We start from the raw sequence: 57,671 nt of genomic DNA on the forward strand, positions 1-57,671 counted from the left end.
ATTTTTACTCATCCCATATTCCCCCTATAATGTCTGATATGACGTATTTTTATTATATCCTATTGTCCATTATAAGGGGGTTAAGCACTGGCACTTCCCGAGTTTTGTCGATATTTGCGGTTTAGCTGTTAAGGAATGCGTTTATCCAGTCTTGAATCACTCTAAAATACCTAGAGGTTCAAATAGAATGGCTTACTAAGCTTATCTCCCTAAGATATATCATCCTATTTCCAACTCATCTCAGGATTCTTTACTTAATAACTTATTTATTTTGTTTATAAAATTGCATTTTAGGTTATAAAGATAATATACACAAAAAAGGAGAGAACAAACATGGGATTTTTATGGAGTTTAATTATTGGTGGAATATTAGGATGGATCGGTAGTCTAATTGCTGGAAAGGATATACCAGGTGGCATTATAGGTAATATTATTGCTGGGTTTATCGGCGCTTGGATTGGCTCATCACTACTTGGAAACTGGGGACCTGAGATTGGCGGGTTTTATATTATTCCGGCGTTGATTGGCGCAATTGTACTTATTTTTGTCGTAAGTCTAATTATGAGAGCAATGAGAAAAAATTGATTTGATATTAAAAAGACAGCCCGTTTACATGAAACACAGAGAGCCATTTCCGTTTTTTCGAAATGGCTCTTTATTTGGATTAATAATATTTCTCAGGTTATTATTTTGACAAAACTAAAACTGGAACTAGTCTAATATTAAGACTGTGCCTTTCTAGCTTCTAACTCATCGTACATATCATCTGTTTTTTTATCCAGATCAAATATTAACCACACACCAATGATGATTAACACAAAAGCAACAATCGGCATTCTTGTATATAATCGCAGAACCGATTTCCTGCTCGCTATCGTTAGATCGGCTGAAAAGCTTTCTAAAATGCAAGACACTGCACAAAAATATTTAAAAATGCACTCCGAACGATTATATGGTTTTGAATTTAAAACAGTAAATGATGGGTTAAGGTATGTCGTCTTTTATCGATACATTTAATAAAATTGAAAATAAATCATAATTCCCCAGGAAATATTTAGCAAAATTAATCAATTATTGTCATCCAAGCCCTATTCTTTCTCCATGAAACTTCCAATGGAGTATCAAAGAAATGCGAAAGATTTTCGCTTGTTAAAACATCCTTGCTTCTTCCTTGATTAAATACAGTCCCATTACGAAGCAATAAGGTGTTCGTAAAGATTGGGAGAATTTCTTCAATATGATGGGTGACCAAAATGATGGTCGGTGCATCTTCTTGGGTGACTAGCTGTTGGATTTCAGCTAATAATCCTTCTCTAGAAATAAAATCCAATCCATTTGTTGGTTCGTCTAATATGAGTAATTCTGGTGATGCCATTAAACCTCTAGCAATTAGTAACTTTTGCTTCTCCCCTTGTGAGCATGTTTGATACATTCTTTCCATTAGGTGGCTGCATCCAAGCTGTTCCATCAATTGCCCTGCACGCTTGAAATCCTCTGCTTTAGGCTCATCATACAGGCCGATTGAGGCATACTTTCCACTGACAACAATATTCGAGCCATACTCTCGTCCATTGATTTTTTCCTGTAATGAAGAACTTACCCAGCCAATCGATTTACGCAATTCACGAATATCGGTTTTACCAAAGGGCTGATCCAATATACATACATGCCCCGTCGTTGGCCAAATATAGCCATTAATCATATTTAGCAGTGTCGTCTTACCGGAACCATTTAGACCAAGTACAGCCCAATGCTCCCCTCGCTTAACCTGCCAATTAATATCAGAAAGAATCATTTTTCCATCTCTCTGCCAATCCACATTCTGTATATTAATTACTTTATCCAATCTACTCACCTCTTAATCTGTATCGACTAAACATATTAATCTTATTATTTCATCTATTTTAACAGTTTGTGAAAGAATTGGAAATGATGTGTTTTGTAACTTTTCAATAATAGCAAAGAACAAAAGCTTAAAGCTAGTTTGAGCTGTGTACGGAGGTGAGGGAAGTCTCGCTACAGCTTTAGCGCTGGAGCTGGACGTGGCTTCTATTGTCTAGAGAATTAAAACAGGAATTTTTTTGTACTTTCCTGTTCCATGAGAAAAAACTTCGCAATATCAATATGCAGCAAAATTAATCTTTCACATGTTGCATAAATTCCCAATAATTTAGAAGAATGCCTCTATTCCCCCGAGTGTTTAATATGAATCACTAAGGAAAAGTAGAGGCATATCTAATTCTTCAATCAGTGGAGGTTCTTGTTTGTAATTGATGCTTAGGCATGTAAATTTGATAAGCTTCGGGGAGTGACAGAGAACAACCCTAAGCTAAAATCTACACCAACTTACCTGGATTCAATCGATTATCTGGGTCGATTGCATTTTTTACTTTTCGCATTAAGTCTAGTTCAACTGGGTCGATCATTTTTTCAAGATAAGCTTTTTTAACAATACCAATCCCATGTTCTGCCGATGGTAAGCCACCGAGTGCCGCAACTTTTTTATATAAATCAGCTAAAAACGCTTCCCTTCTAACAAGCCATGCTGCGTGATCCAAATCCTCCTTCATCAGAACCGTATGGATATTTCCGTCCCCAGCATGACCGAAGTTTATGACGCGAATGCCATGCTTTTCTTCGAGTTCTTTCGTGTAACCTATCATTTCTGCAAAACGGTTAATTGGCACAACTTCATCAAGCATCTCAAATTCGGTAAATTCCATTAGAGCAACTAAAATCGTATCACGCAATTTCCATGCTTGTTTTTCCTGCTCCGCATTTAAAGACAGCGTCGCGATTGCCTTGTCTTGCAAAAGCTGTTTCACAGCCTGGACGCTTTTTGTAATCGATTCCATTTCATTGCCATCTAATGTCGTTAAAATATATGCATCACCAGATTGAATCGGCAGATTTTGTTTCATGAATTTTTCACTATATGCAATTGTTCCTCTTTCAAAAAGCTCTAATGCTGTCGGTTCGATTCCATTAGCTAAAATCGTTAAAACACCATCCGTGGCATTTGTTACAGAATCAAATGCCAGTAGGACGGACTTCTTGTATTTCGGTAGTGGCAGGACTTTTAGCTTAATCTTCGTGATAATCCCAAGCGTCCCTTCTGAGCCAATGAGGAGATTTTTCAAATCATAGCCAGAGCTGCTTTTTATATTTAAGCTTCCTAATTCAACGGTTTCTCCGGTTGGCAGGACAACCTCGATTGCCCGGACATAGTCACGTGTTGTTCCATATTTCACAGCGCGCATTCCGCCTGCATTTGTTGCAACATTTCCACCAATTGTCGAATGCTTCGAACCTGGATCTGGCGGATAAAAATACCCACGGCTCTCAACATATTCCTGAATCTCAGATAGAGGGACACCTGGTTCGACGGTAAGCGTCATCGTCGCCTCATCTAAACCAATAATCTGCTTCATTTGACTGACATCAATTATCAGTTCATCGCCATGAATTGGAACCTGTGCACCTGCAACTCCTGTCCCTGCACCACGAGCAATGATTTTCAAATCCTGTTCGATTGCATAGTTCACTAGCATCACGACCTCATCTGTCGTTTTTGCCAATGCAACTGCCTGCACCTCAGCTACATCTGCAACATACGTATCCTTTTTATACACATCTGAAATCTGGTCGCCTTGGAGTAATCTTTCAGGATCGTTGATGATTGTTTGTAAAGACATGATCATTCCTCCCCCATATTTTGTGAAAACGGAATCATACCCTTATTATATATCTTCAACTAAAATTTGCATCATAGATAGCAGTTCTACCTTCAATCCTTCTCCACAAGCTCATAAGCATGTAGCCAATACCCTATCAGCTTTACCCATTCATAGAAAATCGTCTGAAGTTCCCACTTTTTCATGAAAAAGCCGCTTCTCAAGTATGGTGCAGCAACAAATGTAAGCTCAATCCCTGTATTTTTATATACTTGACTGAAAATATATTTCGTTCTTCGCATATGAAAATCAGATGAAACGATGATTGCCGATGTTAATTGCCTTTCTTTCATTAGCTCTAGTGTATAGAGCGCATTCGTATGTGTTGTCGTTGCTCTTTTCTCAGGAATTAATTTGTCCTCTGGTATGCCGAACGCCACCGCTTCCCGAATTGTTGTCCTTCCATCATTGGAATTGGAAAGCATCATCTGATCTGCATCGCCTCTATTAAATAATGCAACACCTTTTGCTAACCTTCCCGGACCACCACTTAAAATAATTACCACATCTGCCTTTTTCGGCTTTTCATTCACGATTAGAAATTTCTTGGCTAACACCAGCAAAAGCAGAATGCCAAATAATATGGAAATGGTGTAGCTTAATCTTTTTATCATACTCAAGTGAAACAACGCTCCCTGTTACTTTAAAATTCATTGATGATTATGCCAATCATACCATAGGATAGGAACAAAAACTTAAAGCTAGTTTGAGCTGTGTACGGACTGCGCTCCACAGGATGTGGGGTGGGGTGGTTCAGTGTTGCGACAGGTCGTCGTGTCTTTAACTGAACTTCCTCTTAAATCTCATGTTGACTTATCGTACGGAGGTGAGGGAAGTCTCGCTACAGCTTTAGCGCTGGAGTTGGACGTGGCTATTCTCAGTAATTAAGCTATCTACAGCAACCAATTTTATAGTTTCCTAAGCAATGAAAAAATAGAAAGGATTGAATCAAATAATAATCAGATTCCCTTCAAATTAATTGTTCCCGTAACCTATCATTCATTTTCACCCTTTTTATTAAATGAGCTTTGTTATGATGGTATTCAGACTTTACCGTAACACCATTCTTACAACCAACCCCAACGATATCCCAAACAACATCGACAGCAACGTTCCTAACAGAAAATACTCGGCAAAATCTCGATCCTCCATCTGTTTAAATCTAGCAATCGATTTGGCTGTTATGATAAATGCAATCGCAGGATAAGCGGAATAATAGGTTAAGATCAACACTAGTAATCTTTCAATATAGCCGATGGTCCTGCCACGATTATATCGATTATTAAGAAGCAAATAATGATATTCCTCGTTTACCCCTCTAGCTAGTTCTGGGAGTTTACCTGACCTATCATCAAGCGATTCAGATTTGAATGTAATTTTCCCTTCAAAAGTAGTAATGTTAATCAAAGGATTACCTAGCATTTTCGCAATAATATGACCACTAATGGAAGTAGCAGCTATGATGATCACAGCTAAAAACAATAGATTATTCGTTAGGCTTAGTGAAACTCCTGTCTGGAATGATGTAATTACATTTTCAAATACCAAATGAAACGGTAGATTGAAAAACAAATGACAGGTAATCATCAGCACAATAATATGGAGGATCTGATCAAATAGGAATAATTTAAGGTCATGATAGCTCCCCAAGAAATCCTTTACTCGCTGTGACTTCCCCATTTTTATTTTCATTAAATCAATAAGGTAATGCGTCATTAATATGATGATAAGCGGGAAAAATACATGCTTGAAGACTCCTTGATATTGATAATTTCTCCCCCAAATAAATAGCAACGCAATTAGAAGACAAATTACATGATGCATCATGTGTAAGCGTAAGTACTTTTCTTTATTATTTACCATTCGATCCTTTTGTAGGTAAAAATCTGCGATGAAGTGAGCAAGCATTAAGCTTAGTAATGCCATGATTGTCCTCCATTCTAAAAATACTGTCTTTACTAATTCTTTTCCGAAAGCAATGTATCGATATGATGATTTAGGTACTTTCGAATACTTGTCTCAAGCTGTTCATGAATTTTACTTGGATTCTGATGTGTCGTCGATTGAAAAGTAAACATTTGAATGGAATTTATTGCTTCATATATCCGTTTAAAGTTCTTAATTATTTCCTTTCCATTTCCACGATTAATGTGACTGGATATTGTCGCACTTGTTTTATCTAAATAAACCGCAATTTTCTTTTGCTGCATAAAGATAAGGTATAAATCTGTAATTAATTCCTGTAATCTAGTTTGTTTCATGAAAAAGATATGTTGGTTTTCTAGCAATGTGTTAATTAGGGATTCAATCGTTGATAGAGGCTGATTTTTAGGATTCATTATGGTCGCGTGGATCGATCTTGAGTTTTGGGCCGGGCTCAATAAATGCTCATTTTGGTTTGAATTGTCTAGTTTGAATTTAAATTTCTCCCGATTGTCTGTTGCTAGTTTCAATTCATTATTTGCCATCCTAGCTTGCTTTACTAAAGGATGGATCCACGTTTCAATCTCAATATCCATCACTCGCTTGTTGATGTTGCCAAATGTTAAGCCAAAATAAGGCTTATGCTCGCTAAATTTCCAAATTCTGCTTATGTAAAATGCGATCGTGTATGCGGTTGAAAAGTTCTCACTAATAAGGAAGAGTTCATCTCCCTGGCGATGGGAAATTTTAAGATTTACTACATCTTCCGACCAGATTTTCACCATATTCACGACTTCTTTTAAATATAATTCTAATTCCTCTCCGACCTTGCCGTCTGTTGAGCTGCTTGTTATATCCATAATAAAAATCGATATCGGATTTTCCACTTTATTCCCCCTGGCTAATTTTTTGCATCTTTAATATGGAGTATAGCATAAAAGTTCGATGAAAGTGTCTAACATATACGAAATTAGATGAATTAATCTAATTTAATATATGTTAGACAAAATGACCAAACTATCATCCAGATATATTTAAGGAGTGCCAGGCACCGTATAAAGTGAGACTTCATTAAGTGGGGGGCTTACAGCAAATTAATTCGGGATAAATTACAGCACCTTATCGAATACATTGCTCTTCTTCACTCCTACCGATTCCACAAATCGGCCGATCCGGTTCATTGCTTCCTGAAGTTGCTCAATGGAAGCAGCATAGGAGCATCTGATATATCCTTCTCCAGAATCTCCAAAGGCATTTCCCGGTACGACAGCCACTTTCTCCTGTAATAACAGTCCTTCGGCGAACGCATCTGAGCTCAGTCCTGTCTTCTGTATCGAGGGAAACACATAGAACGCTCCACCAGGTGTATGGCAGTCCAAACCAATATTATTCAATGATTGGACAATAAAGTTTCTTCTTCTCCGATAACTCCTTTGCATCTTTTCTACATGCTCAGAACTATTGCGTAACGCTTCGATCGCACCACGCTGTAACATATGTGGTGCACACATTGTTGTATATTGATAAATTTTGATCATAACTTCTACAAGCTCGCTTGGGGCTGCTAGAAATCCTAAACGCCAGCCTGTCATTGCGAATCCCTTCGAAAAACCATTAATCAAAATCGTTCTTTCGTACATTCCCGGAATCGAGGCAATGCTTGTATATTCTTCGTCATACGTTAATTCTGCATAAATTTCATCTGAAACAACAAGTAAGTCATGTTTTTGGACGATCTTTGCAATGTCCATGAGTTCGTCCTTGTTCAAGTAAGTACCGGTTGGATTATTTGGTGAGCATAATAAAATCGCTTTTGTTCGATCCGTTATCGCGGCTTCGATTTGTTCCGGTGTCACTTTAAAGCCATTTTCGACTTTTGCGGCAATTCTAATTGGAGTGCCCCCAGCCATTGTCACCAGCGCTGCATAGGAAACGAAGGCCGGTTCAATAATAAGGACTTCATCCCCTTGATTAAGCAACGCTCGAAAAGCTAAATCAAGTGACTGACTGGCACCCACAGTAACAATCACTTGATCTTCTGGCCGGTAATTAACGTAAAACTTTCGATTTAAATAAGCAGAAATCTCTTGACGCAGTTCTAATAATCCAGCATTTGCCGTATAGGAAGTATATCCATCCTTCAATGCTTCTATTGAAGATTCGCGAATATTCCATGGGGTAATAAAATCAGGTTCCCCAACCCCTAAGGAAATAACGCCTTCCATACTAGCTGCTAAGTCAAAAAACTTTCGGATGCCAGAAGGTGCGAGATCGATTGCAGTCTTAGAAAGGTATTGTTGATAGTCTAGACTCATGGAGATACCACCATTCTGCGATCTTTACCTTCATTTCCTTCAATAATAACGCCATCATGCTTATATTTTTTCAACATAAAATGGGTTGTTGTTGAAATAACATTTTCTATCGTAGCTAATTTATTGGACACGAATAATGCAATTTCTTTTAGCGTTTTTCCTTCGACCGTTACAGATAAATCATATGTGCCAGACATAAGATACAGTGATCTAACCTCATCGTAAAGATAAATTCGTTCCGCTAGCTCATCAAATCCAACCCCACGCTGTGGTGTCACTTTCACATCAATCATTGCTACTATCGTTTCTTTTCCTGCTATTTTATTCCAATCAATTAGGGTAGGATAGCTTACAATCACGTTTTCCTTTTCCAATTTATCCAGCAGCTGTTGGACATGTTTCACACTTGTTCCAAGCTGCATGGCAATCGATTCATTCGATACTTTATGATTTTCTTCAAGGATTGCTAATAATTCTAATTCTTCATTCGTCAGTTTCATCATTGTCCTCCAATCGGGTCGCCTGAACTTCAGTTTATTACGTTTACAAGATTTCGTATAGCCATTTTTTTCGGAATGGAAGCACTGCAGTTATGGCTAACAGGACATCTGGTCAGAAGACTTCTCCCAGCACGTTGCTGTTTATTTAGAAATCAAGTATTTTAACCATTATACTACTAGTTTTGCCATTTTTTAAGTTAATAAAGTTCAGCTTGTAGTAAAAATTCCTATATTTTGATTTTTGGACATGATGCACTGCCAGATTGGCACTCCCCTAGGCACCTAAACAAGCAATACTACTTTGCCTTGCAGATGTTCTTCATCAAAATAGCGGTATGCATCTGGTGCTTCGCTTAGTTTAAAAATTTTATCAATAATGGCCTTGACTTTTCCGTCCTCAATTAGTTCCCTTACTACTTCAAGATCTTTTTTATTAGGACTTTGCATAAAGGAGCTTATTTTCTTATTACCACAGATTTCAAACAATGGTCCAAGCAACATTGTTTGAAATAATTGCGAACCTCCGCCGCCAATGTTTACAAAGATGCCTTCATTATTCAATTTTCGTTTATACGTTAAAATAGACCGCGATCCATTTACACCGATTATGAGATCATAATTCTGTTCCTGTTCTGCAAAATCTTCCTTCGTATAATCAATCGTATGGTCAGCACCTAAAGATTGAGCAAGGTTTACATTCCTTGTACTGACAACCGCAGTTACTTCAGCGCCGAGTGCTTTGGCGATTTGCACTGCAAATGTTCCTACTCCACCCGATGCACCATGTATCAACACCTTTTGCCCTGCCTTTAATTTCCCCTTATCCCGAATCGCCTGCAATGCCGTAACAGCTGCCATCGGTACTGCGGCAGCCTCCTCAAAAGATAGGTTCAGTGGTTTTCGAGCGATTGCCTTTTCCGGGACAGCTGCATATTCTGCAAATGCACCCCATCCAGAGCTCGATAGATCACCAAATACCTCATCACCAGGTTGAAATTGGCTTATATTTCTCCCAACTGCTTCCACTGTCCCTGCTATATCTCCACCCGGTATTGTATATTTCGGTTTTCGAATACCATACACGAGTCGGGCTAATAATGGATTACCTTTCAATAGAACCAGATTTCCATAATTAATGGATGCAGCTTGAACTTTTACCAGTACTTCATTATCCTCGGGTTTTGGGTTTTCAATCTCATTAAATTGAAGCGTATCTGGTGAACCATACTCACTTGAAATAATCGCTTTCATACGTATCCCCCTAAATTAATATTGAATATGATAGCTTCATTGTAATCGGGAAATATTAGTGCGGCATTGACTTAAGTTAAGAATGGCAACTAAACTCTTCGTTTATCTTGATTCATCCGTTTCTTAATTCTGCTTAATGACTCTGGTGTGATGCCCAAATAGCTTGCCAATTGATGCTGGGGAACGCGGGTGACTAAATCTGGCCGTTTACTCATAATAGACTTGTAGCGCTCTTCGGGGGTGGAACTAATGAATGCAGTGAATTCATTTTGAGCTTGGCCGAGGTAGATTTCCATCATTTGACGTGTCATCGTTTCCAGTTCAGAATACTGGTTATACATTTCCTTTTCCGTATCAAAATCTCCGACAACCATGATGGAATCCTCAAGACAGGTCAACGCATATTTCGATGATTGGCTAAGATCCTGAAAGGTAAAAGTTAAGATTGCCTGTTCCTCCGTATAGAAATTTGCTGTAACCTCTTTTCCAGATTCATCAATCGTATATTGTCTGACACAGCCCTGCAATACGAAATAGCATTTAATAGTAGGATCGTCGCCCTGCCTAATTAAATGGGTACCTTTTTTGTACTCCTCAATTAGAATTCCCTCAGAAATCTCCTGCTGTTGTTCTTCACTAAGCGTCGTAAAATTAGTCATGTACTTCAACAGTTTTTCCCTCACGCTATACCCCTTCCATCATTATCAATCAAGAAAACTTACTTTCATTCTACCTTGTTTAGTCTTCAATCAATTTCATCGTCTCTACAAGCTTATCAAATCGATCAATACGATATTCATAATCTGTTACTTCGCCGAATCCATATGCTGCGAAGATAAAAGGAATTCCTGCTTCTCTTGCAGCCTGCTGATCCCCAGCCGTATCACCAACGTAGACAGGATTTACTAGCTTATTCCTTTCTATTACTAGCTTAATATTTTCTCCCTTAGAAAGTCCGGTTCTGCCCGGGTTTTCATAATCAATAAAATACTTCTCCAAACCATGATAATGATAAAAAGCTTCAATATATCCATCCTGGCAATTGCTTACGATAAAAAGTTTATAGTGTCTGGATAGGATTTCTAATGTTAGCTCCACATTTTCATACAAAATTCCACCCTGTTTAATCAAGTAGCTATTTTCTAAATCACAACATGCATCAATAATCTCTGCTCGCATGCCCTTCTCCAATTCAGGTAAAAGCTTCTCACCTAATTTGTCAAAGGGAAGCCCCATCACCTGACGTAAATCATCTTTTGTAATTCTCTTACTGGTTTGTTTATTTTCGCTTATGACGTTGTTCCATGCATCTGCGATTGTATCTATTGAATCCCATAATGTTCCATCCAAGTCAAGAATAATACTATCCATATATATGCTCCTTAATTAAAAATCTGAATCCAAACGAAATAGTTTTGCATTTTATTTCGATGCCAGCTGCTCCTATATTCAATTAATCTACCATTTTTCGACAAAACTCGGGAAGTGCCAGGCACCGTACTCGATCTACAAGTGAAATTTCCTTGCAATTTTCTGTTTGATGCGCTCGGGCATGCCGTATTTAACATAAATCATGACTAATAATACTGGTAATAGTTGCAGTATCGTGACAATGAGCCAATTTAGAGGGTTTGTTTTATTTTGGTAATTATGAATAAAGAAGTTGATCCACATTGAAAGAATCACAATCGCCATAAAGAAATATCCGATCATATTAAAGCCTCTTACAGATAGTGCGCGAATAACACTCCAGTAACTGACACTTATCACCGTTGCCCCGGCAATAATTGGAAATGCTAATGGAAAAAACCACTCAAGCCTGCCATTGAAAATGTCCAGACCAAATAATAATACGAATGCATCCAGGCCGATGCCGATAATTACTTTATAAAAGCTTTGAACATAACCGAATGAAAAGTATAAAACGACCCAGCCAGCAAGAATACTTAAGTTACTATATCTTGACCATGTAAACATATCATTTAGCGAATAATCAATATAGAACACTAGACAAACAGCCACGAGTACTAATAAGGATAGGAAAATAAAAATTCGGTTTAGCACCCTTCTTAGATAAGCTGGATAAGGGTTCGCCGTTTTGGGGAATTTGCGGACGCTTACAATAGCTTCCCTTTCTTCATTTACTTTTGGAATGTGGAAACTGCATAGTGGGCATGGCTGGTTATCTCCCTCCACTTTTATTCCACACTTTGGACAATAGGCCATCTTAACTCTCCTCATCATTTGTTTCAATGGTCACTTCAATTCCAAGCTCACGAATATTGCGAAAAAACTCCCGCTCAAGCATTCGATCTTTCGATAAATTGCCAAAAGAAATATAGACATGCTGCTTATAGCTAATTAGCATTGCTTTCACTTTATTCCCGATACTTGGAGGTGGATAGCACTCTACTCTTTCGATAAACGGTTCCATTTCGCTTGGCACGCTTACAATGCCCAGATTGGACAAGCCACTTGTATATTGCCCCTCCCCAAAAAAGGAATAAATAGATGGAGCAACAATATCCTTAATCGGAGATGGCATCAATCGTAGGACCAAGAATTTCTCGCTGATGACACTTCGCTTAATATACTGTTTTAATTTTTTCGGTGTAAGTAAACGGCTGAATTCAATTTTTACCTCTTGAATAATTTCCTCAAATTCGTATTCACCAAGCCTAGCATCAATCGTTGGCGTTATACTTACGAAGAAATTCCGCATTGTATTCGTTTCAAAAAAGGAACGCATATTAACTGGGACGTTGATTACAATCGGCCGCTTTCGTCTCGAAGTCCTTTCTTGAATTTTTAACAGACTCTGGATATATACAGCGGTAAGCAAAATTGTAATCGAAACATCATATTCCTTTGCTCTTTTCTTTAACTCTTCCACACTAATAATACCAGTAACGATATGATAATACCCCTTTTTATCTAATTGAATTGGAAGTTTAAAGACATTACCAGACCGGGATCTCGGTGCTGGAATACTTTTATTATAAAACTTTCGGAAGGAATTTTCTGTTTCTAGTCGAAGCTGAGTATTACTGATTGTCTCTCGTTTTAGTGGCACCGACTCCTTCAAATGAAGGTATTGCTTCACGAGTTCATATAAAAACTTCAGCCCACCTGTACCATCCGTCATACTATGTGATAATTCCAATGAAATTCGGTTGTTAAAATAATAAACACGATACGGGAAAGAACCACGCTTCTTTATGGATAAACTCATACATGGATAATAAATTTCTTCTTCCACTTTTGGTATTTGCTTCGTTCCTTCAAAATAATACCAAAAGAACCCCTGCTTCAATTGAACCTTAAAAAATGGGAAACGTTCCAATGCAGATTCCAGTGCGCTTTGTAGCAGGACTGGGTCAATTGGAGTGGTGAGTGTTGCGGATAATCTAAATAAAGTGGTTGCCCTGGAGGAGATAATGGATGAATATAGTTTTCCAGCATTATCTAGTCGATACCACAGTTTGTCATCATTCATTATTCTCACCTCGTCCTCTCATTATTGAAAGGTAATTGTACCATATCGAAGGGGCAAAAAAATAGGCTGGTGCCACACTGATGCTTGTCAGATCAATTGTCGTTTTGTAACCGTTGATCTGTCACATTATGAGGTGGAGCTTTAACGAGGATGGAAATATAATTTCGCTGTTGTATCCGATCGGTTATTTCTCAATTATATCAAGCCATACAGACTGCGCCCATAGATCATAGGTTGTTTAGTGACGCCCTTAATTGAACCTCTTTGCAGTTGAGGGAAGATAAATAACGCGGGATAAATTTTATAGTTTTGTAAAACAAACAGGAGAAGTGCCGTAAACACTTCTCCTGTTAGGTTGACAGCTTGAGAGCCGCCCCTTTCCATATTTTATCTACATTATTCGACAAGACTCGGAAGTGACAGGCACCTAAAAGAACGCTGGCACCTTATCTTCCACAGCATTTTTTGTATTTTTTTCCGCTGCCGCATGGGCATGGGTCGTTTCTGCCTATTTTTATCTTTTTCTTTCCTGCTTCATGATTATGGTCTGATGCCGAATTTGGCAATGCTTGGTTACGATTTGAGCTTAACTCCATTGATGTATGGCCTTTAAGAATCCATTTCCTTGTATTATTCAACAAATGAACAAGCTGATCCATTAACACCTGAACCGTTTCCAATGACTGTAATTCAAGCACGCTTCCTAAATATTGCAAGATCTCATTTGAATTTTGATCATTCTTTACAGCATATTCGCATGCTTCCGCATAGGTTTCTGCCTGTTCCCGTTCAATATCATAATGGCTCATGATGAAGGAAACGAATTGTAAATAACTCTCATTCCGATCAACAAATTCCGGCTCACCAGCTGTAAGAAGCTCATTTTTAGTAAATGGATAATATGGCACATTGGCTCTGGACTGGTGTTCTTCTATTACTTTTTTAGAATCAGATACTCTACTATTTGAGTAGACTCCATTTTCAAACTGGAGGTCCACACGATAAGAGACGGCATCATAAATCACTTCAATATAATTAAGTGTGCTTAATGCCTCATTCGTATGTTTCTCCACCATTTCTTCCAACTGTGAAAGATCTAATGCCCCATAATAATACAATAAACCTCTTGTAAGCTTAATCCAATTGGTATTTCGTTTTATCGCTGAACGTACGCGTACATCTGTACCTATTAATAGTATTGATTCGACCAAGTCCATAGGTACTGCCAAAATATTTTTTTCATTAAATGTACCAGTAAAGACTAACCCACTGGCACGAAGATAATTGATTTGTTGAGAATCTAAATCCGGGGATTCGATATAGCCACCGTTCCGAGCGATTTTTAATAATAAATTGAAACGCTCGTAATCTAGTTGAAGGAAAAACGTCTTCATTAAACCAGGGATTTTTTCTTCTAGTAATGCACTTAATTCAGCCTTTTTCAAACTACTTGCATTCTTAATTCCCAAATATTTCCTTATATCATCTAATTCGGATTTTGTATATGTACGTAATCCTGCATGCAATGTAAGTGGAACACTGATTGGACTCCAATGTTTCTTATACTCCTTTTCATCGATATCACGTTGCATATCTTTTAGCCCCTCTTGCACACTGCTTGTTAATCCTTTATCTATTTTGTAACTCATAATATATTTCACTACCTTCCAACCATCTATTATACCAAACTTATGCCAGATACTTAAGTACGGATTTTATCCCGAATTAACTGGCTGTAAGACCCCCACTTCAAAAATTCGAGAAAAATCAAGAATTGTGAGTGGAGGATCAACAGAAAGTCAAAGTCCCGATTCTGTTCAACTAACATTAAGTGGGGGATGAAGAAAACCCCAAAATAATGAAGTTTCACTTTATTGATGATATCGTAGCGCCTGACAGCGATAATCCCAAGCACTTCTTAATTACATTATGATAAGATAGAGTATATTTATGGATCGTAAACTATTAATAATCCATATTAATCTCAAACGAACCAGTGGGCAAAATAAAGGAGGATTTGTAATGGATTTAGAGAATACATCAAAGCAAGAAAATAAGTTATATCAATTTCTATTAATCACTGGAATTATCGTGATTGTATTCAATTTGCGAGCTGCAATCACATCTGTCGGCCCTCTCCTCCGCTTCATTCGGGATGATGTTGGTTTATTCAATTGGAGTGCAGCACTTGTGACTAGTTTGCCGCTTATTGTATTTGCGATTATGTCACCAATTGCACCGAAAATTGGAAATCGCCTTTCGTATGAACGAACAATGCTATATGGATTAGTCGTCTTGTTCATCGGAATTAGTATTCGGTCTATAACAAATGTTAGCTTGCTTTTTGCTGGAACAATACTAGTCGGAGTTGGGATAGCAATATTAAATGTATTGCTTCCAGGTCTGATTAAGAATAAATTCCCATTAAAAGTAGGGCTGATGACAAGTGTTTATTCTACCTCAATGGGAATGTTTGCCGCTGCTGCTTCTGGACTAAGTATTCCATTAGCTAGTGGACTGAATCTTGGATAGCAACTTGCATTGCTTGCATGGACAATACCTGCGATCATCGGAATCATTATCTGGATCTACCTATCTAGTAAAAATCGAATAAGCAATCAAACAGATCTAAGATCTAATCGCTCTAGTGGAAAAGGAATACGGAAATCCCCACTTGCTTGGCAAATCGCAGGCTTCATGGGAATGCAGTCGTTTATATTCTATGTGACGATTTCCTGGCTTCCAGAAATTCTCTATTCTAGAGGATTAAGTTTGGATACTGCAGGCTGGATGCTGGCATTTACGCAGTTCATTGGCGTACCAATTAACTTTATCGTGCCGATTCTAGCAGGAAAAATGGCGTCACAGCGCAGTATTGCCGTTGCATTGCCTTTTATGACCCTTTGTGGATATGGCGGATTACTATTCAGTGATTCCTTTGCAATGATGATGTTTAGCATTATCCTAATTGGTTTTGGACTAGCTGGCACTTTCTCCCTTGCACTAGCATTTTTGGCAATTCGAGCAAAGAGTCCCGTGCAGGCCGCAGAGTTGTCTGGAATGGCGCAGTCCTTAGGCTATATTTTTGCAGCAATCGGTCCAATTCTCATCGGCTATTTATTTGACTTCACCAAAATGTGGACGGTATCATTAATTGCAATTATCATTATTTCCTTTTTAATCATGCTGTTTGGATTAGGTGCTGGAAGGAATAAGTATGTATTGGATTAGTGTGGGGTTATGATTTACTTGTTGTCATTCTTTATGTAGTCAGCATGCGTTTGGTGATGTTGTTCACTTTTTATAAGCTGAAGTTCAATCCTCTCAATTAAAAGACGGATCAATAATATCATTGTAAACGGATAATTTGTTTACAATGATATTAAACATCCAATTCTTATCATTTCCTAATCTATCTTTGAAAATTTTACTCCGTAATTTCTCGTATTTCCACACGCCTTCCCTGATTATTAGAAAGAATTGCTGCCTGATTAATTAATGTTAAATCCATCACATCTTTTTTCGTAATTACTGGTAAAGTATCTGACTGAATGGCTGTCACCCATTGCTCCATTGGTTTAGGGGCATCGATCCATTCTTCCTCTAACTTCACCCACTGATTATTACTGACATGAATACTATTCAGACTTGCTTCCCCATCTTTCAACATAAGCGTTCCCTCCGTTCCATACAGTTCTAATTGAAAAGGGCTGCCATGTGATAAGAATCCCGTTTCAATAATGCCAATTGCCCCTGAATGATATTCAACGACAACAGCTGCACTATCATCAACGTTCTCACTAACCTGTGGCTGGAGGCGGGCATATACTGCTTGTACCGGACCTGCTAGTCGATTCGTCAAATAGATTGGGTGTGCACCAAGATCTATAAGCGAACCACCACCCGTTTTCTCTTTATCATAAAATCTAGCAGGAAGCCATCCTTGCTCCGCATCCTCAGCTGCAACACCGCCATTATGTGCGAGTCGACAGCGTATCATGGTTAGTTCCCCAAGCCATCCTTTTTCAATTGCTTGATCGGCGTACAAATAATCACTTTCTGTCAAACGAGGCAATGATACCATCAATTTCACATGGTTTTCTTCCACACTATGATAGATTTCTTCACAATCTTCAATCGTAAATGCCAATACTTTTTCTGTAAAAATGTGTTTCTTATGGGCTGCGGCTGTCATAATGATGTCCTTATGCATATTTGTTGGTGTCGTCACAATCACAGCATCAATATTTTGGTTAGACATAACCGCTTCTAAATCGCTTTCAAATGGAACGCCGAGTTCATTAGCCCACCCGGCTCCCCGCTCTTGATCTTCATCCCAAACCTGAACAATGTTTATTTGTTCATTCTCCCTTGCTTCCCTTGCATAATCATCTGCATGGACATGCCATCTACTTAATAACGCGACATTAATCATATCCTTACCCCTTCCATTAATTAAAATATACTGCTTTCCCTGTTTTCGCAGATTCATAGATTGCTTCTAATATTTGAGTTACAACGAATGCCTCGGATGGTTTAACTGTCGGTTCCGTATCATTCAAAATACTCTCAATCCAGAGACGCGCTTCTAATTCTGCATCACTTTCTGCATCTCCATCATAAAAGGCAACACCATCCGCGCCTAGTTCAACATTGGTTGTATAGAGCTTACCGAAATTTTCCCCATTTATTCTTAGTCCATTCTTCATATCTGCTCCGCCTTCAGTACCACTCAGCGAGCATTTTGCTTCATCAACATCAAGCGAATTAATCGCCCAGCTTGATTCAAGTATAATGGTTGCTCCGTTTTCCATAGTTATAAATCCAAAGGCTGAGTCCTCCACCGTAAACTTCTCAGGATCCCACGGTCCCCATGCATTTGCAGCATCTTTTCGCTTACCAAGCTTGTGAAAGACAGACCCCATTACTGCCTTTGGTTTGTAGTTGCCCATCATCCAAAGAGTCAAATCCAGTGCATGTGTACCAATATCGATTAATGGTCCCCCACCTTGTTTCTCTTCATCTAGAAATACTCCCCAGGTTGGAACGGCACGTCTGCGAATCGCATGTGCTTTTGCAAAGTATATTTCTCCTAAATCACCCCGTCTGCTAACCTTATGTAGGTACTGACTGTCCGTCCGAAAGCGATTATTGTAACCGATTGTTAGTTTCTTTCCTGTTCTTTCAGCAGCTTCCACCATTCGTTTCGCTTCTTCTGATGTTTTCGCCATCGGTTTTTCACACATTACATGCTTACCCGATTCCAGTGCAGCAATAGATATTTCTGCATGTGAATTATTCGGTGTACAAACATGGATAACATCAATTGTAGTATCATCCAATAATTGTTTGTAATCGTTGTATACTTTAGCACCGGTTGCACCATATTCTTTGGCAGCCTTCTCCGCCCTTTCTATTTCAATATCACAAAAAGCAACAAGCTCGACTTGTTTTACCATTTTTAAGCTTGGTAGATGTTTCCCATTTGCAATACCTCCACATCCAATAATCGCTACGTTTAATTTTTCAGTCATTAGAATCATCCTCTATTTTTTATTTTTTAAAGCATTGTAACTATTAGAAAATGTGATTGTCAGCATGCCTTTTGGTGACAGCCTTAGTTGTACTTAAGAAAGTTTCTATACTTTCTTAATTTCTAACCGAACGTATCACACCACCTTTCAATCTGCACTAACTACAACCGTCAATTGTTACGTTTTCAGGGGGAGCTAACAATAGAGAAGTGCCTTAACACTCACTATTATAGCGTTTACATAGCATACCTACAATATCGTTTTTCCATCTTTTACTTAATTTGTTATTTATATACCATTCTGCATATGAATCTGCTTTTTGTATATGTTTTATGCTGTATAATATTGTGAACGCCACTATTTTCAGAAAAATAAGATTAATGAGGAAATCATAAAGTGAATGAAGTTTGCTCATTGGTCGGTTACAAAAATGTAAACACCTTTATCCGCACCTTCAAACAGCAAGAAGGAATACCACCAGGAGAGTTTTCTAAATTTCGTTGATATTCCTGATTTAACTAATAAATTCCTCAATCTACCCATATCCTGTTATATGAGCGCTTTTATCGAAGGAGAAGGTATACATGAGGAAAAGTCATAATTCAACCATCATACTTCTCGCTGCTTCTGTCATTATTTTGTTTATTGCCGTATTCATCCTTAGAACAACGCTGTTTTCTCCAAGTCGCCAGGCACGGTTGATTGTGAATGAATTTTATAGTTATGAGCAGGAGGCAAATTTCACCGATTCATGGGAATTATTGCATCCTCTCATGAAAGAGAGATGGAATAAAACAACTTATATAACGGATCGTGCGCATGTCTTTATGGGACATTTCGGTGTGGAGACGTTTGAATATACAGTCGAGGAAATTGAAAAATTAGATGAGTGGAAGATGGCAAAGGATTTACCAACTTTGAAGGGGGTTTATAAATTCAATGTGATTCAGAGTTATAAAGGAAAATATGGCAAATTTAACTTTTCACAGCTGGTTTATGTAGTGAATACCGAAGATTCCTGGAAGATTCTATGGGACTATAATTAAGGATGCCCAACACGTTTTAGGATGTGTTGGGTATTCCCTTTTCTAATTTTGATGCTTGTAGATTGGCATGCGCTAGTGGATCAAGGCTAAGAGCACCTCCATGAGCTGGAAGCCTTCAAGTCATCGGATATTGTGAACTTCGAGCACTACAGTTGTGAACATCTAACATTTCAATTGTGAACTCCAGCGACTTTACGGTGAACTTCGAGCACTTAATTGAGAGCACCTAACTTTTAACCTAAATCACTGTCTCTCAAGAAAACATCAGCTTTTCCGGATCGATAATATATTTACGTCCGCTCGACCTACCATATTTATCTAAATCCTCTTTTTGCAGTAGTCTTCTTACAGTATGCTCGGAATCTATTATTAAAAATTCTCTTGCTTGTCTATTATTTATCAAGTTGCTAACAAGCAATCCATAGTCTGCCAGTGCTTTTTTGTGCGCTGATGTTGATTTACATCCGCAAAATATACAAGTCCATCTCCCATAGCTCCAGTTCATCGGAATTGCCTCACATCTCGGACATATCACTCCCATCAGCAGTTCCTCATTCGCGATACCATATCTTTTCATAGCATTTGCTTTTTCTGGAACATGAGCATCGAGTAGTTGAGCTGTCAAATCAATTAATTGTTCCTCATTAAAACTAGGGGTTACATATTTACTGGCTAACTCCTCTATCTTGGATAATAATTTTTCCTTCCTTATCGTTATTTTCGGAATTGTTGAGTCGTTCGATCTATTTTTGAGGAGTGTTGAAGGGTTACTATAGACGACTATTTTTTCAATGGGAATTGGGGGAAACTCAAATTTCCTAATCCAATGAAGTAAACGTAAGTGCTGTAAGTTCACCTGATCAATAGGGTTGCTAAAAATGGTTTCATTATCACCACTTTTGCGAACCGATTGACCCATTTCATCAAAAGTAATGGTATCTCTTATGTTTTTCACTTCTATGATCAGAATGAAATTGGTGGATAAGATCAATAAATCAATTTGAAAGAAGCCGTTCGAGTCAGGTATTCTTATATAGTGGAAAATAAGGTATTGATGATACGGAAGAAAACTAAGAGGATATTGGAGTGATAATTCCCCATCGTACCCCGCTCGAATATTTCCGGCCTGTAATGTTATACTTTGCTTTTCCGGATGCATCGGCACTAATCTTTTGGCTAATGCCTCCATTTCCAGGATGTGTTTGGGAATTGTAAATGGTTTAATGAACAAGTAAATCCTGCCCTCCCTTTAAAATGTCTTCCTTAACTATTGTATTATTCCACCCTAGCATCATAAATTCCTGCTAATACAACAAAATTTGATAAACAAATGATTTCTATTTAATCGCAAGTTGTGAACTTGTGACAGTTAAGTTGTGAATATCGAGCGCTTGAGTTGTGAACATCTAGCACTACAGTTGTGAACTTCGAGCACTTAAAAGTAAACTTCTATCATTTGTGAAAACCTATCGCCGCACACCAAAAAAAAACGAATATGATAGGAAAACATCATATCCGTTTATTAGATTCTTAACCTCTTACGAATTAGTTGTCCATCCACCATCAACAACTAATTCTAATCCTGTTACGTATTTCGATTCATCTGATGCTAGAAATAAATACGCATTGGCAATATCCAAAGCTTCACCAGCATATGGCTTTAATGCCGCTTTCCCTGCGTAATTAGCACCCATTTCTTCTTGAGAATGAATTCCCACTTTTTCAGCTAAACCAGTAAATATAGCACCTGGATGAACAGAATTCACGCGGATATTGTCCTTTCCAAACCATTGTGCAGCATGTTTTGTTAATGAACGAACTGCGCCTTTCGATGCACTATAAGCAGCTCCTCCAGCATCGGCAACCCCACCAACGATTCCAGCAATGGAAGATGTATTAATAATCGAACCACCGCCATTTGCTTGCATATGTGGAATAACTGCCTTCATTCCTAACCATACACCAGTAGAGTTGATAGACATCACTTTATTCCAATCATCTAATTCTGCTTCTAAAATACCTTTTGCCATGTGAATACCAGCATTATTAATGAGAATATCAATTTTCCCATATTTTTCAATCGTCTTTTCAATTACTTCATTCCATGATTCTGGTTGGGATACATCTAAATGATATGCAATCGCATCCCCACTATTTGCAACTATTTCCTTCACTCTTTCATTTAAAACATCACCAACAACATCTGTTGCAACTACCTTTGCTCCTTCTTTCGCAAAAACTTGAGCACCAGCTAGGCCCATCCCACTTGCTGCACCTGTAATAATCGCAACTTTACCTTCTAATCTACTCATATCAAATTCTCCTTTTCTATGTTGATTTATTATTGTGCGCCTAACCCACCGTCGATAATGAATTCTGAACCTGTCGAATAGCTTGACTCATCAGAAGCCAGATATAATACTAAATTGGTAACTTCTTCAGGATCTCCTGCCCTTTTAAGTGGGAACATATTCTCTAGTTCATCGTTAATGAGCGCTTCCGTCATCGGCGTCCGGATGAATCCCGGGTGTACGGAATTTACACGAATCCCGTATTCACCAAGTTCGAGTGCTGCCGCTTTCGTCATTCCCCTTACAGCAAATTTAGAAGCAGTATACGCAACTTTTTTATTCGCCCCAATCATTCCAGCAAGTGAGGAAATATTTACAATTGATCCTCCACCAGCTTTTTTCATTGATGGCACAACATACTTCATTCCTAGGAATACCGATACCTGATTCACATCAATAACTTTCCGATATGTCTCTTCAGGATATTCCTCAAGGTCTATTTCTGGTATATCAATACCTGCATTGTTTACTAAAACATTAACCGGACCAAAAGTTGCTTCCGCTTTCTGAATGACATTTTCCCAGTCGGATGCACTTGATACATCATGCTTTAAAAATAAGATATTATTACCAATCTCACTTTCTAGTTTCCTGCCATCTTCTTCTAATATATCTGTAGCAACAACCTTTGCACCTTCCGCAACCAGCCTTCTAACATGGCTAGCACCCATACCTCTTGCTCCACCTGTCACAATCACTACTTTATCTTCTAATCTGTTCATTTTACTCCTCCTTTGTTACACCCACTAGTTGGATGAATCAGTGATACGATGATAAAATAGAACTACGTAGTATTGTTTGCGTTTACAATATGACGTTTGTCCTAAAGCTCATCATTAGTATAAATGCTTAGAAACTATTATCAATCATTAATAAATACTAAGTTGTATCGTTATGCAACACATGTATGCAGTCTGTTGCATCATTCATAATAAATCTTGGAGGGAAGCTCATGCTATTAATTCATGCTGTAGAAGATCGGCGTATACGAAGAACGAAACGTAATCTTAAACGAGCATTAATCTCGCTAATGAATGAAAAAGGTTACCGAAGTATAACCGTTACATATATTGTAGATTTAGCTGATTATAATCGGACAACATTTTATCGTCACTACCAAGATAAAGAGGAGTTAGCAAATGGACTAGTTGATGATATGATAGATGAGTTAACCACAGCATTTCGTTTCCCCTATAAAAATAATAATTTTGTAAAAGTAGATGCTCTATCTCCTTCCAATGTAGTTATTTTTGACCATATTCTGAAAAATGCGGACTTTTACAAGCTATGGAAGGGTTCGGAAGGTATACCAGGTTTTCAAGAAAAATTCATCAATACACTTATAAAGCTACATAAAAACGATATCAACTACTTTCCAAACCAACAAACAGATATAAATGATGATTATTTTATTACTTATCGGGCATACGGTGTCTGGGGTTTAATCGTTAACTGGATAAAAGATGACTTTAAAACGCCTTCACACGATATGGCAAATCAATTAATTAGAATTATAAACTATCATCCATTAAGGGAATATGAGACGAGGAATATAGATAAGACATTTATAAGATGATACATAAAAAAGATTCCAATAGCTTACTTCGCTGATTTTGGAATCTTATGGTCTGTCCAGGTGCTCTAGAAATTAGAGGAGGGACAGGTTTATGATGTGACCCCCAAAAGTTAGAGTTTTTATTAAGCAGTTAATTGGCTGGTGTGAATGCGGTATTGAATTGGACTCATGCCAGCCAATTTTCGCTTAATACGTTTGTTATTATAGTAATGTATATATATCTTAATCTTGCTTTTTAGTTCTTCAAAAGTACATAATGCTTCTCCATAATACATTTCTTGTTTTAATAATCCAAAGAAGTTCTCCATGGGCGAATTATCTAGACAGTTTCCTTTTCGTGACATACTTTGGAAAACTTTGTTTTTCTTTAGGGTCTTTACCCATTTTTTGTGTTGATAATGCCAGCCTTGATCCGAGTGAATTGTTGTTCGATACTTAGAGCCTTTTACGATTCCTAGAGCTTCATTTAAAGGTTCCATCACAAGTTTTAAATTTGGGCGATTACTTATCCCAAACGAAAGAATTTCACCATTAAACATATCCATAATTGGATTCAAATATAATTTTAGTCCGTCAGTACATTTGAATTCTGTGATATCTGTTGTTAATTTTTGATGGGGAACATTTGTATTAAATCGGCGATTAATACGGTTTCTCGCAACCTTTCCAACATTACCTTTATAAGAACTATACTTACGTGTTTTTCTCCAAAACTTAATTACTTTAAGGCATAGTTTCTTCATGATACGTTGAACTTTTTTATGATTCACTAAATATCCTTGATTTTTCAATTCATCTTGAATACGACGATAACCATAATTCCCGTTATGTTCATCAAAAATAGATTGGATAAGCTCCTCTAGTTCCAGATCTGGGTTCTTCTCTTTCATCTTTTTTATATGATAATGATAAGAGGATTCAGGGATACCGACTACATGTAAAACATCTTTTAATTGGAATTCTTCTTTGATTTCGAGTGATAACGCTGCTTGTGCTTTTCGAGATAGCCTTCCGGATCCATCTGAAAAGTTCGCAACTTTTTTAAGTATTCTACCTCCAAACGAAGAAGCTCATTTTCTCTTTCTAATTTTTGTTCGTATGTCATTTTATTTTCATTAATTTGCTTGTTATTTCTGTTCTTAGATGTATCAGACATGCTTGGCCGCCCTTTCGGTTTAGACAGGCCCTCAACGCCACCTTCTCGATAAGCTTTCTTCCATGAAGCTATTCGAGTGGAATTCTTCATTTCAAATTGAAGGGCTGCTTCCATCTCTGAAGAACCTGTTCTCTCTATAAATCTTAATACATCTAGCTTAAATTGAACAGAATAAGATTGCTTATGTTCCTTATTTATTAAACCATTAACACCAAATTCTTCATATAATTGTATCCATCTACCAACTTCCGATTTTGATTTTATTCCATGCTTCTTAGCTAAAGGTCTAATTCCTAAATATCCCTCTTGATATTCCTTAACTACTTTTATCTTTAAATCATCACTATACTTAGCCATAAATAAACACCCCAAAAGTTAGTTTTTCACTCTAACTTTTGGGGTGCACTACATTATTGTCCAAGCATTTCTGAATTGAACAATGCCTCTCCAACTTGAAATTGTGAACTTCCTAATGTTGAGTTGTGAATTTCGAGCACTATAATTGTGAACTCCGGCAATTTCAATGTGAACTTCGAGCACAAATTTATGAACTTCTAACTTTTATTGAATTACCCTCGATTGCTTCCCGTAATCTCAGCTAGGGACACCGAACAGAAACCACTATCTACTTCTTCTAGCAAAAAGCTTCTTCTTGATGTTTAGGTAATTTTCTATTTCAAATATCAAATAAAATAGATTCGCCCTGATTTCGAATTCTTCCCTTGTTTTTGGCAACTCTGTCTCGCGGTTCGCCGCTTTCAATTCCTCTAACCTATTTAATGAGATTTCCGTTGTATCTCTTGGATCAACGTTTAGACTTAAATACTCCAAAAAAACAGCAAACATTTCTTTCTGTTTTACAGGTAGATCAGATGAGGAGACAATGGGAACGATTGTTATCATGTGTTTTAATAGCTCCAGTTGGTCCTCACGCATTTCCAGATAATAATAATCTCTGTTTTGTTTTCTTAACAGATGATTTTCTACATCCTGAATGGCAATGCTTTTGGATTGATTAATGATTTCTTCTACTTCAATGATTTCCTTCTCGTCCCAGTTTCGCTCACTATCACGTAAATAGGCGGCGAATTCATAGAGAATAACTTCAAACTTTTGCTCAATTTTCTCCTTATATGTTTCAATATCTCTCTTGAAATTCGGCATAAAGCTGTTGACGAGCAAGGCGATTCCCATGCCAATGAAAATAATATAGAGCTCGTTGAGAAAGATATCTAAGTTAGCATTCTTCAATGTATAAATATGTAGAACAACTACCATACTTGTGACAAACCCGCCTTGTATGCGAGTTTTTACAAGGATTGGAACAAATAATAAAATAAATATAGAAAAGACAATTGGATTATAGCCAAATACTTCAAAAAACACTGCACCAAGAATCAAGGATAAAAGTGATGCAAAAAACTTTTTCTGGATTGTATTTAATGTCTTTTTCTTTGTCTTCTCGATACACATAATGACGATGATTGCCGCAAATGTCGCGAATTCCAAATCGAGTAAACTCGCAATCCAAATTGCCAGCCCAGCTCCAACAGCAGTCTTCATCGTCCGATAACCCATGCCAACCATACGAAGCACCACCTACTTTTTCTATCTATATGGTTGCATATTACTTTAGAAACTGCAAGATAATAAATGTTTAAATCGGAAAATCAAATTTATTGATAACTGCGTTTAATCCTCATAATCAAATGTGTACAAAAATATCATGCTTGCATATTTAAGTTATGGAGCAGACTCCATTTCTTCGACAAATTTTTACAAAACTCGGGGAGTGACAGGCACCAAAAATATTAAAGATATATCTCTAAATAAAAAACGCATTTGATCCCTCAACGGAAATCAAATACGTTTTACTATTTAATTATTTTTCTAATTTCACTTAACATTTACTATTTGCATTCGACAAAAATCGGGAAGTGACAGGCACCCCCTCAGATCAATCTTCTAATGAATTGTTTTTTATCTCTTTCAGCATTAATGCTACTAGGTCTATATTGTTGTCGATATAATTAAGATGATTGTGTGCTGTTTGTGCCCAATCGTAATTTTTATCCATTGATGCAAATATGTGTCCCAAGTTAAATGAGTATTGATTATAAAGCAGGCTAATTGCATGACTAACCCTTACTTTATCCCCTTCTTTATTCACAATATTTCTCAAATCCTTCTTTAACCAATCCGGGGCATATTTAATTACCTTTTTCGTCATTGTTGCAAATTCTTGATTATTCATTTTAACTTTCCCTCCTACCTTAGACAAGGATCCTGTTCACATATCTCGATATTTCTAACCGCTTTCATCTATCTATAAAGCTACTGTAACATATATTATATAATAGGGGGTACAAAAATTCAAAAAATAAAGAGGAGAATGGAATAGAAAAAAGAGAGCACATCAATCATGATTTACTCTCCAATAAGGATTCTTCCTACTCTATTTCGTGATGAACAACTCTTTACTAAATAGGTCTAACATTTCCTTTGCGCTATAAACTACCTTGTCAGGCTTAACACTATCATCAGGCATGTTTCTATTACGATGATTCATCCACACTGCATGCCACCCTGCTTGTTTCGCACCGACAATGTCATTCGCAAATGAATCACCAACATAAACCGTTTTTTCTTTGTTCAACCGAAGTTTATTCTCAAGAACAGCGAAAGCATCTTTTGAAGGTTTCGCATGACCAATTGCACCTGAGATAAAAATATTCTCCTCAGGAACCCATCGATTTAGCTTTAGTTGATTTACTTTCATCGCTTGATGCCCTTCCGCTCCGTTTGTTAGGATAGCAAGCTGCTTATGATTCTCCACAAGTAAATCCAATAGCTCGATAACTTCGTCAAATAAAGCAATCTTCTTCTGCTCAGCGACATAGGCTTCTTGGAATCCCATTGCTTGTTGTTCCGTCATGTCAACGCCTACCTCAGCACATGCATCCTTAATACGACGGATATGCATTTCCTGAACGGTTAATTTTCCAGCTACTTGATCATCGAATAACGCATCACTATATCTACGGCTTATAATATAAAGATTATCCAGCTCCAGATCAGTAAAAGGCTTATCTATCATTTTCTTGCAAGTATTTTTAAAAGATGCTGCCTGATCATATAATGTATCATCCACATCAAAAATAATCGTATCCATTCTATCAACCTCCACTACTATCATACTATAATTCTTAGAGGAAATGAGGTTAATATTTTTATATTACCTGCTATTCTTTGATCTTCATTTAACTTTTAATGTTCATATTCGACATTTTTAGACGAAACTCGGAAAGTGCCAGGCACCCGATCAATCCACTCATATTGACGGATTTTTAATTGAAACAGTGTAAGTGGATCTGTGTATACCTCAGGGTTTTCGCGCATCTTATTTAGCGATTGTTCATTCGCTTGAATCTCCTGTTGCTTATCTTCTACCGCTTTATTTAACACTACATGCGGATTAGCAAAAAACATCTTGATGTCCCGTTCCAGTGTCTTTTCGAAGAATTCAAATTGCTGCATGAACGTATTTGTAATCGTTGCTGCTGTATTACTGTAATCTTTTGATTGGATAAATTGCTTGTATTTATTTTGTAGCATTCCTTTATTTTTGATGATTGCACCGAACAACTTATCTGCATTTTTCATAATAAACTGTGATGAGGCAGAACTTTTTATTATATTGATTTTTTCCAACTCGACGCTCCCGCTAGTCATTCGGTCTATATCACGACGCCAATCATCCAACACCTTAAAGTCACAATCCAAGTGAAGTTTTTCTCCACTTTCGAGCTGATTGATACTCTCAGCCATCTCATCTAAATATTCTTGGCTGTCCTTGAAATCCTCTTCACTTGTTGTGACCCATTCTCGGGTGGCTGTTGTGACATTCGGCAACGCTTTATCATCAAGATAATTCTTAATCTGCTTATTCATCTCATCATTTAGTGTAGCATGAATATTATCAAAATCGGAATCTTCCTTCACTAGTTTGGCACATGATGCAAGCAAATTAGGAATACTAGCTAGTAGTTCCTGCCTTACATTATCCTTGATAATACGATAATTCTTTTTAATGTCCTGGACCTTTTCCTCTTGCAGATCTGTTAACTGATGAATCGCACCATCGAGCTTGATGGCCATGTCTTCATTCCATTTTATTGTTTCCACCAGTGTATTTTCCATTTCTACCCGTTTTTCTAATAATAGCTGAATTAAATGCTTACTAAAATGAAGTATTTTATGCTTTATTCCATCTTCCGAGTTGTAGCCCTGCACCATGGATTGAATAAATTTAGTAATCTCTTCTACCTCCCCATCATTGTTAGAAAGCGGGCGGTACACGAAAACTTTCGAACTTGGAAAATACGTGTGAATCCATGCTGTTGTTTTCTCAAGCGAATCTAATTCTACTTCATGCCCATCATTTTCCTGCAAATCGCTTAGAAGGAAATGAATCGGCAGATCTGGTGCCTGTTCCCTAATTTTGATTGCCAGTTCAATCTCATGATACGTCTGAAGGGAGCTGGCATCCATAACGAACAATAAACCATCCGCCAAATGTAGATAGGTAAATAAGGCGTTTCCAGACGCTTCCCAATTGACTGCTGGAGTATCGATTAGCGTGAGCATATTATTATTCAAGAAGGGTAGCGGCATATTATAGCTAATGAGTGGCTGCTCTGCCTCTACAATTTGTTCAAGATCACTTTGTTCCGTTATTGCTCGAACTTCTTGGTCGGTTATTCCCTGAATCTCCGTTTGGTCGGCATGTTTAAATAGGACCGTAGCTGGGGTCGATTCGTTTGAGATCTCTCTCCCAAGCAATTTGTTAACCAATTCCGATTTTCCAACTGCTTCGGTACCAGTAATCATCATGTGAAAATCATTTGAATCAACGAGCTCATCGATCAGCCATTCCTCCTGCATACCTAACATTAATTCATTCGACTTTGCCCATTTTCGAATCGAGTCGAAAACAGGAAATACATCTTCCATTCCAACTCCATGAAGGCGTGAATGGCTCATCAATCTTTCAGCCTCACCTACAATTGTCTCATCTAACCACTTAGGGTACAGCTCGTTCCACGTTAACACAGCTGATGCAGCAGCAATCGCATCCGAACCGGTTGTTATTTTCAGCCAATTCGTTACATGATTTGGAATATAAGCGGATAGGTCCTCGATTAATCGGTTTCCATCCATTAATGCATCGTATGTCCCTTGGTAAAGCGTCGTAAGCTTTTTCCATGGATGTAATGGTTGCGGATTTATTTCTAACAGAAGATGATTGATCTCCTTCAGCCATTCAAGAGACGAATCATTCTGCTCGCAACTCCGCCAAATTGCTGCTAACAAGTTTTCAAATCGATCCTGATTGACTGAATATAAGGTCATCAATACCTCACGAAATGACGCTGGTGCCATTCCTACAGTATCCCCCTGCACTACATACGAATGCAGAACATCAAACCACAACAGGGACTCCGTTCGAATCGCCTCTCCCGCAGCAAGTTCAACAGCATTGCTGAAATCGAATTGTGCCTCAAAAAACGCCCGTGCCATGTCAGTCACATTTGGGTAATCAGGATTTAATTCAACCGCATGTTTAATCGAGTTAGCGGCCATTTCAAACTTGCCACGCTGTTTGTATATTGAAAAAAGCTGCAAAAGCACTTCTGTCTTTAAATCGACGGAATCGGTTTTTACTGTCTGATAATATTCCACCGCAATTTCAAGAAATTCAAGTGCGACATGTGCATCTGCAATATTTTTCAGCGCCCAAGGCATTAGCTCGTTATTAACATTTTCCCATTTAAAAATAGCCGCTTCATAATCTTTATTGCGGAAATATACCTCTCCCTGTGCAAAGCGAAGATACGATAAATCTGCTACTTCCTTCTGCTGCTCTATGTTAAATAATTCACCCAAAACCTTGATTGGATTTTCATTTTCACTGCTTTCCATAAATGTTTGATAATAGTTTTTATCAATTAGTAGTTTCTCCGTTGTCATCTTTTATCCCCCGCACTATTTAGAAATAAATGAATTGGATTCTTAGCTTCCCAGAACCTGCCTATTTATACTTATTAAGAATAATACTATACTATTCGTCATTTATATCAAACTTTATGTCCATGTGGACGGAAGTGTGGACGGAGGGACAGGCACCATGGACTTATTTTCGACAATTTATTACAAAACTCGGGAAGTGACAGGCACCAGTACTAATTGTTCCTTCTCCTGTTCCTGGCGATCAGGAATACAACGAATCCGATGATTCCAAGTAATATAAACACTGGTATATTCCCAACTAGAAAGATAAAAAGACTGGAAAAAGTAGAGAGAAGTAAATTAATACTCTTCGTAAATTGTTGTGTTGTTCTTTCCCAAGTATTTAACTCATCTTCGTTTATCCCAGAAATGGTTACATTTTCTTCTTGAATATAAATCGTAACAGTTGCCAGATCTGCTTTATTTTGCAAATATTTCATTCGACCAGTTATTTCTTCAATCTCCCCTTGAACAGTTGCCAAATTATCCGAGATTGCTAGTAAATCTTCCGTACTTTCTGCCTGCTCCATAAAAGAAAGTAAACGGGCTTCCACAACATGTTTTGATTTCAAGCGAGATTCCAGATCAACATACTCCTCTGTCACATCCTCCCCTGAAATCGTGCTTTCTATAACCTTACTGCTGCCTTCTTCCACGAACTGAATAAATGCTTGTAACTGATTTTGAGGAATCCGAGCAGTAATATATCCATTGGTTGGTCCTCCTTCATAGTCTACTAACATATTCGATTCCACAACGAATCCACCACGATTGGAAGTCATAACCTGAATATCATTTACTGCTTGTCGATAGTCTTTTACTTTAATATGAATATTGGCATTGTAGATTACTTTTCGATTTGCTTCACTTTTTTGCGCTACAGCACTTCCATCTTCTGAATTTCCAGCTTGTTCACCATTTGTTCCGGTGATAGGACTGATTTCTCTCTCAACCGTGGATTCTTCCGTTGCCATATCAGCTACCCCATCCAATGCGGTATTTTCCATATCATTGCTGCAGGCAACCATTAGGATACTAAAACCCAGAATAATCATTGTTAAAAAGGTCTTTTTCATCTTAAACCCCGCTTTTCAACATCTAACAGAATAACCTAGTGACATTACTGTTAGAGGTTTTAGATTATTTGAATTGTTAAACACAGACGAAAATTCATGTTATCATGTGAAACTTCAATCAGTGGTTTTTTTCCATCCTTTCATTCCTATTCATTCGCTAAAAGAAATTTGTCCAACATAATCAGGCAATGCTTTTCTCAACTGTTTTCCATATTCCTCAGGTATTAATATTCTAGTGATATCATCAAGGGTAAACTGCACATCACCGATAATTCTCCATTCTCTTTCCAAATAATAGTTTTCTTTATCTGCATCTATCTTGGATGCATCGAATGGTTTAAGATATGCGAAAATATGCTTCGTAATAAAGGAATCTAGCCATTGTAATTCATCTAAAGTCTGCATGCTCTCCTGTTCACCTTTATCGATTAAATCCCGCACTTGATTCATCAATGAAAAATACCGTTTAACATTCGTTTTGAAGTAATCTTCCCTACGTTTATTTTGACCTGTTAAACAACCATTTGCTTCCTGAACAATCCCATTGGTCGCAATATAATAAACAGGATTTGCTCCCTTTTCCACAAGGAAGTCCTTTTTTAATGCCAGCCCAAAGTTGCTATACTTTTCCATATGTAATGATAAATCATTGATTGGAATATCTGCAAAGCAGGTGATCCCTGGAGTCACAATATCCTCTAGTCCATGTGCATGTGTATTTATCCTGATGTCCTCTGTAGTATTTTTATGCAAAAGTAAACCACTTTGAATGATTTCTATTAATAGATCGAACCTTTTACCCTCTGGCTGATGACGACCAACAAAGTGGGTTAGCTCCTTTGAAACATATCGTTGAATAAGCTCCATCAAAATCCCCCTTTTTCATCTAGTCTTCGCAAACAAGAGAAAAATATGAGGATGGGACAAGCCGTCCCTTACGACTCATACTTTCCGGGTGAGGTGCCTTCGTATTTTTTGAAGATACGAATAAAGGAATTGATATTGGTATAGCCAACACTTTCTGCAACTTCACTAATCTTATATTTCTTATCTTTTAACAAATTTTTTGCAACCTGGATGCGATACATATTCAAATATTCCTTAAAATTCTCCCCTGTTATCTTTTTGAACAACGTACTAACATAGCTCGTTGACAAATTTAAATATCCTGCCAAATCTTGCAAAGAAATTTCTTCTTGATAATGTTGATGCACAAATTCCAGTAACTCGTCCTTCTTCGCAAAATCCTGTTCTTCCTTACTTTGATTTATATATTCCAAAAGTTGCATAAAGTAGTCTCTCATATATGTTGCTAATTGTTCAGGTGTTTCACACATCAAAAGCGTTAATAATATATTATCCTTAAAGATTTTATGAACATCTTCATTGATCATAAAGACGATTCGATGGATTGTACTAACAATGGCTTGTGTAAATTGCTCTTGATTATTTACTGTCAGCTGGCGATTCATATTATGATGCAAAAGTTCATCTAAAGTTTGTAACATTTTCTCCTTATTCCCTTGAACTGCATAACTAATAAGCTCTCTTTCTTTTTCAATTGGATAGTAATAACTCGTCTCCTTAATATCCAATGGATCTTCCATCGTAACCACCGATTTTTCTGGCAATGCATAGCGGTATTCTAATAATTTCACACAGTCGGCGTAGGAATCTTTGATAGAATCCTGTTTTTCAGCAACATTACCAATGAAACCGATAAGCGTAATATCTGAATATACTTCGATGGTTAGAAAAGCAGACTGAAGCGCCTTTTTTACCTTCTCTAATTCCACATTCTCAATAATTGTTCCAAACCGTAAATAATCCATTTCGAAAATAGCTAATTGAAATTCGATTGCTAATTCCGTTTTTAAATATTTAAGAACCTGGGTTTTTAGGAGATGAATCGTTTCACTCGGAATTTTCTTTTCTACTTTAAATTTATCCTTAAACTCGATGACAGCAACACGTACTGGCTGATTGAGAAAGGCTAGTTGATATTGTTCCATACCTTCCTCAATCGCTTGTTTTGACAATACTCCGTACATCATCTTTTTCAAAAAGTCATTTTTTAATGGGACATTGTTTTCTTCAACTATTCGCTGTAATTCATGGATATTCTGTTTCACTGCTAAATAGTTCTCCTCCAAATATTTCAATTCGTCACCAGCTTGTACTTCCACGTCATTTACACTATTTTCCTTAAACACACGGATAAGCTTTTTGACGGGTCGATATGTACGATTTGCCGCAAAAAACGCCAGAAGCCCACCAAGAATTAAGGAAATCAGGCCAACCCAGATAATTTGATTTATTCCTTGATTCACCGGTAAGACAGCATTATCCGAGGAATAGACATAATATAAATCATGCAGCACATTGGAATGCTTCATGTATATGGTATTGTCACTCGTTTTTATCGATGAAAAATCGGAAAATCGCGAATCCTCTCGTAACTGCTTTAATACGGGCAAAGAAATAATGTCATGAACAGATTCTTTTTCGTCAGCATGCATCGAGACTGATTCATCGCCAAAAACGATGCCAAATCCTTCTTCATCCGTGACATTCGGTAATAAAGAATTCTTGAAATAGGATATATAAAAGGAAATACGCTCCCCGCTGTTCATCTTTTCATTCATGACAATTGTGAAATATTGCTTGCTATCATAGTATTGTAAATTTAATTGGAAGTTTCTGTCCTGCTCCTGTGCACTTGCAATTTGTTTCATTTGTTCACGATCAAGATCTAATGAATCAAAAAATGACTGTTTTGATGTTGTTCCATTTGGTGTAATGACTAACTCGTGATCAGGTTTAGATAAACCAATTGTGTATTTAAAGTCCGAAAAAGCCGTCCCTAAATCCTGTAATGATTGGTAAACTCTGGTTATCGTATAGTAATCAATTTCTTCCATGCTTGCAAAATCATTCACATCGCTATTTAACTTCAACTGATTTGCTAAATTCACACCTATCCGCAATGTCGTGTCCATTTCTTTCGTGGAAGATTCCAAGAAAGACTGCTGAGTGGAATCTATTCTATAATTCATTAATTCCTTACTTTTTATGAAAATAATCCCGACCGAAAGAGAAGTATACATAATGATTAACAATAATAATGATAAAAGTATTTTTTGATAGAGACTTTTTTTCTTCACTGTATACCTCCCGTAAAGATAAGCCATTTGAATGCTCAATGTAAGGGTTTTCAAATCTGTTTACTTTACATTATATACTGTTTTATCTTAGAAAGAAATACAAATTCGGAATTACCCAATTATTAAGAATATCATTTGTAGAGGAAAGATGGGGTAGATTGAAAGGAAAGGAACGTAACAAAAAAGAGAATATCACCTAACCTAAGTGAATCCATAGAAGGTTTGGATCTTCTCTTTACAGATGACAGTCATATTGTTTTACTACCCAGCGTCATGAATTTTGATTGTTTAACACAATTTGTTTTTCATCCATTTTATCGAAAACAAGATTCATAACAAACATGACAGCTAGAGCTAAAATACTAATGCTAAAAAATGGCACTAATCCAGGTATTGCAGTGATAAGAAAATAAAATAAAACATGAATCACACCTATCGTAATCATATGGAATGGATAACGAATCACGGTATAGAAAACAATGGTTAAAAATGAGCGTAACCGCAACTCATAATGCGTATGGACCGCCATTGCAATCGTAACACTAAAACAATAAAATATGGCGATAATAAATAAAAGAATAGTCAAGATTGCAAAGAATATACTCGTCTGATTTTGAAATAATTTAAAGTAAAAGTAAATGATTCCCCCTATCAATAACAAGGTGTAAAAGTGAAGATTTGCTTTCATAAATTCACGCCGATACGTTTTCCACATGAATGGAAATACTGGAATATCCTTTCCTGAAAGCCATTTTCTAATCATCGCAAACATCGCATTTGTTGCCGGGAATAAACCAAAGATTCCAAGTCCGAGTACCGTAAACACAATCCAAAGAAGTTGTACATATGCCAAACGCATAATCCAATTTAAAAATGAAAAGATGCGAAAAATGCCGCCTGTTACATCCAATTTCTTTCCCTCCTATTAACATGGAGAGGAGCAAATTGAAGCGAATCGATTCCTTCATTGCGAGTAGGAATGGATTGCACAAAACTGCTCCCCCTTCTGTTACTGAATCAGCAAATCAATATCTATTGTTAATTATTATTAAATCGTTCAAATGCTGTATTTTGAATTTCTAAATATTCGTCAACCCCCAATTTCGTTAACTGTTTTCTAAACGCATCAATATCTTTATCTACATCTGATGCGCCTAGAATCCATTTTTGAAAGTTTTCTTCAAAATAGGTCGTTAACGAAGTTTCAAGGGCGTTTACTCTTTCTTGCTCTTCAGGTGTAAATGATAATTGTGGAAAATCCTCTTCTATATAATAACCACTGTCATCGTATAACTGGATTCCTTCTTTTGCAACCGGATCCATCCAATCCTCCTCATAAGTGAAGTCTTGTTGGAATCCAATTTCACTTTGCACCCCGTAAGTATCTTTTAGATTTTGTGGAACATTCCCAGCGCTTAATACTTCTTCTGTGAAAGTTGGTTTTCCGTCTTCCATTGTATAGGTTAAACCTTCTACACCAAAGTTCATCAATCTTCTTCCTTCTTCTGAGAGCCAGAAATCAAAGTATTTAATTGTTGCAACCGGATCTTCATTACTATGGGAAATTCCCCATCCAAACTCACCAACGGCATTTCGGAGTGTTTCCTCAAATTTTTCCCCTTTTGTATTCGTTGGTGGTGCGATTACTTCAAATGCAAATCCGGGAATATCTTCTTTGTAGACAGCATTCACGTTTGCAGCACTACCAAACCAATCATGGGCAGCCCCAAGTGTATTACTACCTGCTAATTCAACAATCGCATTTTTTCCTCTGGTGAAGACTTCTTGGTCAATTAATCCTTCGTTATACCATTTTGCCAAGTTCTTAACTGCGTCCAAAAATTCGTCTTCCATTGGACCATATTTAATTTCCCCATCTTGAAGGTACAATGCATCATATGCACCCCATAAATACATTAAATCCGTAAAATAGATTAATCTTCTAGCTACAAATGGAATCTCATCTGCTTTCCCATTTCCATTTGGATCGTCATTTTTAAATGCTGTCAATACATTATAATAATCCTCCGTCGTTTCGGGCGCATCTAGTCCTAAATTCTCTAGCCAGTCTGTACGAATAAACCAACCTTCTTCAGACTTACCATCACGGATGAATGGAATATTATAAATATTACCATCTGGAGATGTAATTAACTTCCTTGCTACATCATTTTCCTCCAATGCCTTTTTAATATTTGGCGCATGTTCTTCAATTAAATCATTTAATGGAATAAAGGCACCTTCTGGACCATACTGGTTGAAGTTTTTGATATAGGTATGAACAATATCTGGGATATCCCCTGAGGCCATCATTAAATTGAATACTTCATCACTATTTGATGCCGTTTGTGATGCCGTGCCTTTTAACGTAACCCCTGTTAGCTTCGCTGCTTCCTCAAACACGAGCCAATCATCTTTGAAAACATTTTGATCGCTATAATGCATATGAATAGACATTTCCTTCTGCGAATCCGAAGAAGTGCCTTCACTACTTGTTTCACTTTTACTGCTTGTTTCTTCATTACTACATCCAGTAATCATAAGAACCATTACTAATAATAGTGACAGCCATCCTATTTTGCTTTTCAACATGCTCATCCCACTCTCATATTATAATTTTTAGATTGATACCAAGATTATTTATCCATAAGTTATTACGCTATTATTCTTTAATCGCCCCAATTACAGCACCTTTCTTAAAATACCTTTGTAAAAATGGGTAGAGAGCTAACACTGGTAACGCTGATACAACAATGGTTGCATATATTAATGTTTCTTGTGAATACATTCCTGCATTAATAATGGTAAACTGTTCCTCAATATCCATTTGTACAATTAACTTTTGTAACAAGACTTGTAATGGAATCTTATCAGGGTCTTTCAATATAACCATTGCCCAGAAATAGCCATTCCACCTTGCCACTGCATAGAATAAGCCAACAGTTATTAATGCGGGCTTTGATAAAGGCAGCACAATTTTCCATAGGATCTGCCAATCATTTGCGCCATCAATTTTCGCGGATTCTTCTAATGAATCTGGTAGGGATTGAAAGAACGTTCGCAATATGAAAACTAAAAAAGTAGTAATCCCAAAGCCTATGATGATAGCTGTGCGCGTATCCAGTAAATGCAAACTACTAAAGTTTAAGTACATTGGCACCATACCAGCATTAAACCACATCGTAAATGCAATAAAAAATGCTAGGAAAGATCTCCCTTTTAAATCTTTCTTGGAAAGTGGGTATGCACCACAAATCGTCAAAAGAAGGTTTACAGCTGTTCCAACAACGGTATAGAAAATCGTATTTCCGAAAGCTTTCCATATTGCAGACTCAGAAAATACTTGTTTATATGATTCAAAATTAATATCTACCGGCCATAGCCAAACCCCTCCTTCTGTCACGGCCTTACCAGAACTTAATGAAGCAGATATAATATAGATAAACGGATAAACACAAATCAAAGCTAATAAACCTAGTAAAGTATAATTCAATATGATAAATAATTTATCCCCTTTAGAAGATTTCATGATTACCTCCTACCATAAACCATTATTGGTTAGTTTTTTACTAATTTTATTTGCCCCAACTACTAAGATTAAACTTACGATAGCATTAAATAACCCCGCTGCTGTTGCAAGACCATATTCACCATTTTGTAGACCTTCACGGTATACATATGTGTTAATAATATCTGCCGTTTCATAGGTAGATGGTTGATATAATAATAGAATTTCTTCATAGCCAACATCCATCAGCCCACCAATCCGTAAGATTAACATAATAATAATCGTTGGGATAATCGAAGGAATAGTAATATAGATGATTTGTTGAATTCGACTTGCACCATCCATTTTCGCCGCTTCATATAATGCAGGGTTAATTCCCGCAATTGCTGCAATATAAACGATTGTATTAAAACCGACTTGAGCCCAAATATGCATGGAACCTATATAAATCGATCTAAAATATTCTGGTATAGTTAAAAAGTAAATACTCTCAAACCCCAGCTTTTCCAAGATGACATTGACAACACCAGTTGAAGGCGATAGAAAGTTAGTCACAATCGCTGCAATCACGACAGTTGAAATAAAGTAAGGCAAAAATGTGAGCGTTTGTACGGTATTTTTAAACACTTTATTTTTAACTTCGTTTAATAAAATTGCTAGTAGGATTGGCGCTGGAAAAGCAAAAAGCAGACTATAAAAGCTAATCATTAATGTATTTTTTAATGTACGAAGAAAGTAATCGCTATTAAAAAATCGAATAAAATTATCAAATCCTATAAAATCGCTACCAGCTATACCTTTAAATACACTATAATCCTGAAAAGCCATGATTAGGCCAGACATCGGTTTGTACGCAAAGGTAAGATACCATAGTACAAAAGGAATTAATAATAGATAGAGAAGCTTGTACTTTCTAATGCTAATTCTCCACTCAGCAAGACTCTTTTGAATCTTATTTTGATCCTTAGGCTTTTTAGAATGATTAGTCAATTTTTTTGAAGCGTTTTCTAACTCTTCTATGTTTGCTTCCAACTACATAAACCTCCTTTAGAAACATTTTGTATTAAGCGCTTACATTTAACTCCTCTCCTCTTGCTATATTCAATATACAAATCAGTTGTAAAAATGACAATTACCATTATTTTATATCGTCTACAAATTGATTGAATTGGCAATCTCCATTTCTTTAGATCGTCACCATTTCTATTGAGAGACAGAGGGAGACAGAGGGACAGGCACCTCGGTCCTGCTCGCCCTATCAATTTCATATTAATCGATGCATAAACATAAACTTTTTGCGTCTAATAAAATTAGATGCAACATAGAATAAAATGGACTGAGCAATTACATGCTGTATGAAGTACGGTTTGCCTTGAAGTGAAATATAAAATACTTGGTTAGAAAATTAAGATTTAACCAAGTATTTCGATGACGACCTTAAGGGAGGTTCCATTAAAAACTAGGGCGTCATGTCGTAAAACCAAGCTGACCTGCATCCCGTAGGCCCCACTTATGTAATAAGAAAGTCGTTATACCACTGGCTTAACTACTAAAAAGTAAAGTAACCTATCCTAAATTTTGGTCGAGTGAAGGACGGTTACTTTTTTCATATTTCTTTGACGATCTGCTAAACTAGTACCAGCAAATGGAAGGAAAGGTAGGTACCACATCCCACTTCATCCTATGCATTAAAACAATCATGTTGCTTGAAGCCGAAAAGTGACTAGAAATGACCGAAATGAATGATATCAAAAACGGCAAGCTGATATTAGTTAGAGAACAATAAGTAGACCCAACATTCTTACAGTAGTTTTTTCAATATTGGGACGATGTACCTGTCCCTGTGGTCCTTTCCTGTGGTCCTTTAGGTTGTCTTGCATCTCATTAATACAGGATTAAAAAGAAATGGCTGTTAGAATAATGACCTCTTTTATGAAGTACATTATTCTAACAGCCTCAAATATATTAGTAATTCGATTCAACAAATTTTGGCAAAGTTGGGGAGGACAGACGCCATTCTACCAACTGGGTTTTGTCTCCCACTCCTAAATTTACCATCTACCAAGAAGCGATTACAGATCCTTGGAATTCTTCCTCTACAAATGTTTTCACTTCGTCAGAATGGTATAAATCGATAAATTGCTGAACGACTTCTTCATCCTTTGATTCATTTCTGACTGCAATAAGATTGGCGTAAGGCGAATCCTGTCCCTCAATAAAAATAGAATCTTCAGTTGGCACAAATCCGTGCTCCATTGCGAAGTTAGTATTAATCGCTGCAGCATCAAGCTCACCTAGCTGCCTGGCAATTTGAGCAGAATCGAGTTCGATAAATTCATAGTTATTATTATTCTCTTCAATATCCCTAATTGTTGCATCAGTGCCGGCATCTTCCTTCATTTTAATTAAGCCCGCTTTTTCAAATAGAGCGAGTGCACGTCCACTGTTCGTTGGATCATTTGGCAATCCAATTTTTGCCCCCTCCGAAAGATCCTTGATATCTTCAATCTTTTCCGAGTAAATCCCCATTGGGAAAGTAACCGTGTCTGCGACTTTGATAAGATCCAAGCCACGTTCTTCATTCATCTGATCAAAAAACGGCTCGGTTTGGAAACTGTTTATATCGATTTCGCCTTCAGACAAAGCAACGTTTGGCATTACATAGTCACTGAAAACCTGTAATTCAATATCTAATCCTTCTTCTTCTCCAAGCTCTTTCACCTTTTCGAGAATTTGCTCATGCGGACCCGCAGTAACACCGACTATCAGCTTTCCATCACTTAGCAAACCATCCGCTTCACCAGAACTTGATTTGTCACCACCGCAAGCTGTAAGAATTGCAGAAATAATAATAAATATGCTTATAATTAACGATTTTTTCATCTTTTCTCCCACTTTCGTTTATATAGGTTTTATTTATAGGTTTTCTGAATGGCATCCATATTAATCTGTTGAATCGATGTAATACCAGACAGACCCATCGTTGTTTTTAAGTCATGTAATACATTTTGTATCACTTGTTCAACACCAGATTGGCCGGCAATTGTCAGTCCGTAAAGAAAAGGCCTGCCAAGCAAAATCGCATCTGCGCCAAGTGCTAGAGCTTTAAAAATATCTGGACCGCTCCTGACTCCGCTGTCCAAAAGAATAGGTAGTTTATCCTTTACTCTTTCTTTAATAAGCGGTAAAGCATCCAGTGTGGCAATACAACCATCCAATTGTCTGCCTCCATGATTTGATACAACAATGCCATCGATGCCATGTTTTACCGCTTGTTCAGCATCATCAGGATGTAAGATGCCTTTTAAATAGATTGGTAGATCTACTGCATCCCGAATAGGCTTAATATCATCCCAGTTCAATCCTGGACGGTAAAAGGTTTGCAGCATCTCCTCTAAAGCATCAGCACCAGGTTTAGCCGTAAGATATTCTTGAAACGCTGGATCGGCCGTATAATTCGCTTTCCCAGCTCCTAGTAAAAACGGGGAATATTTATTAGACCGGTCGCGCTCACGGTTACCAATTAAGGGCATATCCACAGTAATCACAATTGCCTCGTATCCTGCTATCTCTGCTCGTTTAACAAAGCTTTTGGCAACATCTACATTATTTGGATAATAAAGCTGGAACCACCGTTTCCCGTTTCCATTTGCTTCGGCAATTTCCTCTAGCGTATAGGAAGACACCGTACTTGCTATAAATGGAACCTCGTACTTAGCACTCGCAGCAGCACTGGCAAGCTCCCCATCTGGGTGGACAATGCCCTGCATACCAACAGGAGCAAGAAGAATTGGCGCTGGAATAGCTTGTTCATTAATCGTTGTATGTAAAGATACAGTTGATACATCCTCCATAACTCTCGGAACTATTTTCCAATTGCTAAATGCTTCCCTGTTTGAGCGAAGTGTTTCTTCTATACCTGCACCACTTTGTGCATATCCGAATACATTTTCATCCAAAAGCTTCTGGGCCTCGTTTTCTAAATCCTCAAAACGAAGCGGTACATCCTTTCTCTCTACATTTACTAGTATATCAGTCATGACATATGCATCCCCTTCATTTTTTCTCTACAGCTGCTAAACGGCTGAATCGATCCTTAATCTTTCTTTAACCTTGCTGATAAGCGATTACCAAATGTCTGAATCCCTTGAACAAGGATGATTAAAATAAATACCGTTACATACATGACGTCTACCTCATAGCGTAAATGACCATATCGGTAAGCCAAATCACCAAGTCCCCCGGCACCTACTAATCCAGCCATCGCCGTTGCCCCAATGAGACCAATGGTTGAGATTGTCAGGCCAAGAATAATGGAAGATCTGGATTCACGGATTAATACATGCCAAATGATATGTCTCGTTTTAATTCCCATTGCTTCATAAGCCTCGATTACACCACGATCGACTTCCAGAAGACTTGATTCCATTAGTCTGGCTATGTATGGCGCAGTGTAGACGACAAGGGGAACAATAGCACCGCCCACACCAATGGTTGTACCAGCAATCATTTTTGTAAAAGGCAATATAAAGAATAACAAAATGATAAACGGAATCGATCGGATCACATTAATGATCAAGTTGAGTCCATGATTTAATACCTTATTTTCCAGTGCTTTTCCTGGCCCGCTTAATGTTAATAAAACACCAAGTGGAAGCCCAATAAGGATGGAAATCGCAAGCGCTATTCCAACCATCTGGAATGTTTGAATGACTGCTTCCCATATTTCCAGACTCCAATTATCAAAAAAAGCGGTAATACTAGCCAACATGAGACTCACCTCGATTTTGATATTTTTCTACAATTACTCCTAACTCGGTTAGGTAATTCATTGCTTTTTCCGCTTCAGAAGCGCTACCCTCCAGATGTACGACTAAACGGCCATATGGTTCATCCTTCAACTGTGCAATATTTCCGCTTAGAATAGAAGGAAAGATATCGAATTGTTTGGTAACCATTGCCAATGCTGGCTTTCCTGATGACTGTCCGATAAAGGATAAAGTAACAATTTGACCGGAATTCTTCAGATTCTCCACTAATTCTTCAGGAATTTTATCATTGAATATGGACTGAACAAATCGCTTCGCTGTCTCCGTCTTCGGTTGGGAAAATAGATCTATTACTTTACCTTGCTCAACGATACGACCATTTTCCATTACTGCCACTTCATGACAAATACTTTGCACTACATTCATCTCATGTGTAATAAGTAAGATCGTAATGCCAAGTTCACTATTAATCTTGCTTAATAGAGCGAGAATTGACTCTGTTGTATCCGGGTCCAGCGCACTGGTTGCTTCATCACACAACAGCACTTCCGGTTCATGTGCAAGCGCACGAGCAATAGCAACACGCTGCTTTTGACCCCCAGAGAGCTGGGCAGGATACGCATTTGTCTTGTCCAGCAATCCGACAATTTCCAAATACTTATTTACTCGCTCTTTAATCTCCTTTTTAGGCACGCCTGTTAATTTGAGCGGAATAGCAATATTTTCATATACTGTCCCAGTTTTTAATAGATTAAAAGATTGGAAAATCATGCCCATTTTTTGTCTGGCAATATTGAGGTCACCCCGTGACATCTTGGTAAGCTCTTTACCATTTAAAAACACTTGACCTTTTGTTGGTTTCTCCAAAAGATTGGCCATCCGGATTAATGTACTCTTACCAGCACCACTATAGCCGATAACGCCAAAGATGGTCCCTTTTTTCACGTGGAGCGAGACATCATCCAGTGCCTTCGTATCTTTTGATTTTGTGTGAAATACTTTCGTAATATTTTTAAACTCAATCATACTATGTATACTCCCTTATTACTGGATATCTGCTATTTACACAGAATAAACAGATAATTAAAATCAAATATTATAAAACTTAGTTACATTTATTCCTTCAGAACGTTTTTATAGTTTGTTAACTACAAAAAAACCTCTCTACCAATGATGTCAGAGAAAGTTAATATAAATAGCCGTTCCTATTTTAATTTCTCTTATCTATCAAACAATTGTTTGCAGGATTTAGCACCTTTCTGTAAAGATGGTTGCCGGGCATCACAGGGCCAGTCCCTCCGCCGCTCTTAATAAGATTAATATTATTTTATTTTTTTAGTATAGTATAGCAACTATGATAAGTCAATGGAAATTCGACAATATTTTCATATTTCAAAATGGATTGTCCACTTTGATGGAGGAAATACTGAGAATGATTTATGTAATTCCTATTTTCCAGGACAAGGACTGAAATTACCCCACATCCCGTCATGCCCACCAAATTGACAAATTATTACATCATCCATATAATGAACTTTAATTTAAATACGAAAAAATAAGGTTCAACCACCCTGTAAAATCCGATTGCAACGATGTGTTATGCGTCATCTTTCGTTCATTAATTTTGTAAAAGATATTGGAAAATATAGCAGAAGAGGGGAATACATCATATGAAAACGATTTCCGTACATGGCGCACCAAGTGAATACATATTGCAAGAAGGCATTTTGAATGAATTAGAGGACAAGCTTATCATTCGCGGTTTCAAAAAAATACTGATAGTTCATGGAGAAAAATCATGGCAAGCAGCGAAGCCATTTTGGCCAGCATTCAATGAAATAGAGATTGTAGACTATACCTATCATGGTGAATGTTCCATAACTGAAATTGATGCTGTTGCAAAGCAAATTACGGAACATGGTGTTGACAGTGTAATTGGAGTTGGCGGTGGGAAAGTGCTCGATCTTGTTAAGTCTGCCTGTCACGTCACTCACATACCCTACGTTCTGATTCCAACACTTGCATCCAACTGCTCACCTTGGACACCGATCAGCGTTATTTATGATGATACAGGTACATTTACTCGTTTCGATCTATATCCAGAAAATGCGAGCCTTGTGTTGATTGAACCACAAATTTTATTACTGGCTCCAATCGATATGATGATTGCTGGAATCGCTGATACACTTGCAAAATGGTATGAAGCAGATGTACAAATGGCAAATATCAAGGACAAACCGGCAGCACTTGAACTCTCACATTATACTGCAAAGTTATGTAAAGATGTCCTTCTTCAGCATGCAGAAGAAGCGATAAACGCAGCAAAAAATGGTACTTTAAATTATGAATTTACCAAAGTAGCTGAAGCAATTATTATGTTCGGTGGCATAGTCGGTGGGTTTGGTGATCATTATGGTAGAGTTGCAGGAGCCCATTCTATTCATAATGGATTAACTGCACTTGAAGAAACACACTATGCCTTACATGGAGAAAAAGTTGCATACGGAATTCTTGTTCAATTAATGCTGGAAAATAAACGGCAGGAAATCGAACAAATATTGCCATTCTACGATAAACTTGGACTGCCAACCACACTTAAGGATTTAGGTGTGACAAACGTTACGGAGGAATCCATTTCACTTGTTGCTGAAAAAGCAACCATATCTGGCGAATCCATCCACGTCTTACCTGGGGTGATGACCTCAGAAGTTGTTACACGGGCGATGATGGAATTAGAGAAGTATGTTTTTGTAAAATAGTTATCAGAAGAGGATCAAAACCTGGAAATCTCTCTCAGGATCTGATCCTCTTTTTCACTTACTTTAACGGATAATAAGCTTAAACGAGATTACAAATCGTTAGAAAACTTAGGTTTAACACAAGCCTTTCGGTGACAGCCTTAGTTGCACTTATTCGTTCAGAAAGTCGTTATACTTTCTTAACTACCAAAATCTAATTAATGGATACTTTTAATCCACATGTTTTCTAGATTTGACAGTTATTGGGGACGATTGCCTTGTTCTTCTATTCCAAAAATATTTAATCTCTCGATTCGGCTGATAGCTTCTTGCAATCGTTCCTCATCTACTAATAGACCCACCCTGACATATCCTTCTCCATACTTCCCAAAGCCATTTCCAGCTGCAACAGCAACATCTGCTTTTTCTAGTAATAGGTCAGCAAAGGATTCACTAGTATATCCCTCGGGAACGGGAAGCCACGCAAAGAATGAGCCTTTTGGAGCGTCTATGTCCCAGCCAATCCGCCTGCATTCCTTTAAAAATATGTTTCTGCGCCCTTCATAGAGGTTTACAAGATCCGTGACACATTCCTGACTTTCACTTAAAGCTGTAACTGCAGCTTCTTGGACCGCGGGGAATAAACTAACAAATAAGTGATCTTGGATGAGATTAATTGCTTCGATCATCTTTGCATTCCCTACTGCAAATCCAACACGCCACCCTGCCATGTTATAGGTTTTTGATAATGTATAAAGCTCTATCCCAACCTCTTTTGCGCCTTTAGCTTGCAGGAAACTAATTGGTTTTTCTTTATTAAAACCAATTGCACCATATGCAAAATCATGAACAATCCCAATATCCGTTTCCTTTGCGAGACTGATCGTTTCTTCAAAGAATGCAAGCGAAGCTGTTGCACCTGTAGGGTTATTTGGATAGTTTAAATAAAGTAACTTTGCTTCTTGTTTTTGCCTCTCTGTTAACGCACTGTAATCAGGCAAATAATTATTTTCATAACGTAATGGCATCGTTTCATATTTCACATTTGCTAGAGCGACACCAGATAAATAATCAGGATATCCAGGATCCGGAAGCAACATTAAATCCCCATCATTCATTAAGGCAAGAGGAAGTTCGACTAATCCTATCTTGGTTCCACCTAAAATAGCAACCTCACTGTCGGGATCTAGGTCCACATTGTATGTATGTTTGTAAAAATCTGCAGCCGCCTGTTTCAGCTGGGAAGTCCCCCTAAACGGAGAATATTTATGTGTTGCCGGGTCTTCAACTGCATGTTGTAATGCTTTAACAATATGGGTAGGTGTTGGCTGATCCGGATTTCCCTGTCCTAAATTTATAACATCGCGTCCCTCATGAACAGCAGTATTTACCTTTTGAACAAGCGAAGCAAAGAATTGTGTTGGCAAATTATTTAATCGGTTTGAAAATTCCATTTGTAATAACCTCTTTTTCAATAAAATGTTCGATAATAGATAGATTTTATAATCTTTTTCACTAACAGTCCACTAAATATTAGAAAACTTGGTATTTTCCATGCCTTGGGACGAATTATCTTCACGCGATAAAAGGTCCTCTTAGTCTATGGTTTAGCACTCTAATTCCCGTACGCAGCCCATCATCTGTCTACAATAGAAAACTCACCATCCATGAAGGGTTCTTCCTACCCACGGATGGTAAGTTAAGTAGAATACGCTATTGATACTGCAGTTTGCTTCCCCGCCTATACTTCCTGCTCTAGTTTTATGAAGAGGATATTAACCTTTCATTAAATGTGAGATTAATAAGAATAGATATTATTAGAAAGCTAAGGTTTAAACATGACTTTCGATGACAGCCTTCGTTGCACTAATTTGTTAAGAAAGTCTTTATGCTTTCTTAACTACCTAGTAAAGATTAGGAACTCTACTTTCAAAGATTGGAACATCCTTTCTTACTTCTGAAACGCGCGCCGCATCCAAGACACCTGTGATTGTTTCCTCATTGGTATTAGACCCCTGACATAGTACTTCTCCCCAAGGATCGATTATCATTGATGCTCCTGCATAATCGACGCCATCCAATGACCCGATATTATTAGAAGAAATGACGTACATTTGATTTTCGATTGCTCGAGCAATCTGCAGACTTGTCCAATGGTTTTTACGTGCAGTAGGCCATTCGGCAACAACGATTAATACTTCCGCACCAGCTAATGCTAGGGAACGAGCCAATTCAGGAAATCTTAAATCATAACAAATAATTAAGCCCATTTTTATACCATCCAACTCAAAGGTTTCGACCTTTTTAGTTCCACCTGTTAAATATAATGGTTCATTTAACATTGGAACTAAGTGAATTTTGTTATATTCATAGACTAGTTCACCCTTTGAATTGAACACAAGGCTAGTATTATATATTTTATCTCCTACCTTGTTTGCAACTGATCCACCAATAATATTAAGATGATATTCACTCGCCAATTTACTTAAAAAGGTCTTCGTTGGCTCTCCCATATCATCTGCCAGCACATTTAATTTTGTTAGTGTATAAGATGTTGTCCACATCTCAGGAAGTACAATTGTATCCGGACGCTCATTTTGTACAACCTCACGCACCCAATTTTCTACCTTGTCTCTATTTTGTTTAGGATTACCTGGAATTATCTCCATTTGAAAGACCGAGAACTTCAAACGTCATTACCACCTTTCCATGTTTTTGATTTCATCACTATTAATCAATTTCTATAATCTATTCCTTTTGATATAACCGTGATAAGAAATAGAAACAATACTCACAATATTTAGCTCCAATTTCATTTTATCACATCCTACTACGGTTTCAGTCTTTCAATTTTCAACTTGTTATCTGAGTGAATAAACATGACAGGATGGGATGCTTTTATTTAACCCTTTCTTCTCGATTAATTAGCCAGCAACGTTCAGTGAGAGCACAGTGGGGATCTGAAACCGTAGTTCTATCACCTCTAAGTTATAACTCATGCCAAGCACACAAATAAAGAGGAGCTACCACATGAATGACAGCCCCTTTAAACCTAATATCTAATCCTCGACACGTTAGCTAACATTATTACTGCCTGGGCTAGAACTTTTCTAGTATAACCAAGAGTAACTTTCGAATTCATAAGTTTTACGTCACCTTAAGAAGGATATACCAGTGCGATAGGCTTAGAAAAAAGTACCTAATGAAGGGGATTCTCTCAATCCAAACTAGGGGAGAAAGTACCGAGGACATGGCGGATGTTATGGGAATTAGCGAATCAACCGTGAAACAATATGTAAAATCAGCGCTAGCTAAATTAGAAGTAAATAATCGTACACAAGCGGTAGCAACACTATTACGAAAAGGAATAATATATTAGTGAGGGGACAGAGGTTATAAGTCTTCCTGTCCCCTTGCTCCTATATAAGGCTTCTACTGTGAGATTAGCAAAAGCCAAATTAAATTAATTACCTACTTGTAGGTTTTCGTTTGCAAGGTCTAGATAAAACTCGTAAGCCTCTTTACTAGTTAATCCTTCATGAACGACTTTATTTATTGCTTGGATCATTTCTTCAGGATGCTCGGATTGGAAGATGTTTCTTCCCATGTCTACTCCAGCTGCTCCGCCTTGAATCGCATTATAAGCTAATGTTAGTGCATCTTTCTCAGGCACTTTTTTGCCACCTGCAACGACTAACGGAACTGGACATGCTGATACGACCTTTTCGAAATCATCGCAGTAGTAAGTTTTTACAATTTGGGCGCCAAACTCTGCTAGCATTCTAGTTGCCAGCAGGAAGAATCTCGTTGTGCGTTCCATTTCCTTTCCAACTGCTACAACCCCCATCGTTGGAATCGAATATCTCGATCCTAAATTGACCGCTTTATTCAATGCTTCTATCGTTTCCTTTTGACCATCTGAACCGATAAAGGTTTGAATCGCAATCGCACTGGCATTCATTTTAATTGCTTCTTCGATATCTATAACCATCGATTCGTGACTTAAATCATCTTGTAAAATACTGGAACCCGACGAGGCTCTTAGTGCGATTGATTTATTATAATTCGCTGGAACACTGGTCCTAATTGCTCCCCTTGTTGCCATTAAACAATCGGCATATTGCGCTAGTCTGGGAATTAATAAATCAATCCTCTCTAATCCAGAAGTAGGTCCCATAAAATACCCATGATCAAATGCCAGCATCACGGTTTTCCCCGTTTCCGGCCTAAAAATTCGCGATAGACGATCCTTCATTCCCCAATCTAGATTTGCTGCTCCTCTTACATGAAAATCTCCTGTATTAGCAAAAGCTACATCTTCAGCAAATTGCTTTGCATTCTTATTCCCCTCAATATCTGCCATTTCTTAATCTCTCCCCCAAACATGTAATGATATTTTTCAGGCAATTAAACGTTGCCCAATGCTAAAAATCAAAATCACCTGTATTTTCCTTCGTGAAGACGATTCTTTCTGGCAGGACGATTATTCCAGAATCATCTGCTTCATAATCGTAGCCCTGTACTGTATTTGGCTCAACTGTAATTTCCCCGATTGTTGGAACATCGAGTCTATCCCCAACTTTTAATGTATTCCCCTGCGCTAAATAATAGGCAATGTATACGGCAAGTGCCCCTTGTTCCTGCACATCCCAAAGTCCATGATTGAGAATGGTTCCATTTTCAATGAATCCTCTCATTGAATTTGGTGATGCAAAGCCAGTAATAATAAGGTCCTCTGCAGTTAATCCTTTATTTTCCGCTGCTTGGGCCATTGCAGGCAATGCCGTTGAATCCGGGGCAATTACTGCGTCAAGATCTGGATAGGAGTCAATTATACTTTCACCAATTTGCAATGACTTTTGCTCATTTCCATCGCCAAATTGTTTTGTTACAATCTCCCATTTAGGATAGTTCTCTTTAATGTAAGTTTCTGCATAATCAACCCATGAATTCTGGTCAGGAACGGTTGGACTTGAATAGAACCAGGCAACTTGGTTCTCACCATCAGGATCATCCATTTGTTCTGCTGCCATATCTACAAGCATTGTTCCAAGTATTTCAGGTGTACCTTGATTGATATAAAATGACCGGTATTTTGGATCAACATCAGAATCCCAAGTAACAACTTTAATACCCGCATCTATAGCCTTCTGCAAAGCTTGATTTAAACCATCGGCGGATACAGATGAGATTGCAATTGCATCCGCACCACTGCTGACTGCACTATTGATAATTTGTACTTGATTTGCAACTGTTCCCTCTGGTGCACCATCATATTTCACTGTAAATCCTTCTTCTTCGGCCATTTTTTGAGCACCATTATTCCCTGATTCAAAGAAGGCATTACCAGTCATTTTAGGGATAAATACTACCTCAATATCACTTGGATCCTTCGCCCCATCCGCAGACCCATCCTTATCATTCGAGTTGCATGCAGCCAATACGAAACAAAGCATTACAGCTCCAACTAGCAATAATAATAATCTTGATTTACTCATGTTATTTTTCACTCCTTCATATTTTCAAACCGAGTAATTTCTTCATATTATCTTTTGCACTAGATGAAATACTTAACAAAGCTACAGATATAATAAGAAGCAACCCTGTTGCCAAGCCAATATACTGCGTTGAAATCCCTCCCATTTGCATTCCTACTTGAAGAAATCCGACAATTATACTAGCGAGAGCTGTTCCTATAATCCCCCCCTTCCCACCAGTGATGAGTGTACCGCCAAGAACAACAACGGTTAATATTGACATTAAATATTCAGAACCAAACTCTGCTCTTGCACTGCCTAAATAAGAAGTAAGCATTGTCCCTGCTATTCCGGCACTTAATCCAGATAGGACATACGTACTGGCAATAACTTTCTTCGTATTGATTCCCGCATAATCCGCTGCGTCTTGGTTAATGCCAGTTAAAAAGATATAGCGACCATATTTTGTTAGATGCAATAACACATAGGCGATGATAAATAGGGTAGCAAATAATAGGATCGAGCTCGGTATTCCTAAAACAGTGCTGTAAGCTATCATACTAAAGCTTTCTGGAAATCCGGAAATTCCTTCATAAGCACTGACGCCAGATATCCCTATCAGCACAATTGCTATCCCGCTATACAGCAGTAAGCCACCCAATGTAACTACCATTGCCTGCACACGTCCATAAGCGATTAATATCCCATTAAGCAAGCCACATAGCCCTGCCGCTAAAATAGCGAGAATTATCGCAACCCATATATTCATGCCAGCTACTTGAGAGAGAATGCCTATCACTACAGACGTTAATCCGATAATCGATCCTCCTGAAATATCGATCCCACCAGTGATCATGACAAAGGTTACAAAAAAACCAATAATCGCAATTCCAATAAAGTCATTGAAGCTGTTTAACAGTATTGAGATATTCCAAAACCGCGGATTGATTAGGCCAAATATGATGATCTCCAGTATTAGCACTAAAATTAAACCGAGATTCCATTTTGGTATTTTACTTAGCATGTGCATGATTGACTGACACCTCCTCCTTGAGCACCCTTGCTTTCAACCTCTCCTTTTTAATATGTTTATCCGCTCTCCGAGAAAGGACCGCATCAGTTACAACAATCATAATTAATAGCAATCCAGAAATTGCATCATTCCAAAAAGCAGGTATCTTCATATAGATAAGGGCGGAGTTAATGGAAATCATAATTACTGCACCGATTGTTGCACCAATGACAGTTCCGACACCGCCGCTCAGTGATACGCCGCCTAGAACTGCCGCAGCAATAACCGTCATTTCTATTCCCAAACCTGCATTGGTTGAAATAAATCCGATTTGACTGGCAAATATCAAGCCAGCTAGCGCCGCACAAACACCTGAGGCAATAAAAGAATAGATTACATACCGCTGTACAGGAACCCCTAACAAAATAGCGCCATCGATATTGTCACCGATCGCTGAAAAATACCTGCCCTTCCTGCTTCTCGTTAGAAATAGATGAATGGCAGTTATTCCAGCAAGTACAATGATCAGCAAAACATTGATGCCCAAAACATTCATTTGTGATAATTGCTTAAATCCTGCCGGCAGATTTTCCACCCATTGCCCATTCGTATAAATAACGTGAATGACTCTCGTAATTTCAAGCATTCCCAGTGTCATAATAAAAGACGAAATTTTTAACTTTGTAACTCCAAGTCCATTAATCAGTCCAATAGCAGCCCCGATAAATATGGCAGCTAATATAGAAACAAAAATACTTCCGCCGTTTTTTAATATAAGTCCACATACTGCTGCACTAAGACCTAATGTGCCGCCAACTGAAATATCAATATTCCCAGTTAAAAGAACAATCGTTAGTCCGACTACCAGTACAATAAATAGCAAACTGCTTTTTAATGTGTTTTGGATGCTGCCGATTGTTAAGAAATCTGTATTTATGAAACCTACGATTATGAAAATTACTGCTAAAAAGATTAAGGTTCTAAATTCTCTCTTCTTTGCTAGATTCTTATATATCGACATATGATTCACTTCCTTCATATGTTCCAAATGCCGCCTTCATTACATTGGCAGTATTAATATCTTCAAAACCTAGATACGCATTACAAGTTCCCCGGTAAATACCGTAAATCCGATCACTAATCCTCGCTATTTCTTCTAAATCAGATGAAATCAATAAAATGGAAAAACCGATCTCTTTTAACTGATTGATAATCGCATAAATATCATTCCTTGCTGCAGCATCAATCCCCCTTGTAGGCTCATCCATAATAATTAAGTGCGGATTAATAGAAAGAATCCTTGAAATGACTACCTTTTGCTGGTTCCCGCCTGATAAGGACTTCATTTCCTGATGATGATCCGTAACCTTAATGTTTAATCTATCAATATATTTATCTGCGATCTCTTTTTCATAATTGTTATTAATGAAAAATCCTTTTCTTTTCACAACCTGGACCGTAACATTATTTCTCACAGAACTTATTGGAAAAATACCATGTAAAAATCTATCTTCTGGTATATAGGAAAGACCATTATCAACAATTTCATTAATATCAAGTTTCGTTATATCTTTTTCACCTAGAATAATTCTGCCATTTTGACATCTCGTTATCCCATAAATCGCTTCGGCAATCTCTGTTCTTCCAGCACCTACAAGACCTGCAAGCCCAACTACTTCCCCTTGGTAAATCTTAAAGCTTATATCCCTAAAACCATCGCCACTGATATTCTCAACAGTTAATACAGGTGGTTTATCCATATGACCGGTATATTTTTTCTCAAATATATCCTGATGCTTTGTCTCACTTCCTGTTGGTAAAAGTCCATCAATCAGCATATCTTTTGTAAAATCTCTAATATTTCCTTTCAGGGTTATTTTCCCATCACGTAAAATAACGGTATGGGTGGAAATTTCAAATACCTCATCCAAACGATGGGTGATATAAAGGATACCTACGCCTGAATCCCTTAGTTTTTTTATGACCTCAAACAGTGATTTAGTTTCGGAAAAAGTTAATGCAGAGGTAGGTTCATCTAAAATCAGTACCTTTGCATTTCTAAGAAGTCCCTTAATAATTTCTAATTGCTGCTGTTCAGCAATTGTTAAGCTGGACGCTAATCGCTTTAAATCTATTCCCCAGCCTAATGTCTTATATAATTTTCTTGTTTCCTCTCTAATTTCATATTTTGATTTATTAAAGCCAAACGTAATATTTTGTTCAACCGTCATATTTGGAAATAATAAAGGTTCTTGTGGTACAAGATAAATCCCTTTTTCATGCGCGATCGCAGGATGATAATTTTCAATTTTCTCGCCAGCAATTTCCATCTCGCCATGGTCCGCTTGGTACACTCCTGTTAGAATCTTCATCAATGTACTTTTGCCAGCACCATTTCCCCCAATAATTGAGATGACCTCATGCTTATTAAGCTTCAATGAAACACCGTTCAGTACATCATTTTTATGAAAGCTTTTATAAATTCCTTCTAAAGTAATCAGGTTATTTGTCTCATCCAAATTTCTCCCCCCTTATAATACTTTAGTATTACGAAAGCGTATTCTATTTTTAGTAATTATATGATTCTCTAATACATATTATTAATCATGTATCAAATTATTATTATTTTTCTCGTTACAAATGTGGGCTAATTGATGGAAGCTTAGAAAAGAGAGTTGCCAAAACAGCTAAACAACAGTAGTTCCAAAGATTCATATCGTAAATTTTCAGGTTATAAATCTTACTATCTGCGAATAACATTTGTTGCAGCAGGAATAATTTGTTACAAAACTTGGGTCCAATCTTTTTCTTTAATAAAGAGAGCGAGTGATGAATATGACCTATGAAAAAGATATTACAGTAAAAGTGGCATGGAAGTACTATCATGAGGGACTAACCCAAACAGATATAGCGAAAGCATTAAACCTTTCACGCATGAAAGTCATTAAGTACTTGGAATTTGCCCGGAGTAATAATATCATTCAATTTAAAATTGATTTGGAACAAATTTCAGAGAAGGATTTACAGGCTAAGCTAATTAAAAAATATAATTTAGACGACATCTATATCGTTCCTTCAGCAAATGAGGATTCAGTGGATAGTATTACGATTGCTGCTGCACAGTATATTGAAGATCGAATTACGAGCGACACAATGATCAATGTAGGTTATGGTGAGGCAGTTTCACGAACGCTTGGGCGCTTGCATATCTCGACAAAATACAAAGTTACGTTCGTATCCTTATCTGGCGGAGTGAAATTCTATATGCCGACCGCTATCGATCAATCATCTGATTATTATACGAATCCGAATTACAATCATTACATTTTGCCCTCTCCTTTAATGGTTTCAACAGATAGCCTTCGTTCTAATTTAATTCATGAAAAGCCGATTAAAGATATTTTGGAAATGATTCCATACTCCAATCTCACAGTAATAGGTATTGGCGCTTTAAATGAAAAAGCAACTCTAGTTAAGGAGGGGCTTGTCAGTTTAAGAGAGATGGAGATTTTCAAATCATATGGTGCTGTCGGTGATCTATTAAGCCAATTTTACGATATTAATGGAAGTGTCCTCGATTTGAAATTACATAATAGAATTGTCAGTACAGAGATTCCATTATTAAAAACATTAAATAATGTTGTTGCTGTTGCAGGTGGCATCGATAAAAAGGAAGCTATCATCGGTGCATTAAAAGGAGGGTACATCAATATCTTAATTACGGATGAGAATGTTGCCCGCAGTTTACTAGAATAAAGTAATAGATTAATAAATGAAGGGATGGGTTATTATTGCAAACGCACTTAATGGCAATCGATGCTGGAACAGGAAGTGCTCGAGTAATTTTATTTGATACGGATGGTAATGAAAGCTATGTTTCACAATCCGAATGGATGCATAAAGAAGACTCTAGATACCCTGGTTCGATGGATTTTGATATTCATACCAATTTTAATATTATAGTTGATCTAATAAAAGAAACAATTACCAAAAGCAAGGTTGATCCGAACAGCATTGCTGCAATCTCAACTACCAGTATGCGAGAAGCAATTGTATTGTATGACGAAAATGGCAAGGAATTATGGGCTTGCGCAAACGTAGATTCAAGATCCGATAATGAAGTTATTAATCTTAATCAATCACATCCTGCCCTTGAGGAAGAAGTATATCGAGTTTCCGGTCAAACATTTTCATTAGCTGCAATCCCAAGAATTATTTGGGTAAAAAATAATCTTCCAAACACGTATAAAGAGATTAAATATGTAACGATGTTGAATGATTGGATCACCTATCGTTTAACGAATATTATTTCTGTCGAGCCGTCAAATGGCTGTACAACCGGTCTCTTTAATATTCAAAATCGAAATTGGGATTTCAGTCTAGCAAATAAAGTTGGAATAAAAGAAGGTATCTATCCAATTGTACATGAAAGCGGCACTGTCATTGGAAATGTCACGGAAGAAATTGCAGCATTAACGGGATTAAGTACTGATACAAAGGTTGTTGCAGGCGGTGGGGATGCCCAGCTTGGATGTATTGGACTGGGGGTGATTAATGAAGGCGATGCAGCTGTTCTCGGAGGATCCTTCTGGCAATATGAATATACAACAGCGAACGTTAAGTTGGATGAAGGCTCCCGAGTAAGGGTTAATTGTCACGCTGTACCAGATACATGGCAATATGAAGCAATCGCCTTTTTCCCAGGTTTAGTAATGAGATGGTTTCGAGATAGCTTTTGTGAACTAGAAAGATATATTCAGGAAAGAACAAATATTAGCATTTACAGTCAAATGGAAAAAAGAGCAGCAAAAGTCCCTGTTGGCAGTCATGGTATGGTTGCAACGTTTTCTGATAAAATGAACTACATTTCCTGGAAACATGCGGCGCCAAGCTTTATTAACTTTAAATTAGATTCCGAAAAATTTAATAAGGCAACATTTTATCGGGCAATAATGGAAAATGCCGCCTTTGTTACA

The 57,671-nt window shown here is 37.5% G+C and carries 50 protein-coding genes, 1 pseudogene and 1 riboswitch (1 of these 52 running past the window's edge); of the genes and pseudogenes, 9 read left to right on the forward strand and 42 right to left on the reverse strand.

All coding sequences use genetic code 11. The features are described 5' to 3' along the window. Window positions 1-333 precede the first annotated feature (333 nt). Window positions 334-585, forward strand: a complete 252-nt coding sequence (locus CWR48_RS02430; RefSeq protein WP_115771457.1) for a GlsB/YeaQ/YmgE family stress response membrane protein — start codon at window positions 334-336, stop codon at window positions 583-585. A 478-nt stretch (window positions 586-1,063) separates the two neighbouring features. Here the strand turns inward: CWR48_RS02430 and CWR48_RS02435 are convergent, their stop codons facing one another. From CWR48_RS02435 to CWR48_RS02495, 13 genes are all read right to left on the reverse strand, one after another. Next, window positions 1,064-1,846, reverse strand: a complete 783-nt coding sequence (locus CWR48_RS02435) for an ABC transporter ATP-binding protein (protein WP_115771458.1) — start codon at window positions 1,844-1,846, stop codon at window positions 1,064-1,066. Between the two features lie 490 nt (window positions 1,847-2,336). Further along, window positions 2,337-3,695: an FAD-binding oxidoreductase gene (locus CWR48_RS02440; RefSeq protein WP_115771459.1), complete on the reverse strand. Its 1,359-nt coding sequence runs from the start codon at window positions 3,693-3,695 to the stop codon at window positions 2,337-2,339. A 92-nt stretch (window positions 3,696-3,787) separates the two neighbouring features. Next, window positions 3,788-4,348, reverse strand: coding sequence for a YdcF family protein (locus tag CWR48_RS02445; RefSeq protein WP_245976705.1), 561 nt, complete (start codon window positions 4,346-4,348; stop codon window positions 3,788-3,790). Between the two features lie 436 nt (window positions 4,349-4,784). Beyond that, entirely contained in the window at window positions 4,785-5,660 is an 876-nt protein-coding gene (locus CWR48_RS02450) for a DUF3307 domain-containing protein (protein ID WP_115771461.1), read from the reverse strand. A gap of 32 nt (window positions 5,661-5,692) precedes the next feature. Then, window positions 5,693-6,544, reverse strand: coding sequence for a hypothetical protein (locus tag CWR48_RS02455; protein WP_115771462.1), 852 nt, complete (start codon window positions 6,542-6,544; stop codon window positions 5,693-5,695). Between the two features lie 222 nt (window positions 6,545-6,766). Beyond that, on the reverse strand, window positions 6,767-7,972 hold the full coding sequence (locus tag CWR48_RS02460) for an aminotransferase (RefSeq protein ID WP_115771463.1): 1,206 nt from the start codon (window positions 7,970-7,972) through the stop codon (window positions 6,767-6,769). Further along, on the reverse strand, window positions 7,969-8,472 hold the full coding sequence (locus CWR48_RS02465) for an Lrp/AsnC family transcriptional regulator (RefSeq protein ID WP_115771464.1): 504 nt from the start codon (window positions 8,470-8,472) through the stop codon (window positions 7,969-7,971). Before CWR48_RS02465 ends, CWR48_RS02460 begins: the two co-directional genes overlap by 4 nt. A gap of 282 nt (window positions 8,473-8,754) precedes the next feature. Beyond that, complete coding sequence (locus CWR48_RS02470; protein WP_115771465.1) at window positions 8,755-9,723, reverse strand: NAD(P)-dependent alcohol dehydrogenase; 969 nt, start codon at window positions 9,721-9,723, stop codon at window positions 8,755-8,757. 89 nt (window positions 9,724-9,812) lie between these two features. Further along, window positions 9,813-10,406, reverse strand: coding sequence for a Crp/Fnr family transcriptional regulator (locus tag CWR48_RS02475; RefSeq protein WP_115771466.1), 594 nt, complete (start codon window positions 10,404-10,406; stop codon window positions 9,813-9,815). A gap of 55 nt (window positions 10,407-10,461) precedes the next feature. Then, window positions 10,462-11,094, reverse strand: a complete 633-nt coding sequence (locus tag CWR48_RS02480) for an HAD family hydrolase (RefSeq protein ID WP_115771467.1) — start codon at window positions 11,092-11,094, stop codon at window positions 10,462-10,464. A 135-nt stretch (window positions 11,095-11,229) separates the two neighbouring features. Beyond that, window positions 11,230-11,949 (reverse strand): DUF6320 domain-containing protein, encoded by a 720-nt coding sequence (locus tag CWR48_RS02485; protein ID WP_115771468.1) that lies wholly within the window; start codon window positions 11,947-11,949, stop codon window positions 11,230-11,232. A gap of 1 nt (window position 11,950) precedes the next feature. Further along, window positions 11,951-13,219, reverse strand: coding sequence for an alcohol acetyltransferase (locus CWR48_RS02490; RefSeq protein ID WP_115771469.1), 1,269 nt, complete (start codon window positions 13,217-13,219; stop codon window positions 11,951-11,953). 446 nt (window positions 13,220-13,665) lie between these two features. Beyond that, window positions 13,666-14,868, reverse strand: a complete 1,203-nt coding sequence (locus CWR48_RS02495) for a YecA family protein (protein WP_115771470.1) — start codon at window positions 14,866-14,868, stop codon at window positions 13,666-13,668. A 373-nt stretch (window positions 14,869-15,241) separates the two neighbouring features. On the opposite strand from CWR48_RS02495, the pseudogene CWR48_RS02500 reads away from it, so the two are divergent. Further along, a pseudogene (locus tag CWR48_RS02500) lies at window positions 15,242-16,450 on the forward strand (CynX/NimT family MFS transporter). A 196-nt stretch (window positions 16,451-16,646) separates the two neighbouring features. Here the strand turns inward: CWR48_RS02500 and CWR48_RS02505 are convergent. Beyond that, on the reverse strand, window positions 16,647-17,654 hold the full coding sequence (locus CWR48_RS02505; protein WP_115771658.1) for a Gfo/Idh/MocA family protein: 1,008 nt from the start codon (window positions 17,652-17,654) through the stop codon (window positions 16,647-16,649). 16 nt (window positions 17,655-17,670) lie between these two features. Continuing rightward, window positions 17,671-18,753 carry a Gfo/Idh/MocA family protein gene (locus tag CWR48_RS02510; protein ID WP_115771471.1) on the reverse strand — a complete coding sequence of 361 codons (1,083 nt, stop codon included), beginning with the start codon at window positions 18,751-18,753 and terminating at the stop codon, window positions 17,671-17,673. Between the two features lie 396 nt (window positions 18,754-19,149). Between CWR48_RS02510 and CWR48_RS21135 the strand changes: the two genes are divergently transcribed. Together CWR48_RS21135 and CWR48_RS02515 are read left to right on the forward strand one after the other, a co-directional pair. Continuing rightward, window positions 19,150-19,257: a helix-turn-helix transcriptional regulator gene (locus tag CWR48_RS21135; protein WP_425453861.1), complete on the forward strand. Its 108-nt coding sequence runs from the start codon at window positions 19,150-19,152 to the stop codon at window positions 19,255-19,257. Between the two features lie 80 nt (window positions 19,258-19,337). Then, the gene (locus tag CWR48_RS02515; protein WP_115771472.1) at window positions 19,338-19,799 is read left to right on the forward strand and encodes a hypothetical protein; all 462 of its coding nucleotides are present in this window, start codon (window positions 19,338-19,340) and stop codon (window positions 19,797-19,799) included. A gap of 253 nt (window positions 19,800-20,052) precedes the next feature. On the opposite strand, the gene CWR48_RS02520 is transcribed toward CWR48_RS02515, so the two are convergent. From CWR48_RS02520 to CWR48_RS02530, 3 genes are all read right to left on the reverse strand, one after another. Then, on the reverse strand, window positions 20,053-21,030 hold the full coding sequence (locus CWR48_RS02520; protein ID WP_115771473.1) for a nuclease-related domain-containing protein: 978 nt from the start codon (window positions 21,028-21,030) through the stop codon (window positions 20,053-20,055). Between the two features lie 307 nt (window positions 21,031-21,337). After that, the gene (locus tag CWR48_RS02525; protein ID WP_115771474.1) at window positions 21,338-22,111 is read right to left on the reverse strand and encodes an SDR family NAD(P)-dependent oxidoreductase; all 774 of its coding nucleotides are present in this window, start codon (window positions 22,109-22,111) and stop codon (window positions 21,338-21,340) included. Between the two features lie 29 nt (window positions 22,112-22,140). Continuing rightward, window positions 22,141-22,872, reverse strand: a complete 732-nt coding sequence (locus tag CWR48_RS02530; protein ID WP_115771475.1) for a glucose 1-dehydrogenase — start codon at window positions 22,870-22,872, stop codon at window positions 22,141-22,143. A gap of 230 nt (window positions 22,873-23,102) precedes the next feature. Between CWR48_RS02530 and CWR48_RS02535 the strand changes: the two genes are divergently transcribed. After that, window positions 23,103-23,726, forward strand: coding sequence for a TetR/AcrR family transcriptional regulator (locus tag CWR48_RS02535; RefSeq protein WP_170140670.1), 624 nt, complete (start codon window positions 23,103-23,105; stop codon window positions 23,724-23,726). A gap of 122 nt (window positions 23,727-23,848) precedes the next feature. Here CWR48_RS02535 and CWR48_RS02540 read toward each other — a convergent pair whose 3' ends face one another. From CWR48_RS02540 to CWR48_RS02620, 17 genes are all read right to left on the reverse strand, one after another. Next, the gene (locus tag CWR48_RS02540; RefSeq protein WP_115771477.1) at window positions 23,849-24,775 is read right to left on the reverse strand and encodes an IS3 family transposase; all 927 of its coding nucleotides are present in this window, start codon (window positions 24,773-24,775) and stop codon (window positions 23,849-23,851) included. Continuing rightward, complete coding sequence (locus CWR48_RS02545; RefSeq protein ID WP_115771478.1) at window positions 24,676-25,239, reverse strand: helix-turn-helix domain-containing protein; 564 nt, start codon at window positions 25,237-25,239, stop codon at window positions 24,676-24,678. The genes CWR48_RS02540 and CWR48_RS02545 overlap by 100 nt, the downstream gene beginning before the upstream one ends. 264 nt (window positions 25,240-25,503) lie before the next feature. Next, on the reverse strand, window positions 25,504-26,469 hold the full coding sequence (locus tag CWR48_RS02550; protein WP_115771479.1) for an aromatic acid exporter family protein: 966 nt from the start codon (window positions 26,467-26,469) through the stop codon (window positions 25,504-25,506). 370 nt (window positions 26,470-26,839) lie between these two features. Then, complete coding sequence (locus CWR48_RS02555) at window positions 26,840-27,136, reverse strand: hypothetical protein (protein ID WP_115771480.1); 297 nt, start codon at window positions 27,134-27,136, stop codon at window positions 26,840-26,842. A gap of 201 nt (window positions 27,137-27,337) precedes the next feature. Next, a complete protein-coding gene (locus CWR48_RS02560) occupies window positions 27,338-28,054 on the reverse strand; it encodes an HAD family hydrolase (protein ID WP_115771481.1) in 717 nt (238 codons plus the stop codon). 95 nt (window positions 28,055-28,149) lie between these two features. Beyond that, window positions 28,150-30,912: a GTPase gene (locus CWR48_RS02565; RefSeq protein WP_115771482.1), complete on the reverse strand. Its 2,763-nt coding sequence runs from the start codon at window positions 30,910-30,912 to the stop codon at window positions 28,150-28,152. Window positions 30,913-31,124: 212 nt separating this feature from the next. Next, the gene (locus tag CWR48_RS02570) at window positions 31,125-32,027 is read right to left on the reverse strand and encodes a DUF4349 domain-containing protein (protein WP_115771483.1); all 903 of its coding nucleotides are present in this window, start codon (window positions 32,025-32,027) and stop codon (window positions 31,125-31,127) included. A 150-nt stretch (window positions 32,028-32,177) separates the two neighbouring features. After that, window positions 32,178-32,894, reverse strand: a complete 717-nt coding sequence (locus CWR48_RS02575; protein ID WP_115771484.1) for an abortive infection system antitoxin AbiGi family protein — start codon at window positions 32,892-32,894, stop codon at window positions 32,178-32,180. A gap of 68 nt (window positions 32,895-32,962) precedes the next feature. After that, window positions 32,963-35,191 (reverse strand): helix-turn-helix domain-containing protein, encoded by a 2,229-nt coding sequence (locus CWR48_RS02580; RefSeq protein WP_170140671.1) that lies wholly within the window; start codon window positions 35,189-35,191, stop codon window positions 32,963-32,965. Window positions 35,192-35,462: 271 nt separating this feature from the next. Beyond that, a complete protein-coding gene (locus tag CWR48_RS02585; RefSeq protein WP_115771486.1) occupies window positions 35,463-36,101 on the reverse strand; it encodes a YesL family protein in 639 nt (212 codons plus the stop codon). 128 nt (window positions 36,102-36,229) lie between these two features. Next, the gene (locus CWR48_RS02590; RefSeq protein WP_211316678.1) at window positions 36,230-37,783 is read right to left on the reverse strand and encodes a type 2 periplasmic-binding domain-containing protein; all 1,554 of its coding nucleotides are present in this window, start codon (window positions 37,781-37,783) and stop codon (window positions 36,230-36,232) included. Between the two features lie 70 nt (window positions 37,784-37,853). After that, the gene (locus CWR48_RS02595) at window positions 37,854-38,720 is read right to left on the reverse strand and encodes a carbohydrate ABC transporter permease (RefSeq protein WP_115771488.1); all 867 of its coding nucleotides are present in this window, start codon (window positions 38,718-38,720) and stop codon (window positions 37,854-37,856) included. A gap of 9 nt (window positions 38,721-38,729) precedes the next feature. Next, window positions 38,730-39,731 carry an ABC transporter permease gene (locus tag CWR48_RS02600; RefSeq protein WP_245976684.1) on the reverse strand — a complete coding sequence of 334 codons (1,002 nt, stop codon included), beginning with the start codon at window positions 39,729-39,731 and terminating at the stop codon, window positions 38,730-38,732. Between the two features lie 1,026 nt (window positions 39,732-40,757). Next, window positions 40,758-41,582 (reverse strand): MetQ/NlpA family ABC transporter substrate-binding protein, encoded by an 825-nt coding sequence (locus CWR48_RS02605; protein WP_115771489.1) that lies wholly within the window; start codon window positions 41,580-41,582, stop codon window positions 40,758-40,760. Window positions 41,583-41,611: 29 nt separating this feature from the next. Next, window positions 41,612-42,739 (reverse strand): alpha-hydroxy-acid oxidizing protein, encoded by a 1,128-nt coding sequence (locus tag CWR48_RS02610; RefSeq protein ID WP_115771490.1) that lies wholly within the window; start codon window positions 42,737-42,739, stop codon window positions 41,612-41,614. A 56-nt stretch (window positions 42,740-42,795) separates the two neighbouring features. Continuing rightward, window positions 42,796-43,470, reverse strand: coding sequence for a methionine ABC transporter permease (locus tag CWR48_RS02615; RefSeq protein WP_115771491.1), 675 nt, complete (start codon window positions 43,468-43,470; stop codon window positions 42,796-42,798). Then, window positions 43,460-44,494 carry a methionine ABC transporter ATP-binding protein gene (locus tag CWR48_RS02620; RefSeq protein ID WP_115771492.1) on the reverse strand — a complete coding sequence of 345 codons (1,035 nt, stop codon included), beginning with the start codon at window positions 44,492-44,494 and terminating at the stop codon, window positions 43,460-43,462. The genes CWR48_RS02615 and CWR48_RS02620 overlap by 11 nt, the downstream gene beginning before the upstream one ends. 191 nt (window positions 44,495-44,685) lie before the next feature. Then, a riboswitch (SAM riboswitch) is annotated at window positions 44,686-44,785 on the reverse strand. A gap of 353 nt (window positions 44,786-45,138) precedes the next feature. Between CWR48_RS02620 and CWR48_RS02625 the strand changes: the two genes are divergently transcribed. Next, the gene (locus CWR48_RS02625) at window positions 45,139-46,227 is read left to right on the forward strand and encodes an iron-containing alcohol dehydrogenase family protein (RefSeq protein WP_115771493.1); all 1,089 of its coding nucleotides are present in this window, start codon (window positions 45,139-45,141) and stop codon (window positions 46,225-46,227) included. 239 nt (window positions 46,228-46,466) lie between these two features. Here CWR48_RS02625 and CWR48_RS02630 read toward each other — a convergent pair whose 3' ends face one another. Together CWR48_RS02630 and CWR48_RS02635 are read right to left on the reverse strand one after the other, a co-directional pair. After that, the gene (locus CWR48_RS02630; RefSeq protein WP_115771494.1) at window positions 46,467-47,660 is read right to left on the reverse strand and encodes a pyridoxal phosphate-dependent aminotransferase; all 1,194 of its coding nucleotides are present in this window, start codon (window positions 47,658-47,660) and stop codon (window positions 46,467-46,469) included. A 450-nt stretch (window positions 47,661-48,110) separates the two neighbouring features. Then, window positions 48,111-48,896, reverse strand: coding sequence for a carbon-nitrogen family hydrolase (locus tag CWR48_RS02635; protein WP_115771495.1), 786 nt, complete (start codon window positions 48,894-48,896; stop codon window positions 48,111-48,113). Window positions 48,897-49,408: 512 nt separating this feature from the next. Between CWR48_RS02635 and CWR48_RS02640 the strand changes: the two genes are divergently transcribed. Continuing rightward, window positions 49,409-49,585 (forward strand): helix-turn-helix transcriptional regulator, encoded by a 177-nt coding sequence (locus CWR48_RS02640; RefSeq protein WP_115771496.1) that lies wholly within the window; start codon window positions 49,409-49,411, stop codon window positions 49,583-49,585. Between the two features lie 84 nt (window positions 49,586-49,669). Here CWR48_RS02640 and lsrF read toward each other — a convergent pair whose 3' ends face one another. The 5 genes from lsrF to CWR48_RS02665 all read right to left on the reverse strand — a co-directional run bounded on the left by lsrF (window position 49,670) and on the right by CWR48_RS02665 (window position 55,214). Then, on the reverse strand, window positions 49,670-50,569 hold the full coding sequence (gene lsrF / locus CWR48_RS02645) for a 3-hydroxy-5-phosphonooxypentane-2,4-dione thiolase (RefSeq protein ID WP_115771497.1): 900 nt from the start codon (window positions 50,567-50,569) through the stop codon (window positions 49,670-49,672). A 61-nt stretch (window positions 50,570-50,630) separates the two neighbouring features. Further along, the gene (gene lsrB, locus CWR48_RS02650) at window positions 50,631-51,704 is read right to left on the reverse strand and encodes an autoinducer 2 ABC transporter substrate-binding protein LsrB (protein WP_115771498.1); all 1,074 of its coding nucleotides are present in this window, start codon (window positions 51,702-51,704) and stop codon (window positions 50,631-50,633) included. 16 nt (window positions 51,705-51,720) lie between these two features. Further along, entirely contained in the window at window positions 51,721-52,713 is a 993-nt protein-coding gene (locus tag CWR48_RS02655) for an ABC transporter permease (protein WP_115771499.1), read from the reverse strand. Continuing rightward, window positions 52,697-53,716 carry an ABC transporter permease gene (locus CWR48_RS02660; protein WP_115771500.1) on the reverse strand — a complete coding sequence of 340 codons (1,020 nt, stop codon included), beginning with the start codon at window positions 53,714-53,716 and terminating at the stop codon, window positions 52,697-52,699. Before CWR48_RS02660 ends, CWR48_RS02655 begins: the two co-directional genes overlap by 17 nt. Further along, window positions 53,703-55,214: a sugar ABC transporter ATP-binding protein gene (locus CWR48_RS02665; protein WP_211316679.1), complete on the reverse strand. Its 1,512-nt coding sequence runs from the start codon at window positions 55,212-55,214 to the stop codon at window positions 53,703-53,705. Before CWR48_RS02665 ends, CWR48_RS02660 begins: the two co-directional genes overlap by 14 nt. A gap of 310 nt (window positions 55,215-55,524) precedes the next feature. Between CWR48_RS02665 and CWR48_RS02670 the strand changes: the two genes are divergently transcribed. Then, the gene (locus CWR48_RS02670) at window positions 55,525-56,451 is read left to right on the forward strand and encodes a sugar-binding transcriptional regulator (protein WP_115771501.1); all 927 of its coding nucleotides are present in this window, start codon (window positions 55,525-55,527) and stop codon (window positions 56,449-56,451) included. Between the two features lie 50 nt (window positions 56,452-56,501). Continuing rightward, window positions 56,502-57,671, forward strand: the 5' portion of a protein-coding gene (gene lsrK, locus CWR48_RS02675; RefSeq protein ID WP_115771661.1) for an autoinducer-2 kinase. The gene runs 378 nt beyond the window's last position; only the first 1,170 of its 1,548 coding nucleotides appear in the window; the start codon lies at window positions 56,502-56,504; its stop codon lies off the right edge, out of view.

The organism is Oceanobacillus arenosus, assembly GCF_003369575.1.
Classification (GTDB): domain Bacteria; phylum Bacillota; class Bacilli; order Bacillales; family Amphibacillaceae; genus Oceanobacillus; species Oceanobacillus arenosus.

Bases quoted from the DNA above. Each gene is read 5' to 3' on its own strand.
- CWR48_RS02430 (WP_115771457.1), top strand. From the start codon at position 334: ATGGGATTTTTATGGAGTTTAATTATTGGTGGAATATTAGGATGGATC.
- CWR48_RS02440 (WP_115771459.1), bottom strand. From the start codon at position 3,695: ATGTCTTTACAAACAATCATCAACGATCCTGAAAGATTACTCCAAGGC.
- CWR48_RS02445 (WP_245976705.1), bottom strand. From the start codon at position 4,348: ATGATAAAAAGATTAAGCTACACCATTTCCATATTATTTGGCATTCTG.
- CWR48_RS02450 (WP_115771461.1), bottom strand. From the start codon at position 5,660: ATGGCATTACTAAGCTTAATGCTTGCTCACTTCATCGCAGATTTTTAC.
- CWR48_RS02460 (WP_115771463.1), bottom strand. From the start codon at position 7,972: ATGAGTCTAGACTATCAACAATACCTTTCTAAGACTGCAATCGATCTC.
- CWR48_RS02465 (WP_115771464.1), bottom strand. From the start codon at position 8,472: ATGAAACTGACGAATGAAGAATTAGAATTATTAGCAATCCTTGAAGAA.
- CWR48_RS02470 (WP_115771465.1), bottom strand. From the start codon at position 9,723: ATGAAAGCGATTATTTCAAGTGAGTATGGTTCACCAGATACGCTTCAA.
- CWR48_RS02480 (WP_115771467.1), bottom strand. From the start codon at position 11,094: ATGGATAGTATTATTCTTGACTTGGATGGAACATTATGGGATTCAATA.
- CWR48_RS02485 (WP_115771468.1), bottom strand. From the start codon at position 11,949: ATGGCCTATTGTCCAAAGTGTGGAATAAAAGTGGAGGGAGATAACCAG.
- CWR48_RS02490 (WP_115771469.1), bottom strand. From the start codon at position 13,219: ATGAATGATGACAAACTGTGGTATCGACTAGATAATGCTGGAAAACTA.
- CWR48_RS02495 (WP_115771470.1), bottom strand. From the start codon at position 14,868: ATGAGTTACAAAATAGATAAAGGATTAACAAGCAGTGTGCAAGAGGGG.
- CWR48_RS02505 (WP_115771658.1), bottom strand. From the start codon at position 17,654: ATGATTAATGTCGCGTTATTAAGTAGATGGCATGTCCATGCAGATGAT.
- CWR48_RS02510 (WP_115771471.1), bottom strand. From the start codon at position 18,753: ATGACTGAAAAATTAAACGTAGCGATTATTGGATGTGGAGGTATTGCA.
- CWR48_RS02515 (WP_115771472.1), top strand. From the start codon at position 19,338: ATGAGGAAAAGTCATAATTCAACCATCATACTTCTCGCTGCTTCTGTC.
- CWR48_RS02525 (WP_115771474.1), bottom strand. From the start codon at position 22,111: ATGAGTAGATTAGAAGGTAAAGTTGCGATTATTACAGGTGCAGCAAGT.
- CWR48_RS02530 (WP_115771475.1), bottom strand. From the start codon at position 22,872: ATGAACAGATTAGAAGATAAAGTAGTGATTGTGACAGGTGGAGCAAGA.
- CWR48_RS02535 (WP_170140670.1), top strand. From the start codon at position 23,103: ATGCTATTAATTCATGCTGTAGAAGATCGGCGTATACGAAGAACGAAA.
- CWR48_RS02545 (WP_115771478.1), bottom strand. From the start codon at position 25,239: ATGGCTAAGTATAGTGATGATTTAAAGATAAAAGTAGTTAAGGAATAT.
- CWR48_RS02550 (WP_115771479.1), bottom strand. From the start codon at position 26,469: ATGGTTGGCATGGGTTATCGGACGATGAAGACTGCTGTTGGAGCTGGG.
- CWR48_RS02555 (WP_115771480.1), bottom strand. From the start codon at position 27,136: ATGAATAATCAAGAATTTGCAACAATGACGAAAAAGGTAATTAAATAT.
- CWR48_RS02560 (WP_115771481.1), bottom strand. From the start codon at position 28,054: ATGGATACGATTATTTTTGATGTGGATGATACATTATATGATCAGGCA.
- CWR48_RS02565 (WP_115771482.1), bottom strand. From the start codon at position 30,912: ATGACAACGGAGAAACTACTAATTGATAAAAACTATTATCAAACATTT.
- CWR48_RS02570 (WP_115771483.1), bottom strand. From the start codon at position 32,027: ATGAAAAAGACCTTTTTAACAATGATTATTCTGGGTTTTAGTATCCTA.
- CWR48_RS02575 (WP_115771484.1), bottom strand. From the start codon at position 32,894: ATGGAGCTTATTCAACGATATGTTTCAAAGGAGCTAACCCACTTTGTT.
- CWR48_RS02590 (WP_211316678.1), bottom strand. From the start codon at position 37,783: ATGTTGAAAAGCAAAATAGGATGGCTGTCACTATTATTAGTAATGGTT.
- CWR48_RS02595 (WP_115771488.1), bottom strand. From the start codon at position 38,720: ATGAAATCTTCTAAAGGGGATAAATTATTTATCATATTGAATTATACT.
- CWR48_RS02605 (WP_115771489.1), bottom strand. From the start codon at position 41,582: ATGAAAAAATCGTTAATTATAAGCATATTTATTATTATTTCTGCAATT.
- CWR48_RS02610 (WP_115771490.1), bottom strand. From the start codon at position 42,739: ATGACTGATATACTAGTAAATGTAGAGAGAAAGGATGTACCGCTTCGT.
- CWR48_RS02615 (WP_115771491.1), bottom strand. From the start codon at position 43,470: ATGTTGGCTAGTATTACCGCTTTTTTTGATAATTGGAGTCTGGAAATA.
- CWR48_RS02620 (WP_115771492.1), bottom strand. From the start codon at position 44,494: ATGATTGAGTTTAAAAATATTACGAAAGTATTTCACACAAAATCAAAA.
- CWR48_RS02625 (WP_115771493.1), top strand. From the start codon at position 45,139: ATGAAAACGATTTCCGTACATGGCGCACCAAGTGAATACATATTGCAA.
- CWR48_RS02630 (WP_115771494.1), bottom strand. From the start codon at position 47,660: ATGGAATTTTCAAACCGATTAAATAATTTGCCAACACAATTCTTTGCT.
- CWR48_RS02640 (WP_115771496.1), top strand. From the start codon at position 49,409: ATGAAGGGGATTCTCTCAATCCAAACTAGGGGAGAAAGTACCGAGGAC.
- lsrF (WP_115771497.1), bottom strand. From the start codon at position 50,569: ATGGCAGATATTGAGGGGAATAAGAATGCAAAGCAATTTGCTGAAGAT.
- lsrB (WP_115771498.1), bottom strand. From the start codon at position 51,704: ATGAGTAAATCAAGATTATTATTATTGCTAGTTGGAGCTGTAATGCTT.
- CWR48_RS02655 (WP_115771499.1), bottom strand. From the start codon at position 52,713: ATGCACATGCTAAGTAAAATACCAAAATGGAATCTCGGTTTAATTTTA.
- CWR48_RS02660 (WP_115771500.1), bottom strand. From the start codon at position 53,716: ATGTCGATATATAAGAATCTAGCAAAGAAGAGAGAATTTAGAACCTTA.
- CWR48_RS02670 (WP_115771501.1), top strand. From the start codon at position 55,525: ATGAATATGACCTATGAAAAAGATATTACAGTAAAAGTGGCATGGAAG.